Here is a 55466-nt window from a genome sequence, read left to right as displayed (position 1 = left end):
TTTCCAGCACCACGTTGCGGTCGTCCATGGCGTCCTTGGGCAGCAGCGCGACGCGGATCTTCTGGACGAGATCCTCGATCCTTGGAGCCAGCTCGTCGCGCTCGGCTTCCGCCATGCCGCGCATCTCCGCATCCGTCGCGGGATCGGCGATCAGCGCCTCGGTGTCGGCGAGTTCTTTAACCGCGGACCGGTAAGTCTTGACCGCCTCGATCAGCGGCGTGATCTCGGCGAGCTCGCGCGTGATCTGCACGTAGCGCTCGGAGGCGAGCTGTCCGAGCGATTCGGCCTCGAGCGAAGCGTGATGCGCGAGCAGGACGTCCAGTTTGGCTTCAGGGAGTGACGACATCGGATAAAGTCTCAAATGGCGGAAGGCGGCGAGGCGGCGGACGCGGGCGACAGGCCCGCTACAAGGCCAGGCCTTCGGCCTCGGCAAATTCCGTCAGCTTCTGCCGGATCGAGACGCTGCCGCTTGGCGCATCCAGCAACGGGCCGAGCATCGCCTCGGCCTTCTTGGCATCGAGATCGATCACCATCGCCTTGACCGGGCCGAGCGCGGTCGCCGACAGCGACAGCGAGCGATAGCCCATCGCGATCAGCGCCAGCGCGCCGATCGGCTTGGAGGCCATCTCGCCGCAGAGCGACAGCGACTTCTTCGCCGCATGGGACTTGCGGGCAATGTCGCGGAGCGCGCGCAGGATCGGCGCCGACATGGTGTCGAAGCGCTCGGAGACCTTGGCATTGCCGCGGTCGACCGCGAACAGGAACTGGAACAGATCGTTGGAGCCGACCGAGATGAAATCGACCTTCTTCAGCAGCTCGTCGAGCTGATACAGCAGCGCCGGCACCTCGACCATGGTGCCGATGTCGATGCGCTCGGGCAGCGTGTGGCCATGCTGGCGCAGATAGGTGAGCTCGCGCTCGACCAGCGCCTTCGCCGAATCGAATTCGGCGACCTCCGAGATCATCGGGAACATGATGCGCAGGGCGCGGCCGCCGCCGGCGCGCAGCAGCGCGCGGATCTGGCCCCGCAGCAGGCCGGGACGGTCGAGCCCGAGCCGGATCGCGCGCCAGCCGAGCGCCGGATTTTCCTCGATCACCGCTTCCATATAGGGCAGCGCCTTGTCGCCGCCGATGTCGAGGGTGCGGAAGGTGACGGGCTTGGGGCCCGCCGCATCCAGCACGGTGCGATAGAGCGCGAGCTGGTCGCTGGTGCGCGGCAGGCTCTGGCCGACCATGAATTGCAGCTCGGTGCGGAACAGGCCGATGCCGGCGCTGCCGGTGTCCTCGATATGCGGCAGGTCGATGGCGAGACCTGCGTTGATCATCAGCTCGACCTTCTGGCCGTCCTTGGTGACGCAGGGCCGGTCGCGCAGCGCGAGGTACTGCGCCTGGCGGCGGGCGCGGAAGCGCACGCGCTCGGCGAAGGCCGCCTCGATCTCCTGCGAGGGGCGCACATAGATCGAGCCCGACGTGCCGTCGACGATGATGGCATCGCCGGGATCGGCGATTCCGGGCGCGTTCGGCACCTCGCCGACCGCAGGTATTCCGAGCGCGCGCGCCACGATCGAGACGTGGGAGTTGGCGGTGCCTTCCTCCAGCACGATGCCGCGCAGGCGCTTACGGTCGTAGTCGAGCAGCGCCGCCGGGCCCATCGCGCGGGCGATGACGATGGCGTTGTCGGGCAATTGTTCGCGTGACGGCGCGTGGTCCTGGCCGACCAGCTGCCGCATCAGGCGGTAGCCGAGGTCCTCGAGGTCATGCAGCCGGTCGCGCAAATAGGGATCGGTCGAGCGCAGCATGCGCGCGCGGGTGTCGGACTGCACGCGCTCGACGGCGGCTTCCGCCGTGAGGCCGGTCGCGACCGCCTCGTGCAGCTTGTGCGACCAGCCCTGGTCGTTGGCGAACATGCGGTAGGCTTCCAGTACGTCGCGGTGCTCGCCGCCCTCGGCGACGTCGCCGCGCTCCAGCATGCGGTCGAGATCGGCGCGCAGCTTGGCGAGCGCGGTGTCGAGCCGCTTGATTTCCTTCGGCAGGTCCTCGGCGATGTAGTCCTTGATGACCACGCGCGGCTCGTGCAGCACGACATGGCCGAGCGCGATGCCTTCCGACAGGATCGCGCCGACCTTCTGCGCCGAATGGCGGGCGGCAGGTTCTAGGCCCGGCTGGGCCAGCGCCGACAGCTCGCCGGAAGCGATCAGCTCGGCCAGCACCATCGCGGTGGTCTGCAGCGCCTCGAGCTCTTCCTCGACATAATTGCGCTTGGCGCGGTTCTGCACCACCAGCACGCCGAGCGTGTTGCCGGCGCGCAGGATCGGCACGCCGAGGAAGGAGTGGTAGATTTCTTCGCCTGTCTCGGGGCGGAACGAGAAGGCCGGATGGCTCTGAGCATCGCTGAGGTTTAGCGGCGTCGCCTCGCTGGCGACGAGACCGACGAGGCCCTCGTGGGCGCTGAGCACGGTGTGGTGCACAGCCTCACGGTTGAGACCTTCGGTGGCGTAGAGCTCGAGCGTGTTGTCGACGCGCAGCACATAGACCGAGCACACCTCGGCCACCATGTTGGCGGCGATCAGCACCACGATCTTGTCCAGCCGCTCCTGGGCCGAGACCTGCTCCGCCATGGTTTCGCGGAGCCGTCTCAACAAGACGCGGGGACCTCCCGACGCGCTCCGCATGTACCCTCAGTCTCCTCCGTCAGCCGGACCCGAAAGGGGCCCCGGCGGCTCGCCCGAAAATCCAGAAAAACAACGAATTTGCTCATCCGGCGCCGGCCCGGGTCCAAATCTTCTTCAGATTTGGCGCCTGAACCGAATCAGCACCGCCTCAACTGGGGCACAGTATGTGGCAGCCCACCCTGTTCGCCGTATAGCGAATTGGGGCTTGTTTTGCCAAGCAAAACGCCTGCCAGACGCGAAGGTGTGTACACCTTCGCGTTTGCTGCGACCGCTAAGAGAAAATTAGCCTAAGCCTGATCGAGGCCGTAGAGCGTGTGCAGGGTCCGCACCGCAAGCTCGGTATAGGCGGTGTCGATCAGAACCGAGAATTTGATCTCGGAGGTTGTGATGGCCCGGATGTTGATATTCCGTCCGGCGAGGGCCGAGAACGCCTGGGCGGCGACGCCGGCATGGCTGCGCATGCCGCTGCCGATTACCGATATCTTGGCGACGTCGGTGGCGGTATCGAGCCGGGCATAGCCGATCTTGCCCTTGGCGGCGGTAATCGTGTCCTTGGCGCGGGTGTAGTCGGCGGCCGGCACCGTGAAGGTGAGGTCGGTGGTCTTGCCGTCCTCGGAGACGCCCTGCACGATCATGTCGACGTTGATGTTGGCATCCGCCAGCGGGCCGAAGATCGACGCGGCGACGCCCGGCTTGTCCTCGATCTGGCGCACCGAAATCTGGGCCTCGTCCTTCGAAAAGGCGATGCCGGTGACGACGTGGCTTTCCATGATCTCCTCCTCGCTGCAGATCAGCGTGCCGGGCGGCTGGTTGGCATGCGGGTCGATATCCTCGGGCTTGTCGAAGCTCGAGCGGACGAAGATCGGCATGTTGTGGACCATGCCGAGTTCCACCGAGCGGACCTGGAGCACTTTCGCGCCCTGCGAGGCCAGTTCCAGCATGTCTTCGAACGCGATCTTGTCGAGCCTCTTGGCCTTCGGCACGATTCGCGGGTCGGTGGTGTAGACGCCGTCGACGTCGGTGTAGATGTCGCAGCGGTCGGCCTTGACGGCGGCGGCGATTGCCACGGCCGAGGTGTCGGAGCCGCCACGGCCGAGCGTGGTGATCCGGTTCGTCTCGGGGTTGATGCCCTGGAAGCCGGCGATGACCGCGACTTCCTTGCGATCCTTGAAGCGCTTGATGATCTCGCCGCCGTCGATGTCCTCGATCCGGGCCGAGGCATGGGCGTCGCTGGTCTTGATCGGGATCTGCCAGCCCTGCCAGGAGCGGGCCTGGATACCCATGCTCTGGAGCACGATGGCGAGGAGGCCGGACGTCACCTGTTCGCCGGAGGCGACGACGGCGTCGTATTCGCGCGCATCGTGCATCGGCGAGGCCTCGGTGCACCAGGCCACCAGCTCGTTGGTTTTGCCCGACATCGCCGAGACGACCACGGCCACTTCGTGGCCGGCGTCGACCTCACGCTTCACATGGCGTGCGACGTTGCGGATCCGTTCGATGTTGGCGACGGATGTGCCGCCGAATTTCATCACGAGGCGGCTCATGACGACGCGTGCATTCCCTCATAAGGATCAGTATGGTGACCCGCACTGGACGGGCCTCGCGGACACCGACCGCGCGTATACATAGCGGCGGGGCCGGGGGCAAGCGGGTTCCTGCGGGGGCAGGCTCGAGGTCCGGTTTGGGGGTAATGGGTTAACCGAGATCATGGCGCGCTACATCGACGAGATCCTGCAACCGGGCGAGCGGGTGCTGTATTCGACCAATGCGCACTGGATCTTCTATTTTCCGGCCATCATGGCCTGGATCGTGGCCCTGGCCCTGTTCGCCCTGTCCCGGCAGAGCAACATTTACGGCGTGATGATCCTGTCCCTGTTCGGCTCCGGCCTGGTGGCGCTGGCCGCCCTGTACTGGACCGTGAAGGGCTGGTTCCATCGCTTCACCACCGAGACCGACGTCACCAACCTCAGGGTTGTGCACAAGACCGGGTTCATCAAGCGCCGCACCTTCGAGATGGCGCTGGACAAGGTCGAGAGCGTCGACGTCGATCAGACGATTCTTGGACGAATTCTCAACTACGGCGACGTGACCATTCGCGGTGTCGGCGAGGGGATCGAGACGATGAGGACCATCGCCTCGCCGCTCGCCTTCCGTAGTTCGATCACCACGCGGTAGGACCGCGCGTAACAATGAGCATGCAGCAAAATACTTCCGCATCCGCCACCGCCCAGCCGGGCTCGACCGTCGACGCCGCCGAGATCGCGAAATTCTCAAAACTGTCGGCGGAGTGGTGGGACCCCAAGGGCAAGATGGCGCCGCTGCACCGGATCAACCCGCTGCGGCTCGGCTACATCCGCGACGCCGCCTGCCGCAAGTTCGAGCGCAATGTGCGCAGCCTCAACTGTCTCGGCGGCCTGCGCGTGCTCGACATCGGCTGCGGCGCCGGCCTGCTCTGTGAGCCGCTGTCACGGCTAGGGGCCCAGGTCATCGGCGTCGATCCCTCGCAGAGCAATATTGCGGCTGCAAAACTGCATGCCGACAAGAGCCATCTTGCGATCGACTACCGCTGCACCACGGTGGAGGAGATCGACCCGCGCGAGCGCTTCGACATCGTGCTGGCGATGGAGGTGGTCGAGCACGTCGTCGATGTCGGCGTTTTCCTGAAGCGCTGCGCCGCGATGCTGAAGCCGAACGGGCTGATGGTGGTCTCGACGCTGAACCGGAACTGGAAGAGCTTTGCGCTCGCCATCGTCGGCGCCGAATACGTCCTGCGCTGGCTGCCGCGCGGCACCCACGAATGGAACAAGTTCGTCACCCCGGACGAGCTGACGAAATACCTGCTCGACAACCGCCTCGTCATCACCGAGCAGACCGGCGTCGTCTACAGCCCCTTCGCCGACAAATGGACCCTCTCCTCCGACATGGACGTGAATTACATGGTGGTGGCGGAAGGGATGGTGTGAGCTGCCTGTAGCGGCTGAGTCGTTTGGAAGAGGCGGGCTGCAACAACACCAAAGGTGTCGTCCCGGCGAAGGCCGGACGACATTGAGTTTGTGGCGCAAGCATCGCACCCATGACATCCGCGTGATTGACCTGCCGGATTGCTGGCGGCAGGTTGGCCGCAATCTTTAGCTCCTCCCACCGCCGCCCCCCCCCATGCTCGCCATCACCAGCCTCTGGATTCCCTTCACCGTCATTGCCGCGTCCGGCCAGGTCGCGCGCAATGCGATGCAGCGGTCGCTGACGAAGCCGCTGGGGACGTGGGGCGCGACCAATATCCGCTTCCTGTTCGGCTTCCCGTTCTCGCTGCTGTTTCTCGGCGTGGTGCTGGTCGCGACCGGCGATCATCTCGGCATGCCGCCGTCGGTGTTCTGGCCCTGGCTGCTGCTCGGGGCGCTCAGCCAGATCGTCGCCACCGGGTTGATGCTGCTGGCGATGAACGACCGCTCCTTCGTGGTGACGACGGCATACCTCAAGACCGAGGCGATCCAGACCGCGATCTTCGGTTTCGTCTTCCTCGGCGATCATCTCACCTTGCTGAAGGTACTGGCGATCGTGGTTGCGACCGTCGGCGTCGTCATCACGGCGCTGCGGCCCGGCGGTGAGAAAAGCTTTGCCGAGCTGAAGCCGACCATTTTGGGGCTTGTGGCGGCCGCGGCGTTCGCGCTGTCCGCGGTCGGCTTCCGCGGCGCCATCATCACGGTGCCGAACGTGTCCTTCGTGACGGCGGCGTCCTTCACGCTGGTGCTGGGCCTGTTCGTGCAGACTCTGATTCTGACGATCTACCTGCTCTGGCGCGCGCCCAAGATCCTGCAGGCGATCCTTGGCCTGTGGAAGCCGTCGCTGTTCGCCGGCTTCATGGGCGCCTTCTCCTCACAGTTCTGGTTCCTGGCGTTCGCGCTGACCGCGGCCGCGAATGTCCGCACGCTCGCCCTCATCGAGGTGCTGTTCGCACAAGGCGTGGCGTACTACTCGTTCAAGCAGCCGATCGCGCCACGCGAGATCTTTGGCATCGCGCTGATCGTGGTCGGCGTGGCGGTGCTGGTGGGAGTGTAGCCGCAGGCAGTCATTCCGGGGCGCCCGAAGGGCGAACCCGGAATCTCGAGATCCCCCGATGCGCAATTGCGCATCTGAGGTCTGGTCCTGCGGACCATCCCGGGATGACGCGCTTCGCGCGTCAATTCCTGTCTTCCGGCAGCGTCGGCAGCGGCGACACCTCGATACCTTCGTCGATCAGCGACTTCGCCTCTTCGGGCGAGGCCTCACCGTAGATCGGGCGGTGCTCCTTGTCGCCGTAATGCATCGCGCGGGCTTCGTTGGGGAAGCGCTCGCCGACATTGTCGGCGTTCTTGACGATGTGGTCGCGCAGCTCCTTGAGCTTGGCGCGCAGCTCGCGCTCCTGCGCCATCATCAGCGAGGTCGGTCCCGATGGCGCAGCCTCGGGCGGGGCGGTTGCGGCGGCGGGCTCCGGCGGAGGCGTGGCGGGCCCGCGGCCTTTCTTGCCGACGATGCGCGGGGCCATGATCGCCTTCTCGACCTTGGCCGAGCCGCAGATCGGGCAGGTCACGAGCTTGCGCTTCACCTGCGAATCGTAGGCCGACGAGCTCTGGAACCAGCTTTCGAATGCGTGGTTGCGGTCGCAGTGAAGCGCGTAGCGGATCATGCCGATCCCCGTACCAGATGCAGATGATCCGGCCCGGCCTTGGGGTCGGCGACGCCGAAGCGACGGCCGTGCTGGAGCGACGGGATCGCGCGGCGGGCGGTCTCGACCTTGGCCGGATCGATCTTGGCCATGATGATGCCGGGCTCGACATCGCCTTCGGCGAGGATCTCGCCCCAGGGGTCGATGATCAGCGAGTGGCCATAGGTCTCGCGCTTGTTCTCGTGCAGGCCGGCCTGCGCGGCAGCGAAGATGAAGCAGCCGGTCTCGATCGCGCGCGAACGCAGCAGCACGTGCCAATGCGCCTCGCCAGTCTTGCGCGTGAAGGCCGAGGGCACGGTGATGAAGTACGCGCCGCTCTCGGCCAGCGCGCGGTAGAGCGCGGGGAAGCGCACGTCGTAGCAGATCGTCAGCCCGACCCGGCCCCAGGGCAGGTCGGAGATCACGGCGGTCTCACCCGGCTGGTAGTTGGCGGATTCGCGATAGCTCTCGCCATCCGGCAGCTCGATGTCGAACATGTGGATCTTGTCGTAGCTCGCGAGCACATCGCCCTCGGGCCCGATCAGGAACGAGCGGTTGACCGCTTTTTCATCCGAGAAACGCAGTGCCAGCGAGCCGACATGGATGTGGATCTTCAGCTCCGCCGCGAGCGCGCGATAAGCCCTCAGCGAGGTGTCGTTCTCTTCGCTCTGGAGGTGCTCGAACAGCGCCTTGCGGTTCAGCTGCATCATGTTGCTGACTTCGGGCGTCTGCACGTAGTCGGCGCCGTTGGCCGCAGCCTGCCGGATCAGCCTGGTGGCCTGCGCGAGGCTGGGCTCGGGCATCAGGCCGGTGCGCATCTGCACCATCGCGGCGGTGAAGGTCCTGTTGTCGCTCATGATTCAGCCTTCACACTTTCGAGCAAGCCGTCGAGCTTGCCCTCGCGATCGAGCGCGTAGAGGTCGTCGCAACCGCCGACATGACTGCCGCCGATCCAGATCTGCGGGAAGGTCGAGCCCTTGCCGGCGCGGTCGTACATCTCTTCGCGCCAGGACGGGTTCCTGGCGATGTCGAACTCCGTGAAGGTCGCCTTCTTGCGGGTCAGCAGCGATTTGGCCGCGGAACAATAGCCGCAGCCCGGCCTGGTGTAGATCTCGACAGCGTCGGTCATCTTGTCTGGCGCTCTCATGTCATGAATTCATTGAATTATATGGGACTTTACCGGGTCTCCACAACCCGGGCAAAGACCAGCACGTCCACCTGGGCCGCTTTGGCGCGCAGCAAGGCACGGGCGCAGGCATCCAGCGTCGCACCCGACGTCAGGACGTCGTCGATCAGGACGATACGGCGGCCCTGCACCTCGGCCTGACGGTCGGGAGATACCTGGAATGCGCCCTGCACATTGGTGGCGCGCTGGGCCCGCGACAGGCCGATCTGCTGCTCGGTGGCGCGCACCCGGCGCAGCATCTCGCCGCGTACCTTGACGCCGCTCTGCCGCTCGATGCTTCGCGCCAGCGCTCCGGACTGGTTGTAGCGTCGCCGCCAGGCCCGTCGCCAATGCAGGGGCACGGGAATCAGCATGTCGGCCCCGGTGAGCAGCTCGCCGCCCGCGCGCGCCATCCAGCGGCCCATGGCGGGCGCCAGATCGGTGCGGTCCTGGTATTTCAGCGCATGCACCAGCGTGCGCGCGACGTCGTCATAACGCACGGCTGCTCGCGCGCGCTGGTAGGCCGGCGGGCTCGCGATCGCCTCCATCGACAGCATGTCCGGGCCGGGGTCGTAGACGAAGGGGATGCCAAGGCGCGGGCAATAGGGCCGTTCAATGAACGACAGTCGCGCCCAGCAGGCCGCGCAAACGCCCTCGCCATCGACTGGCTCGCGGCAGGACACACACAAGGTCGGCAGCGCGATGTCGAGCGTCAGCCGTGCCGCGCGCGCCAACGCGTGACGGCCGGCCGTCCATGCGGCACGCAGAGGGGCAGTGATCGAACGGGAAGGGGCGGCGTCGGCTTCCATGGGGGAAGGCTAGCGTTACGTCGGCGTGGGCTCAAGCCACGCTCTCGTGCCCCGGACGCAGCGCAACGCCACCCTGGCGATGCGAAGCATCGTCCAGCGGCGGTGCGCTGCTGCGCGTCCGGGGCACGAGAGCGATTGCCAGAAGGAGCTTGATCGGCGTAACCAGCGGCATGGCTCAGACCCCGCAAACCCCGCCCGCTTTGTTCGATCGTGCCTTGCTGCACGCGCGGCAGCGCCGTGCGCAGGCACAAGGCGCCGTGAGCTTCCTGCTCGATCGCGTCGCCGAGGACATGTCCGACCGGCTCGCCGCGGTGATGCGGGAGTTTCACGCCTCGGCCGATCTCTGGACGCCCGGTGAGGGCCTCGAGGCCTTGCGCGCGCGGCTGCCGTCACTTCAGCGGATTGCACTTGGCGAAACCGGCGAGGAAAAACTGCCTTTCACGCCCGAGAGCCTTGATCTCGTCGTCTCGGCGCTGGCGCTGCAATTCGTCAACGACCTGCCGGGCGTGCTGGCGCAGGTCCGTCGTGCGCTGAAGCCGGATGGCTTGCTGCTGGCCGCGATGATCGGCGGCGACAGCCTGACCGAGCTGCGCCAGGCTTTTGCGGCTGCCGAAGCCGAATGCGAGGGCGGGGTGTCGCCGCGCGTGGTGCCGTTCGCGGACTTGCGCGACATCGGCGCGCTGTTGCAGCGTGCGGGCTTTGCACTGCCGGTCACTGACGTCGATCGTGTCGTGGTGCGCTATGCCAATGCCTTTGCACTGATGCAGGATATCAGGCGCATGGGCGCGGCCAATGTGCTGATCGAACGCCGCCGCACGCCGAGCCGGCGCGCGACGCTGCTGCGGATGGCCGAGATCTATGCCGAGCGCTTCGCCGATGCCGACGGCCGCATCCGCGCGACGTTCGACATCATCTGGCTCTCCGGCTGGGCCCCGCATGCAAGCCAGCAGCAGCCGCTCAAGCCGGGGTCGGCGAAGGCGAGTCTTGCGGAGGCGGTGAAGAAGGCGGGGGAGACGTAGACTCTCTCCTCCGTCATGGCCGGGCTTGACCCGGCCATCCACGTTGTGAGGCACCAAGAACGTGGATGCCCGGGACAAGCCCGGGCATGACGCCGAGAGCGTGGTGACCGCCAACTCACATCAGCAAATCAATCAAATGCGGGATCAGCGGAATGTCCGCGGGCGGCATCGGGTAGTCGCGGAGCTTGTTGGCACGGACCCAGGCGAGAGTCTGGCCCTCGCGCGGCGTGACCATCCCCTCCCAGCGCCGGCAGATATAGAGCGGCATCAACAGGTGGAAGGTCTCGTAGCCGTAGCTCGCGAAGGTCAGCGGCGCCAGGCACGGCTCGGCGACGGTAATGCCGAGCTCTTCATGCAGCTCGCGGATCAGGCTCTGCTCCGGCCGCTCGCCGGGCTCAAGTTTGCCGCCGGGAAATTCCCAGAGGCCGGCCAGCGACTTGCCTTCGGGGCGCTGCGCGATCAGGACGCGCTTGTCGGCGTCGACAAGCGCGCAGGCCACCACCAGTGTGAGCTTGAGAGTGGTCATGGAGACTATGACCTGTAATCCCCGTTGATCGCGACATACTCCTTGGTGAGGTCGCAGGTCATGACGCGGTCGCGGCCCTTGCCGAGGCCCAGCGAGACCTTGATCGCGATCTCCGGCGCCTTCATCGCCTCCGACACCTGCGCTTCGTCGTAGTCAGGATCGCGCGCGCCGCTCTTGGCGACGCGGATGCCGTTGAAGGAGATCGAGAGCTTGTCGCGATCGGCCGGCTCGCCGGCCTTGCCGACGGCCATCACCACGCGGCCCCAGTTGGCGTCCTCGCCGGCGATCGCGGTCTTCACCAGCGGCGAGTTCGCAATCGACATCGCGATCTTGCGCGCCGACGCCTTGGTCTTGGCGCCTTCGACCGTGATCTCGACCAGCTTGCGCGCGCCTTCGCCGTCGCGGGCAACCTGCTCGGCGAGGTTGGCAAGCACCTGGTTGAAGGCCTTGACGAAGGCCTTCAGCCTGGGATCGCTGGCGCGGCTGATTTTGGGCGCACCGTGCTCGGCGGCAGCGCCCGTCGCGAAGGCCAGCAGCGTGTCCGAGGTCGAGGTGTCGCCGTCGATCGTCACCGCGTTGAAGGTGTCCTCGACGCCGCTCTTGAGCAGCGCCTGCAGGGCGGCCGGCGCGATCGGCGCGTCGGTGAAGATGAACGACAGCATCGTCGCCATATCGGGCGCGATCATGCCGGCGCCCTTGGCCATGCCGTTGATGGTGACCTTGGCCTTGCCGAACTTGACGGTCGCAGTCGCGACCTTGGGGAAGGTGTCGGTGGTCATGATCGCCTTGGCCGCGGCGAGATAGTCGCCGGGCTCGGCGGTCTCGGCCAGCCGGCCCAGCACGCCGTCGAACTTGGTCGCGTCCAGCGGCTCGCCGATCACGCCGGTCGACGCCAGGAAGATCTCGCTCTCGCTGCACCCGACGGCCTTGGCCGCGATCTTGGCGGTCAGCGCGGTGGAGCTGCGGCCGGTCTTGCCGGTGAAGGCGTTGGCATTGCCGGAATTGACGACCAGGGCGCGCGCCTTGCCGCCCTTCAGCTTGGCGCGGCACCATTCCACCGGCGCGGACGGGCATTTCGACCTGGTGAAGACGCCGGCGACCGCGGTGCCCTTGTCCATCACCGCCAGCAGCACATCGGTGCGGTTCTTGTAGCGGATGCCGGCCTCGGCCGTCGCAAGGCGGACGCCCGCGATCACGGGCATGTCGGGAACGTGTTTCGGGGCGAGGGGAGAGACGGGGGAGGACATCGCGGGGCGCCTTGGTGAGGTCTGGATATGCAGATGGCCGGGCATTTGCCCGGCCATTGCGACGTTAGATACTATTGGCGTCCGTGAAGTGACAGCGAATTCTTACTTCTTCGCAGGGGGCGCCATCTTGCTGTCGGAGGGCTTGGCCGCGTCGGCCGGCTTGGCATCCGCCGCCGGCTGGTCCAGCCGCTCGACCTTGGCTTCCGTGCGCAGCTTGGCGACGTAGTCGGCCTGGGCCTTGCGGGTGACGTACTGCTCGATCTGGGCCTTGACCTGCTCGAAGTCCGGCGCCTTGCGGCTGCGCTTTTCCTCGACCTTGATGATGTGCCAGCCGAACTGCGACTTCACGGGGTCGGAGATCTTGCCCGGCTCCAGCGCGAAGGCCACCGTCGAGAATTCCGGCACCATCTGCTCCTTGGTGAAGAAGCCGAGGTCGCCACCGTCGGCGGAGCCCGGATCCTTCGACTTCTTCTTGGCGAGCTCGGCGAAATCGGCGCCCTTGTCGAGCTCGGCCTTCACCGCCTTGGCCTCGTCCTCGGTCTCGACCAGGATGTGGCGGGCGCGCACCTCCTGCTCGCCGGTGATCTGCTTGGAGGCCTCCTCGTAGACCTTCTTCATGGCGTCGGGGGTGGTGGCGGCCTTGCCCTCGTTGGCGAGCAGGCTGTCCATCAGGAGGCGGTTGCGGGCGAACGCCAGGCGCTTCTTGAACTCCTCGCTGTCGGCGACCTTCTTGTCTTCGGCAGCCTTGCTGACGATTTTCATGTCGATCAGGAAGGACAGGACGTTCTCGTCCTTGGTCGCCGGGTCCATCTGGGCGAGGCTCGGCCCGAGTTCCTCCTCGGCCATGGCCACGTCGCTCTTCTTGATTTCCGCGCCATTGACCTTCGCCAGGACCGGATCGTCGGCAGCCCGGCCGGGACCCGCGATCAGCGCCAGCGCAAGGCAGCCCACGAGGGCAGTGGCGAGCCCGAAGCGCAGGCCGGTTTTGGTTACCGGGAACGAGGTGGTCATGGAAAATCCTTATGTTGAAGCAGGGGGCTGCTCGAGCGGGGCGGACACTCGCCCAATTCAGGGGGGCTTGGCAACGCGAAAAGTCTGTCAAAATGATGAATTAGCCGCAATGCGCCCGCCGTTGACAAGGCCCTGACCGGGCCATATCTCTGCCCGGTCGCGACCATGGCGATGGCGTTTATTTTGCTGCGTTTTTGGCCGTTGAACCCAGACTTGCCCAATTCCCACCCATATGGCGGATGATCCCCCGCAGTCCGGGCTCTGGCGCCATCGGGCGTCACGGTGAGTTGATAGGCAGACAGGTGACAACTTCTTGGCTGCAACGCGGTTAATTCGCGAACACAGGAACTAGGCATGATCGGCGCGCTCGCCCGCAAGTTTTTCGGCTCCGCCAACGACCGGCGGGTGAAGGGATATCAGTCCCGCGTCAACGCGATCAACGCGCTGGAGCCCGAGCTCATCAAGCTCTCCGACGAGGAGCTCAAGGCCCGCACCGCGGACTTCAAGAAGCAGCTCGCCGAGGGCAAGACCTTGGACGACCTGCTGGTGCCCGCCTTCGCCACCGTGCGCGAGGCCGCCAAGCGCACGCTCGGCCAGCGCCATTTCGACGTCCAGCTGATCGGCGGCATGGTGCTGCACGAGGGCGACATCGCCGAGATGAAGACCGGCGAAGGCAAGACGCTGGTGGCGACGCTGGCGGTCTATCTCAACGCGCTCGCCGGCAAGGGCATCCACGTCGTCACCGTCAACGACTATCTCGCCCGCCGCGACTCCGGCTGGATGGGCCAGATCTACAGCTTCCTCGGCATGACCACCGGCGTGATCGTCCATGGCCTCGACGATGCCGAGCGCAAGGCGGCCTATGCCTGCGACATCACCTACGGCACCAACAACGAATACGGCTTCGACTATCTGCGCGACAACATGAAGTACCGGCTCGAGGACATGGTCCAGCGACCGCACTTCTACGCGATCGTCGACGAAGTCGACTCCATCCTGATCGACGAGGCGCGCACGCCGCTGATCATCTCCGGTCCGCTCGACGACCGCTCCGACTTCTACAACACCATCGACGGCTTCCTGCCCAAGCTCGACAAGACCGACTACGACGTCGACGAGAAGCAGCGCACGGTGACGCTGACCGAAGCCGGCATGGAGAAGATCGAGACGCTGCTGCGCGACGCCGGCCAGCTCAAGGGCGAGTCGCTCTACGACGTCGAGAACGTCTCCGTCGTGCATCACATCAACCAGGCGCTGCGCGCCCACACGCTGTTCACTCGCGACAAGGACTACATCGTCCGCGACGACGAGGTCATCATCATCGACGAGTTCACCGGCCGCATGATGGCCGGCCGGCGCTATTCGGAAGGCCTGCATCAGGCGCTGGAAGCCAAGGAGCACGTCCAGGTTCAGCCCGAGAACCAGACGCTGGCCTCGATCACGTTCCAGAATTACTTCCGCATGTACGAGAAGCTTGCGGGCATGACCGGTACGGCGTTGACCGAAGCCGACGAACTCTTCGACATCTACAAGCTCGAAGTCGTCGAGATCCCGACCAACGTGCCGGTCGGCCGCCTGGATGAGGACGACGAGGTCTATCGCACCCACCAGGAAAAATATTCGGCCATCCTCGCCGAGATCGAGCGCGCCAATTCGCGGCTGCAGCCGGTGCTGGTCGGCACGGCGTCGATCGAGAAGTCGGAAGTGCTTGCCGAGTTCCTCAAGAAGAACGGCTACAAGCAGATCGATTTCGGCAAGGAGAACGCGCTCGACAAGCTTTACGCAGCGGCCCGCGCGGGCAAGCCGGCAAAGCTGTTTGCGGTGCTGAACGCGCGCTTCCACGAGCAGGAAGCCTATATCGTCGCCGAAGCCGGCGTTCCCGGCGCGATCACGATCGCGACCAACATGGCCGGCCGCGGCACCGACATCAAGCTCGGCGGCTCGCTCGATATGCGCATCCCGAAGGAGACCGCGGGCATCGAGGACGAGGCCGAGAAGGCGAGGAAGATCGAGCAGATCAAGGCCGACGTCGAGCGCTTCCGCGAGATCGTGCTGAAGGCGGAAGAGGTCGTCGAGATCGAGCCGGCGAAGGGCTCAAAGCCGGCCAAGACCGTGACGAAGCCGGGTGGCCTCTACATCATGGGCTCCGAGCGTCACGAATCCCGCCGCATCGACAACCAGCTGCGCGGCCGTTCCGGCCGTCAGGGCGACCCCGGCCGCTCAAAGTTCTTCCTGTCGCTGGAAGACGATCTGATGCGCATCTTCGGCTCGGATCGCCTCGACAGCATGCTCCAGCGTCTCGGCCTGCAAGAGGGCGAGGCCATCATCCATCCCTGGATCAACAAGGCCCTGGAGAAGGCGCAGCAGAAGGTCGAGGCCCGCAACTTCGACATCCGCAAGAACCTGCTCAAGTTCGACAACGTCCAGAACGACCAGCGCAAGGTGATCTTCGACCAGCGCGTCGACCTGATGAAGGACGACAGCGTCGCCGAGACCGTCACCGACATGCGCCATGCCTTCATCGACGACCTCGTCGCCAAGCACGTGCCCGAGCATGCCTATGCCGAGCAGTGGGACGTTGCCGGCCTGAAGGAAGAGCTCAAGCGCGTGCTCGATCTCGACCTGCCGGTCGACGAATGGGCCAAGGAAGAGGGCATTGCGGACGAGGAGCTGCTCAACCGCATCGAGAACCGCGCCGACGAGCACATGGCCGCCAAGGTCGCGCAATGGGGCCCCGACGTGATGCGTTACGTCGAGAAGACCATCTTGCTCCAGACGCTCGACCATCTCTGGCGCGAGCACCTGATCATGCTGGACCATCTGCGCCAGGTCATCGGCTTGCGTGGCTACGGCCAGCGCGATCCGCTCCAGGAGTACAAGACCGAGGCCTTCAATCTCTTCCAGGAGATGAGCGCGCACCTGCGCGAGGCCGTCACCGCGCAGCTGATGCGCGTCGAGATCGTCCCGCCGGAGCAGGAAGCCCCGGTGCTGCCGCCGATGGAAGCGCACAAGTTCGACCCCAACACCGGCGAGGACGAGATGGCGCTCGCCAGCGTCACGCTCGGCGCACCGGCCTCCGACGCCGCCCAGCGCGATCCGAAGAACCCGGCCTCCTGGGGCAAGATAGGCCGCAACGAGGACTGCCCGTGCGGCTCGGGCAAGAAGTACAAGCACTGCCACGGGCGGTATGCGTAACCGCTAGCTCGCTGTCATGCGCGCGTGAGGCGCGACATTCCCGCCTCAATCTCCACTGTCGTCGCCCGGCTTGACCGGGCGACCCAGTACGCCGCAGCTTCTCGGTTCGATCAAAGCCTTCTCTGGAATACTGGATCGCCCGATTAAATCGGGCGATGACGGCCGAGTGCGTGGCGCGCATCTCTCCACATCGTCGTCCCGGCCTAGTGCGCAATTGCGCACTAGGCCGGGACGACGTTGAGAGGGTGCGCTAGACCAACACTCAATTCGAGCTGTCGATCAAGCTCTCCAGCAGCCGCTTCAATTCGCTCGTCGACTTGTCGCCGTAGCTCTCCAGGATGTGCTCCTCCTGGTCGACCGCGAGCGAGTTGAGCTTCTTGCACAGCACCTTGCCGCGGTCGGAGATGAACATCAGGACCTTGCGGCGGTCGTTCGGATCCTGCACGCGATAGACCAGCGTGTCGGAGACCATGCGGTCGATCATCTTGGTCAGCGTCGGATGGTTGAGCAGGACGGCGTCCGCAAGCTCGCCCATCGAATGGCCGTTGCCGTCCGACAGGACCTTCAGGATGCGCCATTGCTCGACGGGAACACCTTCCTTGCTCAAGCGCAGTTCCAGCTGCCGGTTGATCTCCCGGTTGGCCTGCGCGAGCAGGTAGGCGAGGTGTTCGGTGATCGGGGAGTTTGCTTTCGACGGTTTTGCCACGGCTAAGACTTCGTCTTGACCCAAATGAGTGAATGTCTTGCAATCAATGCTGCATCTATATGCACTTCAATTCTTGAATATTCAATATTTTCAAAATAGGATCATTGCCCAACAAAAGGGCGGAAGCCGCGGCCGCCTGCTCAATGTGCTTTCAGGTCTGGTGCCAGACAGGAGTTGGCGTGCGCGCGACGGTAAACTTCCCGGCTCACGGCGGCCCGGCGTTGCCGCCGTCTTTGCTGTTCAGGAATCTGTCGTCATCGGCGGCCGACTTCGACCTGTCTCCGGTTGACGCGCATTTCATGAAGCGCCGCGGCGCGCGCAACAAGCTGCGCATCGGCAATTTCCTCACCTTCACCGGCTCGCCCGGGATCTGGGGCCCGACCTCCACCAACAGCGCGATGCTGGCTGTCGCCGAGATCAACAAGCGCGGCGGCATTTTGGGCCGCGAGCTGGAGCTGTCGATCTACGATTCCGGCGGCCCGATCGACGAGGTGGTGCAGCGCGCCGAGCAGGCGATCGCCTTCGACGAGGTCGACCTGATCATGGGCTCGCATATCAGCGCCGTCCGTGTCGCGCTGCGCAAGGTCACTGGCAACCGCATCCCCTACATCTACACGCCGGTTTACGAAGGCGGCGAGCGTACGCCGGGCGTGATGGCGATCGGCGAGACGCCGCGCTGGCAGAGCCGGCCGTCGATCCACTGGCTGGCCGACGTCAAGAAGGCGGCGCGCTGGTACCTGATCGGCAGTGATTACGTCTGGCCCTGGCAGTCGCATCGCGCGGTCAAGCGCTACATCAGGGAAGCCGGCGGCCAGGTCGTCGGCGAGGAGTTCGTCCCCGTCGGCGAGGACAATCACGAGCCGCATCTGGCGCGCATCCGCGCCGCCAAGCCTGACGTGGTGCTGATCTCGCTGATCGGCACCGACAGCATCACCTTCAATCGCGCCTTCGCCGAGGCTGGCCTCGCCACCGCGACGCTGCGGCTGGCCGGTGCGATGGACGAGACCGTGCTGCTCGGCATCGGTGCCGACAACACCGAGAATTTGTTCTGCGCCTCCGGCTATTTCAACTGCATGGCCTCGCGCGCCAATGACGAGTTCCTCGGCGGCTATCAGGCCATGTTCGGCCCGCACGCGCCGCCTGTCGGTTCCGTCGGCCAGTCGAATTACGAAGGGCTGCGGTTCCTGGAGTCCGTGGCCAACCGTGCCGGCTCACTGGCCCTGCATCCGCTGCTGAAGGCGGCGCGCAACACCGTCTATTCGGCGGGCCGCGGACCCGTCACCATCCGCGATGGCCGCGCCGAGATGCCGATGTACCTCGCCGAGGCGGACGGTCTCGACTTCAAGCTCATCAAGACGCTCTGACATCCGGTCGCTCGGTCTGGCGCGGCGGATTTTCGAAATAATACTTGAAAAGGAAAATATTTCCGTCTGTAATATCGAGGCGAAGCCGATTGGCCCGCGCTGTGCAGGCGCGAGCGAGCGGCCTCCATTCAAAGCCAGGGATCAAGAAGCCTCAAGGAGAGCGCCGTGACAGTTGTCCTTCCAACGCCCGCCCAACTTCGCAGCGTCGCCGAGCAGTGCGGCCTCGCGCTGACCGACGACGACGTCGCCTCGTTCCGCGGCCTGATGCAGGGCTCGATCGAAGCCTACAATCTCGTTGGCGCGATGCCGGACGAAGTGCCGGAGGTGAAATATCCGCGCACGCCGGGCTATCGGCCTTCGCCCGAGGAGAACCCGCGCAACGCCTGGTATCGCAAGTCCACGGTGAAGGGCGCCGCCAGCGGCAAGCTCAAGGGCAAGACCGTCGCGCTGAAAGACAACATCATGCTCGCCGGCGTTCCCATGATGAACGGCTCGGCCACACTGGAAGGCTACGTTCCCGATTTCGACGCCACCATCGTTACGCGCATGCTCGATGCCGGCGCCGAGATCGCCGGCAAGGTGCATTGCGAATCCTTCTGCATGTCCGGCGGCAGTCACACCGGCGCGGTCGGCGCGGTGCACAATCCGCACAAGATGGGCTATTCGGCCGGCGGCTCGTCCTCGGGGAGCGGCGTCGTCGTCGCGCTCGGCGAGGTCGACATGGCGATCGGCGGCGACCAGGGCGGCTCGATCCGCATGCCGTCCTCGTTCTGCGGCACCTACGGCATGAAGCCGACCTGGGGCCTCGTGCCCTACACCGGCATCATGCCGATCGAGATCTTCGTCGATCACACCGGCCCGATGACGGCGACCGTTGCCGACAACGCGCTGCTGCTCGAGGTGCTCGCCGGCGACGACGGCTATGACCCGCGCATCAAGGCGCCCAAGGTCGACGACTACACCAAGGCGCTCGGCCAGGGCGTGAAGGGCATGAAGATCGGCATCCTCAAGGAAGGCTTTGAGCAGCCGACCGCGGAAGCTGCCGTGAACGAGAGCGTGCGCGAGGCGGCCAAGCGTTTCAAGGATCTCGGCGCCACCGTCGAGACCGTCTCGATCCCGATGCACCTCGTCGGCCCCGCGATCTGGACGCCGATCGGCACCGAGGGCATGACCCAGACCATGATGTATGGCGACGGCTATGGCCTGTCCCGCTCCGACCTCTACTCGACCTCGCTGATGGATTTCCATCGCGGCTGGCGCCGGCAGGCGGACTCGCTGTCGGAGACGACTAAGCTGTTCCTGCTGCTCGGGACCTACATCAACAACAATTTCGGTCCGCGCTATTACGGCAAGGCGCTGAACATCTCCCGTCGCCTCACCGCGGCCTACGACAAGGCTTTCAGGGATTACGATCTCCTGCTGCTGCCGACCACGCCGATGAAGGCGACGAAGCTGCCGGAGCCCACCGCCAGCCGCGAGGACTACGTCGCCCGTGCGCTGGAGATGATCGGCAACACCGCGCCGTTCGACATCACCCATCATCCCGCGATGTCGCTGCCCTGCGGCATGGTCGACGGCCTGCCCGTCGGCCTGATGCTGGTCGGCCGCATGTTCGAGGAATCCACGATCTATCGCGCCGCGCACGCTTTCGAGCAGATCGGCGACTGGAAGAAGATGTGAGCGAGGCATTGATGCAGACGGACGGAACACAGAAGCGTTTTCGAGCGAAGTGGATGCCGGTTCGCGTCAAGAAAACGCGTCAAAACAAGAATCCACCAAATGGCTAACGCGTTCGTCGCGGCGTTCGAGATCCTGAGCTTTGGCGCGATCATCGTCCTGATCGTGCTGGGGCTCGGGATCATCGCCAGCATGATGGGCATCTTCAACTTCGCGCAGGGCGAGTTCGTCCTGCTCGGGGCCTACATCACCTATCTCGCCTACGCCAGGGGCCTGCCGATCTGGGCCGGCATGGTCGCGGCGCCCTTCGTGGTCGGCGCGCTCGGCTTCGTGCTGGAGGCGCTGATCATCCGGCGTTTCTACGCCGCGCCGATCGTGGCGATGCTCGGCACCTATGCGCTGGGCCTGATCATCCGCGAATCCGTGCGCGGGCTGATCGGCGGCTTCTATCTCACCGTGCCGGAGCCGATCGGCGGTTCGATCGACATCGGCGCGATGCACATCTCGGCCTGGCGCTTCACTATCATCGTCATCACGCTGCTGGTGATGGGCGGCTGTTATCTCCTGCTCTCGCGCACGAGCTTTGGCCTCCGCGTCCGCGCCACGCTGGAAAACCCTTCGCTGGCGCGTGCCTCCGGCATCTCCACGCCGCTGATCTATGGCGCCACCTTTGCCTTCGGCGCGGCGCTCGCCGGCCTCGCCGGGGCGCTGATCGTGCCCGTGTTCAGCCTGTTCGCCGATCTCGGCCTGCGCTTCCTGATCCAGGGCTTCGTCGCGGTCATGGTCGGCGGCGTCGGCTCCTTCATCGGGCCGGTCGCAGGCGCCGGCGTCATCGGCACGCTCAGTGCCGCGCTGCCATGGGTGATGGCGCCCGTCGTCGCCGACGTCCTCGTCTTCGTGCTTGCTATTGTCTTCATCAAATTCCGGCCGCAGGGCCTCATCGCTGGAAAAGGGGTTTAGTCACATGTTCGATCGTACGCAGCTCTCACGCCGCCGCTTTCTCTCCAATTTCGCCTTTGCGTCCGGCGCGGTCGCAACCGGCGTCGGCAGCTGGGTGATCCCGGCCCCCTGGGCCAATGCGGCCGAAGCCCCGATCAAGGTCGGCATTGCCACCGATCTCACCGGCCCGATCGCCTACGCGGGCAATGCCGACGCCAACGTCGCCAAGATGGTGATCAAGGAGATCAACGCCGCCGGCGGCATGCTCGGCCGTCCGCTCGAGCTCTATATCGAGGACACCGCCTCGAACGAATCCGTCGCCGTCGGCAACGTCCGCAAGCTGATCCAGCGCGACAAGGTCGACATGGTGCTGGGCGGCATCACCTCCTCGATGCGCAACGCGATCAAGGATCCGATCGTGGCGCGCGGCAAGACGCTCTACATCTATCCGCAGCTCTACGAAGGCAAGGAATGCACGCCCTATCTGTTTTGCACCGGCCCGACGCCGGCGCAGCAGTGCGACGAGTTCATCCCCTGGCTGATCAAGAACGGTGGCAAGAAGTTCGCGCTGCCCAGCGCCAACTACGTCTGGCCGCACACACTCAACGTCTACGCGCGCAAGGTGATCGAATCGAACGGCGGCGAGGTCCTGTTCGAGGAATACTATCCGCTCGACCAGGTCGACTTCTCCTCGACCGTCAACCGCATCATCTCCAACAAGGTCGACGTCGTCTTCAACACCGTCATTCCGCCCGGCGTCGGCCCGTTCTTCAAGCAGCTCTATGAAGCGGGCTTCCTCAAGAACGGCGGCCGTCTCGCCTGCGTCTATTACGACGAGAACACGCTCAACATCAACCAGGCCGCCGAGATCGAGGGCCTCGCAAGCTGCCTCGACTATTTCAAGGTGCTGACCAAGGAGAATCCGTTCGACGCAAAAATCCAGGCGGCCTACGAGAAGGACTTTCCGGGCAATTTCCTGTTCGCTGCCGGCAGCGCCGCCACCGGCACCTATCGCGGCCTCAAGCTGTGGGAGGCGGCCGTCAAGGAAGCGGGCAAGATCGACCGCGAATCGGTCGCCGCCGCGCTCGACCATGCCAAGATCGCGGAGGGCCCCGGGGGACCGGCCGAGATGGTGCCGGGCAAGCGGCACTGCAAGATGAAGATGTACACCGCGGTCGCCAAGGGCGGGAACTACGAGATCGTCGGACGCAGCGACGGTCTGGTCGATCCCAAGGAATGCTGAGGCGGAATGCCGAAGTCGATGAGTGTGGTAAGAGAGGCCATCGCCGGCGACGAAGCGGACGATGCGATGGCTGAACGCGCGGCAGCGGTACAGGTCGCGGCAGGACGAAACGTCCTGCCGATCGTGGAGGGCGTCGTGCTGGTCGCGGCGCTGCTCGCGCCGCTGGTGCTGCAGGACTATCTCACGGTGTTCGCGACGCGGGTGATCATCCTCGCGCTGTTCGCGCTGTCGTTCGATCTGGTCTGGGGCTATGCCGGCATCATGAGCTTTGGCCAGGCCCTGTTCTTCGGCTCGGCCGGCTATGGCGTCGCGCTGCTCGCGCGCGACTTGGACATCACCAACATCTTCCTGGTGCTGCCCGCGGGCACCATCATCGGCCTCACCTTCGCGCTGCTGCTCGGCGGCTTCCTGCTGCTGGGCCGGCATCCCTCCAGCGTGATCTTCGTGTCGCTCGGCACGCTCACCGGTTCCTACGCCGCCGATCGCCTGGCGCGCGGCTGGTACTATCTCGGCGGCCAGAACGGCATTCCCTCGATCGCGCCGATGACGCTTGGAGGCTACGAGTTCTCGGAAGGGCCGGCGTTCTACTATCTCGTGCTCGGCATCCTCGTCGTGGTCTATCTGCTCTGCCGCTTCCTGGTGCGCTCACAGTTTGGCCTCGCGCTCGCGGGTCTTCGCGAGAACGAGCAGCGCATCGCCTTCTTCGGCTACAAGGCGCAGCATCTGAAGGCGATCATCTTCACCATCGGCGGCGCCATCGCAGGGCTCGCCGGCAGCCTCTATGCCTTCCATGAGGGTTTCGTATGGCCCAACATGGTCGGCGTCGTCGTCTCGACGCAGGTGGTGCTCTATGTGCTGTTCGGCGGCTCCGGCACGCTGATCGGTGCGGTCATCGGCGCCGTCATCGTCGAAGGCGTCAGCTTCTGGCTGTCCGACAATTATCGCGATATCTGGCCGATCATCCTGGGCGTGCTGCTGTTGCTCGTGATCCTGTTCCGGCCGCTCGGCCTGATCAGCTTCGTGCTGGGCGAGCGCGAACGTGTCGGCAGCTTCGGTGCGAAGCCCAAGGAGAACAAGAAGCAGACCGGAAAGGAGAAGCGCAATGCCGCTCCTTGAGGCCGCGGGCATCAAAAAGATCTTCGGCAAGCTCACCGCGCTCGACGGCGCGGCCCTCACCGTCGGCGAGAACGAGTTTCACGGCCTGATCGGCCCGAACGGCTCGGGCAAGAGCACGCTGATGAAGTGCATTGCCGGGGCCGAGGTGCCGACGCTGGGCAAGGTGAGTTTCGTCAACACCGACATCACCGCGTTCACGCCGACCGAGCGCGCCCGCGCCGGCATGAGCCTGAAATTCCAGATCACCAGCGTGCTGCCGACGCTGACGCTCTACGACAACATCCTGCTCGCGCTCCAGGCGCAGTCCTCGCTGTTCGACCTCCTGTTCTCGCGCACGCGCAGGCTCCTGCACGACCAGGTCATGACCATGCTGACGCAGTTCCGCCTCGCCGATCGCGCCTTCGATGCGGCGGCGGCGCTGTCGCACGGCCAGCAGCAATGGCTGGAGATCGCGATGGCGCTTGCGGGCAAGCCAAAGCTGCTGCTGCTGGACGAGCCGACCGGCGGCATGAGCCTGGAAGAGCGCCGCGTCACCGGCGAATTGCTCCAGCCGATCAAAAAACATTGCTCGCTCGTCATCGTCGAGCACGACCTCGATTTCATCCGCGACATCTGCGATCGCCTGACCGTGCTCGACCAGGGCAAGGTGCTGGCGTCAGGTACCGTGTCCGAGATCCAGGCCAACAAATCCGTCCAGGAGATTTATCTGCGCCGTGCCTGAATTTTTGGACATCAAGCATCTCGACGCCGGCTATGGCCGCAGCCAGGTCCTGTTCGACGTCAACCTCGGCATTCCCTGGCGTGGTGGCGTCGCCGTGCTCGGGCGCAACGGCGCCGGCAAGACCACGTTGATGAAGACCATCGTCGGCGAGCTGCCGGCGTGGAAGGGCGAGGTCGCCTTCGACGGCCGCGACATCAGCCGCCGCGCGACCCAGGAGCGCGTGCGCGCCGGCATCGGCTACGTCCCGCAGGAGCATTCGGTGTTCGCGCGCCTGTCGGTACGCGACAATCTCGCCGTCGGCTCGCTCGCGAGCAGCAAGGCCGACGCCGTCGACCACGTGCTGACCATCTTCCCGAAACTCGGCCAGCGCCTCGACCAGCCGGCCGGCACGCTCTCGGGCGGCGAGCGCAAGATGCTCGCCATCGGCCGCGCCATGCTGGGCGATCCAAAACTGCTGCTGCTCGACGAGCCGACCGAAGGCGTCTGGATCGGCGTCATCGAGGAGATCACCGAGCGCCTGATCGAGCTCGCGAAGAACATCGCCGTCATCATCGTCGAGCAGCACCTCGACCTCGCACTCCGCGTCGCCGATTATGCCTACGTGCTGGACCGCGGAAGGGTCGCACTGCAGGGGGAGGCGACCGATGTGAGGGGCAATCCGGAGCTGCTGCGGTATCTGGCGCCGTAGACCTGATGTCGCTTTCGTCTCCCCAGCAACGCACTCTGCCAATCCCGTCATCCTGAGGTGCGAGGCTTGCGATGCGACCGCATCGCAACGTGAGCCTCGAAGGATGAATGGCCGAGCTGCCAGCGGGGCCGTCGCCCTTCGAGGGCCGCTGAGAAGCGGCCACCTCAGGGTGACGGTGGGAAATTGTCGATTGAGCAGACCGAAGCGAGAGCCGTTGTCTACTTCACCGCCCCAAAGCGGCTGTCGAACGAGTTCGATTGCACCACCGGCGCCGCTCCCATGATCTGCGTCGCTTCACCGGCGCCATCCGACACCGTCGACTTCAGCGCCGGGCGCGTTGCGGCGAGGCGGGTGTCGGGCTTTGGCGGCTCGGCGGGCTTTGCGGCGGCAACAGCCGGCTTCGGCGCGTCCTTCGCTGCGTCCTTGGTCGTGTCGCGGCCGGGCACGAACCGGGTCACCGCGGCTTTCAGACGCGACGCTGCGGTTGGCGGCGTCGTGGACGTGGTAGCCGGGGCTACGGACGCGGTGGCTTGCGGCGGCGGAGGCGTCGTCGCCGTGGTGTCGGCGGTGCCGAGGCCCATCTTGCGGCCAAGGTTCGAGAAGAAGCCGCCACCCTGGGATTTCTCTTGGGATTTTTCCTGTGATTTCTCGACCGGTTGAGCGGCCGCAACGCGGGTGCTGGTCGCGGGTGCGCTGACGGCGACGACCGGCTCTTCCTGCGGCGAGGGCGCGGCCGCGTCGAGATTCGGCTTGGGCGGATTGACGTGGCCGGGGATCGTGCCCGGCGCCTTCGCCATCGCCAGCATCTGCAGCGTGGTGCCTTCGGCGCCCTCCGACAGGCCGGTCGAGCCTTCCGGAATCTTGGCGGCGAAGATCTTGTTCATGCCGCCGTCGATGCCGGTGTTCATGCGTGCCACCGGCGTGCCTTTGGCGACGAGCTTGGCATACTCGGCCTGGTCGCGCGCGTCCTTCTCGCGCACGGCGCTCGCGATCTCCTCGGGGATCACATAGGCCGGGCACTTTGCGGACGCGTCGAACACCGGATCGCGCTTGGCATCGGGCGTCTTCGCCGCGTCGAACACGTACTTCTTCTCGCAGAAATCGACCTTCGGCTCCTGCCGCGTCACCTCGAAATGATCATAGCCCTCTTTGATCATCTTCCAGAACGGCATGTTCGGATTGTTCCGGTGCTTGGCCATGTTCACCGGCGTCATCTTGAACGGATAGGCCTGGAGCTGGAACGCCTTCTGGCCGCCGAAGAAGGACTCGCGGCCGAGCGAATAGATCTCCGCGATCTGCTCGTCGGTCATCGCGTAACAGCCGCGCGAAGAGCAGTCGCCATGCACCATCAGCTGCGAGCCGGAACGGCCCAGAGCCTTGTCGAACGCGTTCGGATAGCCCGTGTTGAACGAGAGGTAATAGGCCGACTGCGGATTCATCTGGCCCGGATTGATCGAGTAGAATCCCTCCGGCGCCTGGCGGTCGCCTTCGCGCACCTTCGGACCCAGATCGCCCGACCAGCGACAGATCGGATAAGTCTTGAGCAGCGCGAACTGGCCGTTGCGGGTCTGCTTCCAGACCTCGAGCTCGGCTTCCTGCTTGAACAGGCGGACCAGGATCGGCGATTGCAGGTCCATGTCCTTCTCGACCATCGCGGCGAGAAGTTTTGGCGGCACCGGCTGGTTGGCCTTGGCGTTGGTCGCGAGCGACACCTGATCGGTGTCGCAGCCGGCCAGCAGAACACTGGCCGTCAGCAGCGCAACCGAAGCCAAGAGCGCGCGAGCAAGCGAACGAGAAATCAAGATGGACCCCACACCGTGCCGGGCAGAGAGCGCGAACCCCAATTCTTTGGAGCATGATCCGACCGGAGATCCGGACCCGTCGTGACGGGCTTTTTCAAACCACGCTCCAGCGCTTATGCCCTGAAGCCATTAATTAAAATTCTAACCTCTGGGTCATGTGGTCGCAACCCGAGCGGGGATCACGAGCCCGTTGGCCCAATGGCATGGTCAACAGAGACTAAATGGACGCGACTTTGGGCCTTACTTGGGCCTTCCGGCCCGATCCAGACAGAGATCGCCGATTTGGGCAGAAAAAGGGTTAATGCGGGGTTACCGGGATTAGTCTGGGGTGGTTTGCCCGGGCGTCAAATTCAGTGTCGTCCTGGCGAAAGCCAGGACCCATAACCCCAGGCAGTGGTTTGGCGAAGATTCGTCGTTCGGTACTCCCAGCGCCCCAAATCGAGAGATTCCGCGGTATGGGTCCTGGCTTTCGCCAGGACGACGGCGGAGGGCGATGGGTCCGACGGGACCAAACCCGCCCGAATCAGCCCAGTTTCCGGCCGATATCGAGGAATTTCTGCCGCCGCTGCTTGCGGATGGCGTCGGCGTCGAGGCCGTGGAGCTCCTCAAACGCCTTGGCGATGGCATCCCCGGTGGTGGCGATCATGGCGGCGGGGTCGCGGTGGGCGCCGCCGACCGGCTCCTTCAGGATGCTGTCGATCACCCCGAAGCGGAGCATGTCCTGGGCGGTGATCTTCATGTTGTTGGCGGCTTCCTGCGCCTTGGTGCCGTCGCGCCAGAGGATGGAGGAGGCGGCCTCCGGCGAGATCACGCTGTAGATCGCGTGCTCCAGCATCAGCACCCGGTTGGCAGTGGTGATCGCGATGGCGCCGCCCGACATGCCTTCGCCGGTGATGATGGCGACGTTCGGCACGCCCAGCGACAGGCACGCGTCGGTCGAGCGCGCGATCGCCTCGGCCTGGCCGCGCTCTTCGGCGCCGATGCCGGGATAGGCGCCGGCGGAATCGGCCAGCGACAGCACCGGCAGGCCGAACCGCTCGGCCATCTCCATCAGCCGCACGCATTTGCGATAGCCCTCGGGCCGCGCCATGCCGAAATTGTGCCGGATGCGGCTCTCGGTGGAATCGCCCTTTTCCTGGCCCATCACGCAGATCGGCTCGCCGCGGAAACGGCCGAAGCCGGCGACCAGGGCCTCGTCCTCGCCGAACTTGCGGTCGCCGGCGAGCGGGGTGAACTCGGTGATCAGGCCCGTGATGAAATCGTTGAAATGCGGCCGCTGCGGATGCCGCGCGACCAGCGTCTTCTGCCACGGCGTCAGGTTCGTATAGAGGTCGGCCAGCGCCTGCCCCGCCTTGTCCTCGATCCGCCCGATCTCGTCACTGATGTCGGTCCCGGAGGCCGCGAGCGTCCGCAGCTCGTCGACCTTGGAGTCGAGCTCGGCGACGGGCTTTTCGAAGTCGAGATAGCTGCGCATCTGGTCTTGCATCAACTCAATATAGGGAGGACGGGGCGAGGCGGCGAAGCGGTTTCAGACCTGCGGAAAGAAGTGTAGCTTCTTCAATGAGTTGGCTTGTGGGCTTCTGGGCCGCCCGCCAAATCAATCGTGAGGCCACGGCTCTTTCCGCGGAGATGTGGCCGAAGTCAAGGCGGTTTCGGCCACCGCTGTCGTCCCGGCGAACGCCGGGACCCATAACCACAGGGAGAATTTGGCGAAGACTCGGAATGATGCGGTCTTTCTGCGGGACTGACACCGGCCCTCACCGATAGATCACGCGGTATGGGTCCCGGCGTCCGCCGGGACGACGACAAGTTATTTCTCCGCCAGCGGGTGCAGGTCGCGCACCAGGCTCTTCAGCCGCTCCTCGACCACATGGGTGTAGATCTGTGTGGTCGAGATGTCGGTGTGGCCGAGCAGGGTCTGCACGATGCGTAAGTCCGCGCCGTTGTGCAGCAGGTGGCTGGCAAAGGCGTGGCGCAGCACGTGCGGGGAGACCAGCCGCGCCTGCAGGCCCGAGGCGATCGCGAGCTCCTTGAGGTCGCGGGCGAAATGCTGCCGGGTCAGGTGCCCGCTCTCGCCGAACGAGGGGAACAGCCATTTCGAGGCGGCGAGGCCGTCTTTCTTCTTCTCCGTCTTCGCGGCTTCGGTCGCGGCGAGATAATCCGCCATCGCCTGCCGCGAGGCCTCGTTGAGCGGCACCAGGCGCTCCTTGTTGCCCTTGCCGCGCACCACGATCATGCGGGCGTCGCGCTTGGCCGCCGTACGCGGCAGCGCCACCAACTCGGAGACGCGCAGGCCGGTGGCGTAGAGCACCTCGAGCAGGCAATAGAGCCGCAAGGCGCGCAGCCGCTTCGAGGGCGATGCCTCCTCCGCCTCGCTCAATTCCTTGGCGCGACGGAGCATGCGGTCGACATCCGCGATCGACAGCACCTTTGGCAGGCCGCGGCCGCGCTTGGGGCCGGACAGGATCGCGGCGGGATCGTCGGTGCGAATGCGCTCGTTCAGGAGGAAGCGGTAGAGATGCCGCATCGCCGACAGGCGGCGCGCGACGCTGGTGGATTTGAAGCCACGCGTGTCGAGATCGGCGAGATAGTCGCGCAGCGTTTGGGTTTCGGCATCCGCAAAATTGTGGCCGACGCGGCCCAGGAACTCGGAGAAGTCCGTGAGATCGCGGCGGTAGGCATCGAGCGTATTGGGGCCGGCGCCCTGTTCCGCCGCGAGCATGTCGAGGAACAGGCCGGTGAGCTTGCTGTCTGAGGGCTTTGCACGCATGCCCTGGAGGCTAGCTCCTATTTCTTGAGAAACTTATCCGGCGGGATCGTCACCGTCATTTCCCGCGGCTTCGGATTGACGAAGTTCGCCAGCGCAAAGACCACGCCATAGACGATGCCGGCGATCACGGCGACGACCGTCAGGAAGCGGAACAGGCTGGGCATCGTGCAAGGTCTCGGTAAAGGTCCAGGCCGGCAAATTAACCAATGAAATCATCCAACATGTTCGCCGTTTCGTGGCAAGAGTCCTCTGGCGAGGCCCCCTTCGGGGTCGTATAGGTGGCCAAAGCAGGCCGCTTTTGGCGGCAGATCGAGCGAGATCCAGAGCGAGATCCAGAGCGAGACCCATGTCCGACGCCGCGTCGCCGATACAAGCTTCGCCTGAGGCCGACATCCTGTCGGCGCTCGGGGCGCGCTCGATCGTGCTCGTCGGCATGATGGGGGTGGGCAAATCCACCATCGGCCGCCGCATGGCGGCCCGGCTCAAGCTGCCCTTCGTCGACGCCGACACCGAGATCGAGGCAGCGGCCGGCATGACCATACCAGAGATCTTCGAGCGCCATGGCGAGGCCCATTTCCGCGACGGCGAGGCGCGGGTGATCGCGCGCCTGCTCGACGGCGGCCCGGTGGTGCTGGCGACCGGCGGCGGCGCCTTCATGCGCGAGGAGACGCGGACCCGGATCGCGGCGAAGGCGGTCTCGATCTGGCTCAAGGCCGACCACGACGTCATCATGCGCCGCGTTCGCCGCCGCGCCGATCGTCCGCTGCTCCAGACCGCCGATCCGGAAGGGACGGTGACGCGCCTGCTCACCGAGCGCGAACCTGTCTACAGCCATGCCGACCTCACCATCGCCTCCCGCGACGTGCCGCACGACAAGATCGTCGAGGAATGCATCGAGACGCTGCGCGCGCATCTTTGCGGTGAGCAGGCGTCCCAGCCACCTGCCGACGTTGCGAGTGCCGTACGATGACCGCGCCCCTGAAACATTCCGACCCCGTCAACGTCGATGTCGCGCTCGGCGACCGCGCCTATGACATCGTCATCGGCCGTGGCGTGCTGGCCTCGCTCGGCGAACGGGTCGCGCGCTTACGGCCCGGCGTGCGCACCGCGATCGTGACGGATCGCACCGTCGCAAAACACTGGCTCGAGCCGACGGAAGCATCGCTCGCGGCCGCCGGCATTCCGACCTCGCGCATCGTGGTCGAGGAAGGCGAGATCTCGAAAACCTATGCCGGCCTCGAAAAGGTCAGCGAAGCCCTGATCGCGGCCAGGATCGAGCGCAACGATCTCGTCATCGCGCTCGGCGGCGGCGTGGTCGGCGATCTCGCCGGCTTTGCCGCCGCGATCCTGCGCCGCGGCGTCGATTTCGTGCAGGTGCCGACCTCGCTCTTGGCACAGGTCGATTCCAGCGTCGGCGGCAAGACCGGCATCAACTCGCCGCAGGGCAAGAATTTGCTCGGCGCCTTCCACCAGCCGGTGCTGGTGATTGCCGACACCGCCGTGCTCGACACGCTGTCGCCGCGGCAATTCCGCGCCGGCTATGCCGAGGTCGCCAAATACGGCGTGCTCGGCGACGAGGCCTTCTTCACCTGGCTGGAAAAGAATCACGCCGACATCTTCAAGGGCGGCTCGGCGCGCGAGCACGCGATCGCGACCTCCTGCCGCGCCAAGGCCGGCGTGGTCTCGCGCGACGAGCGCGAGACCGGCGAGCGCGCGCTGCTCAATCTCGGCCACACTTTCGGCCACGCGCTCGAAGCTGCGACCGGCTTCTCCGACCGCCTGTTCCACGGCGAGGGGGTCGCGATCGGCACGACGCTGGCGGCGCAATTCTCGGCGAAGCTCGGCATGATCCGCGAGGCCGACGCGGCGCGCGTCGAGCGGCATCTCATTGAGGCCGGACTGCCGACCCGCTTGCAGGACATCGCGGGCTTTTCGCAGGAAGGGCTTGCCGATGCCGACGCGCTGATGGCCCTGATGGCGCAGGACAAGAAGGTCAAGCGCGGCAAGCTCACCTTCATCCTGCTCGAGGCTGTGGGGCGCGCCGTGATCGCAAAGGATGTCGAGCCGGCCCCGGTGCGCGACTTCCTGAAAGAGAAGCTCGCTCACAAGGCGTGACGCGCGGCCGAACTTCGTGAAAGCGTTTTCGAGCGAAGTGGGGACCGGTTCGCGCAAGGAAAACGCGTCAAGACAAGAAACTTGAGTGGTTCATGGACTGGCTCGGATTCACCATCGTCGTCCTCTGCCTGCTGGTCTCGGCGTTCTTCGCCGCGAGCGAGACCGCGCTGACCGGCGCCTCGCGCGCCAGCATGCTGCGACTCTCCAAGCAGGGTAATCACGACGCCGACGTGGTCTCGCAGCTGCTCGACATGCGCGAGCGCCTGATCGGCGCGCTGCTGCTCGGCAACAACATCGCCAATATCGGCGCCTCCGCGCTCGCCACCGCCATCTTCACGTCCTGGTTCGGCGATGTCGGCGTGCTCTACGCCACCGGCGTGATGACCGCGCTGGTGGTGATCTTCGCGGAAGTGCTGCCCAAGACCATCGCCATCAACGCGCCCGACCGCATGGCGCTTGCGGTCGCGCGCCCGATGCGGCTGACCATGTATGTGCTGGGGCCGCTGCTCAAGATCGTCGAAGTCATCGTGCGCCTCCTGATGCGCCTGTTCGGCCTCGCCGGCGAGCACCAGGCCATCCTGTCGCCGACCGAGCGCCTGCGCGGCGCGGTCGACCTGTTGCATCACGAGGGCAAGTTCGAGAAGCAGGACCGCGACATGCTCGGCGGCCTGTTGGACCTGCGCGAGCTCCAGGTCTCCGACGTCATGATCCATCGCACCGAGATGATGATGATCAACGCCGACCTGCCGCCGGAGGAGCTGGTGCGCGAGGTGCTGGCGACCGAATACACCCGCATTCCGCTCTGGCGCGAGAAGCCGGAAAACATCATCGGCGTGCTCCACGCCAAGGATCTGCTGCGCGCGATCCGCGCCGCCGAAGGCGACACCTCGCGCATCGACGTCTCCACCATCGCGCTGCCGCCCTGGTTCGTGCCGGAGATGCGCCCGGTCTCCGAGCAGCTCAAGGCGTTCCGCCGGCGCAAGACCCATTTCGCGCTGGTCGTCGACGAGTACGGCGAAGTCGAAGGTCTCGTGACGCTGGAAGACATTCTGGAGGAGATCGTCGGTGACATTTCCGACGAGCACGACGTCGTGGTCGCCGGCGTGCGCGCCCAGCCTGACGGCTCGGTCGTGGTCGACGGCTCGGTGCCGATCCGCGATCTCAATCGCGCCATGGACTGGCATCTGCCCGATGAAGAGGCAACCACGGTCGCGGGCCTCGTCATTCACGAGGCGCGCTCGATCCCCGATCGCGGCCAGAGCTTCACGTTCCACGGCTTCCGTTTCCGCGTCCTGCGCCGCGAACGCAACCGCATCACCGCGCTCCGTATTTCACCGGTGCCGCGCGAGGCGGAGCTGGAGGAGGCAAAGCCGAGGCGGGCCGGGACGTCGTTTTGACGCACGGTGTCATCGTCCGCGCAGGCGGACGATCCAGCACGCCGCGGCTTATCAATTGAATCTCGCCAGCAGTGTTTACTGGATGCCCCGCCGGAGCCTGTCATCGGGCTCGCCGAAGGCGAGACCCGGTGGCGGGGCATGACAGCCGAATTGGCGAGCTAGCTCCCGCCTTCCCCCGGCGCCTGCGCGTGGATCGCGAGCGCGTGCACGCTGCCGGAGAGTTCCGCGGCCAGCGCCGCATTTATCATGCGATGGCGATCGACCCGGCTCTTCCCTTTGAAGGCTTGAGACACAATATAAACGCGAAAGTGCGTCTCGCCGCTCGGCCGATGGCCGGCATGGCCCTCATGCAGGTGTGACTCGTCGACGACCTGCAGGCTTTCCGGCGTGAAAGCTTCCTGCAACTTGTTGCTGATAGTATCGCTCATAGCCATGTGTGTGCCATTCAGGTGCAGAGATCGCACTCCGTTATTTGCCGGGTTCGCAGCTAATTGCAATGTCAAGACTTGAAGGTTTTTGCATTGCGTAGTCAAAGTCAGCCATGCCGATCGATTCATCAAAGTTCTTCGACTCCATTCGCGTCAAGCCGCGGGGCAAGCAGCCCGAGGTGAAGCCGCGCGACACCGCGGTCGCGTGCGAATGGGCCGGGTGCCAGAACAAGGGCGCACACCGCGCGCCGAAGGGGCGTGAGAACCAGCGCGAGTACTGGCATTTCTGTCTGAACCACGTGCGCGAGTACAACCAGAACTACAATTTCTTCTCCGGCATGAATGCCGACGCCGTCGCGCGCTACCAGAAGGATGCGCTGACCGGCCACCGTCCGACCTGGAAGATGGGTGCCAATGGCGGCAAGAAGGGTGCGGAAGCCGAGATCGATATGGCGTCCGATCCGTTCAGTATGTTCAGCGAGATCAACGGCCGCGCCAACTGGCGGAAGGGGCCGGACGCCCAGCCCAAGGCCGAGACGCGCAAGGTGATGAACGCCGAGCGCAAGGCGCTCCAGGTCATGGGCCTCGGTCCCAGTGCCACGCTCGCCGACGTCAAGACCAAGTACAAGGCGCTGGTGAAGCAGCACCACCCCGACGCCAATGGCGGCGACCGCTCCACCGAAGACCGCCTGATCGAGATCATCAAGGCGTATAATTATCTGAAGACGGTCGTGCGGGAGGCCTAGGCGGCGACCTCGGGGAAGGACAGTTCGCAAACCAGTCCTTCCGGCCTCCACTGCCGAGTAACCTTTCCTCGCAAGGTCCGGATGATGCCATCGATCGCGCCGACCCCGAAGCCCCTGCGCGTCGGCGGCTCGTTGACCCGGGGACCGCCGCTCTCCGACCAATGCAGCACGAGGGGCTCTGCATCATTGGCCGCCCAGCGGATCTCCAACGTGCCCGAAGGCGTCGACAGCGACCCGTATTTGGCAGCGTTGGTCGCCAGCTCATGCAGCGCGACCGCGACCGACTGGGCGAGGGTAGGCGGCAGATGGACGTCGTCTCCCGCGATCCTGATCCGCTCGCCGTCCCGGCTTGCGTAGGGCCGCAGTTCCTCTTCGACGATGGTCTTCAGATTCGCGCCGGTCCAGCGCGAGGCCGAGAACAGCCTCTGCACGTTGGCAAGGGCGCTGAGTCGGCCCTGAAACGCGGTCTGGAACTCTTCTGCGGTGTCTGCCTTCGTCAGCCGCAGCATCGCCTGAGCCACTGCGAGCAAATTGTTCGAACGATGGTCGACCTCGGAGGTGAGGAGCATCATCCGCTGCTCGGCCTGCTTGCGGGCCGTGATGTCGACCAGCATGTTCACCGCCCCAACCAATCGGCCGCGTTTGTCGCGCAGCGGCGTCGGGTACGGCATGAAGCAGATCCGGGAACCGTCCGGCCGTTCGGCCACGGCTTCGACATCGCGCACGGGCCGGTTCTGCCTGAGCGCGATGGCCATCGGGCATTCATCGTGGGGGAGCGGCGTGCCGTCAGGCAGGTAGAGCTTCCATGTCACGCACCACATCTCGCCGATCTTTGGCGTGCGTCCGGCAAAATCGACGCAGGCGCGATTGAAGAACGTGATGTGGCCGTCTGCGTCGGTCGTGTAGACCGCGGCGGGCAACGCCTGGAGCAAGTCGCGAAAGCGCCTTTCGGAATCGGCGTCGGCCTCGCTCCGGCTCGTCGCATAGCTGGCGGCGATCTCGCCGATTCTGGCCTCGTCCGAATGTCCTAACAAGTCCAGCATAGCGTTCCTGATCTACCGGGGGCAGATAGGTAAGTCGCCAGGCGCTCGGGCGTTCCTGCATGGCCGCCAGTCCGTCCTCGCAATCACGGCCTCTTGCGACGTGTTGCGCTGGCGCGTTCAGCCAACCAGCCGTGGCCCGGATGGAGCGTCGGCGTCATCCGGGACTTTCTCGCACAGCAATCGGCTTCCCCGGATTACGCTTCGCTCCATCCGGGCCACTGCATCATTCTTTTGGCATCGCCCCGACGTAAGACGAACTCGGCCGGATCAGCCGTCCCGTCCGCTGCTGTTCGCGGGCATGCGCGGTCCAGCCGGCGGCGCGCGCCACCGCGAAGATCGGCGTGAACGCCTGCCTTGGAATCGCCAGCGCATCGAGCAGGATCGCGGTGAAGAACTCCACATTCGTCTCCAGCGGCCGCTCCGGGTTCTTCTTGCGCAGCGCCGCGCGGATATAGGCCTCGACCTCGCCGGCGAAGGGCAGGTCGGCGCCGTTGGAGGCGAGGGCCTCGATCGCGGTCTTCAGCACGTCGGCGCGCGGATCGCGCACGCGATAGACGCGATGACCAAAGCCCATCATGCGCTCGCCGCGCGCCAGCGCCGCGTCGACCCAGGGCTGGATCCGCTCGCGCGAACCGATGGCGTCGAGCATTTCCAGCACCGGCTCCGGCGCGCCGCCATGCAAGGGGCCGGTCAGCGCGCAATAGCCGGCGGTGACGGCCGCGAACAGATCGGCCTGGGTCGAGGCCACCACGCGCGTGGTGAAGGTCGAGGCGTTCATGCCGTGGTCGCAGACGGTGACGAGATAGGCATCGAGCGCCGTGACCTCGCGAGAGGCCGGCGCACGCCCATGCAGCATGCGAAGCGTGTCGGCGGCGTGGCTCGCGCTCGGATCGGGCGCGACCGGCTCGAGCCCCTTGGCGCGCCGCACCAGCGCGCCGGCGATTACCGGAAACGCGCCGACGATGGTCGCCTCATGTTCCAGCCCGTGCTCGGCGCGAAGGCCCGCAACGGCCACGCGAAACCCGTCGACGATCCCCATGCCGTGCGTCGCCGGCAGCAGGTCGGCGAGCCGCGCGAAGGCACGCTCGCGTGCGGCGCCCAGGCTCGCCCGCACATTGGCCTCGCTCAGCGAGGTCTTGCTGGCGCCGTTCCAGAGCCGGGCGGTGACGCCCTCAAAGCTCGACTTGACGGCCAGCCGGCCGACATGCTCGCCGGCGATGATCAGCTCGCCGCGCTCGCCGTCGACATGGCTCAGCACGGTCTCGGCCGCGGGGACGCCGTCCAGCCCGATCTGGCTTTTGGTGAGGTGGATGTTCATGGCCCAAATCTCCTGTTCTACGCAGGACAAAAGTCGGGCCTCTCGACAGATTGATCAATCTTGATTACATAAATCAATATGAATAATTCCGATGAGCTCTATCTCTCCGCCCGGGAGGCCGCCGCCGAGCTCGCGATCTCGCCGGCCACGCTCTACGCCTATGTCAGCCGCGGCCTGATCCGCTCCGAGCCGACGCCGGATTCGCGCAAGAACCGCTACCGCGCCGAGGATGTCCGCGCCCTGAAGGAGCGCCGGGTGCCGTCGCCGGAGCCGCGCGGGCTGCGCAGCTTCGATGCCGACCTGCCGGTCATGGACACGGAGATCTCGACCATCACCGAGGAGGGCGCGATCTATCGCGGCGTCAATTGCGTCGATCTCGCCGAGAACGACACGCTGGAACACACGGCAACGCTGCTCTGGGACGTCTCCGGCGTCGATCCGTTTGCGCCCGATAATCAGCCCGAGATATCCGAGGAGATGCGTACGATCGCAGGGGCAGCGCGGCGGGCGGCGCCGATCGACCGGGCCATCGCCGTGCTGGCGCTGGCCGCGAGCGCCGATCCCCGCGCCTTCACCCGTGCACCCGATGGCCGCGCCATGGTCGGCGCGCGCATCGTCCGCCTGCTGGTTGCAACCATGCTCAATGCGGAAGCCTCGGCCGAGCCGTTGCATCAGCAGGTCGCGCGCGTCTGGGCGGCGGACAACAAGCATGCGCCCGATCTGATCCGCCGCGCGCTGGTTCTGCTCGCCGATCATGAGCTGAACGCCTCGACCTTCACCGCGCGCTGCGCGGCCTCGACCGGCCTCAATCTCTACGACGCTGTCATTGCCGGCCTCGCCGCGCTGAAGGGGCCGAAACATGGCGGCGCCGGCGTGCTGGCTTCGCAGCTGGTGAAAACGCTGGTCGACCGCGACGTCGCTCCCGTGGTGCGCGAACGCGTCGCGCTCGGCGAGCGCTTCGCCGGCTTCGGCCACGGCGTCTACAAGCGCGGCGATCCCCGCGCGCAATCGCTGCTGAATGCGCTCTCGCGCGCCGGCGCGCCGCGCAAATTCACGCGCGAAGTGCCGGAGCGGATTGCGGAGGCGACCGGCGAATTCGTCAACATCGACTATGCGCTCGCCGTCCTCGTGCATGCCCTGCGGCTGCCTGCCGGCAGCGAGCTCGCCCTGTTCGCGATGGCCCGCAACGTCGGCTGGATCGCCCATGCCAGCGAGCAATTGCAGTTCGGCAAGCTGATCAGGCCAAGGGCAAGGTATGTGGGGCCGGCGCCGGGGCGGAGGGCGGGGGGTGGTTAGAACATCTCTGCGCAGTCGTCCCTGCGAACGCAGGGACCCATACCGCGTGATCTATCGATTGCGACCGGCAGGCGTACCGAACGGCCAGTCTTCGCCAAACCACTCCCTGTGGTTATGGGTCCCTGCGTCCGCAGGGACGACACCTGCGGTGTGGCGCCATCAACCCCGCGGCTTCGCCTCGGCGACACCGGCCCCGTTCCGCCGGCGATAGATCCAGACCGCCACGCCCAGCACGATCGCCACGGCCGCCACGGTCAAAATCCAGATGTGCTTGCCGACATGCCCGTGATGATGCAGCCCGGCATATTCGTGCAGGGCCGACACGGCCAGCACGCCCGGCAGCACATGCGCGGGGGCCCAGACCAGGATTGCCGGGATGTTGATCGCGTAGAAGCGGGCAGGGGGCATCCCGAGCGCGCCGGCCGTAACCGGGACAAACGCGCGGATCGGCGGCACGAAACGGGCGAAGAACACGGCCCAGGTGCCGAAGCGGTGGAAGAAGCTCTCGCTCTCCTCGACCACGCGCGGATAATTGGTCAGCGGCCAGGTGTTGAGGATCTCGCGCTGCTGCCGGTGCCCGATCCAGTAGGCCGAGCCGTCACCCAGCACGGCCCCGGTCGCTGCCGCCAGCAGCACCCAGCCGAGCTTCAGCTCGCCGCCCGGGACCAGGGCGCTGAGCGCCAGGATGATGGTCGAGCCCGGGACCACCGATCCCACCACCGGAACGGCTTCCAGAAGCGCCGCCAGGAACAGGGTCAGATAAGCCAGCCACGCATGGGCCGAAACGAACAAGATGAAGGGATCGAGGAATGACGTCACGTCGGCTTTCGTGTTGGGCGGGGCCAGGCGGGTTCAGACCCTACATAAGTAAGGTGAGGCGGCAAAAAGTGCCATTCGCGTGGGCAGGCCAGCTGACCCGCCTGAAATTCGAGCGGGATTCGCAGGGCAGCCTTCCAAAAATCGCGCTCCTTGCCTATCTAAATGAAAAGACAATGGAACTTTGATTGCGGGGCGGGCTTCTGCCCGCACGTTGTCTCTGATAGGTTCGCAAACGCACCCAGCCGCAGCCACCGTGCAATAACTGGTCTCGGGATCGCCCGGGACCTCGGAGGATTGATGACGACCGCCGCTCTGTCCAAAGTTGAGGAAGTTTCCGGTTTGCCCGACATGAAGGTGTCGGTGCGCCAGGTGTTCGGGATCGACAGCGATCTCGAAGTGCCGGCCTATTCCGAAGTCGATCCTCACGTGCCCGAAGTCGATTCCGACTACCGCTTCGACCGCGCCACCACGCTCGCCATTCTCGCCGGCTTCGCCCGCAATCGCCGCGTGATGGTGACCGGCTATCACGGTACCGGCAAATCCACCCATATCGAGCAGGTCGCCGCCCGCCTGAACTGGCCGTGCGTGCGCGTCAACCTCGACAGCCATATCAGCCGTATCGACCTCGTCGGCAAGGACTCGATCGTGGTCCGCGACGGCAAGCAGGTCACCGAATTCCGCGACGGCATCCTGCCCTGGGCGCTTCAGCACAACGTCGCGCTGGTGTTCGACGAATACGACGCCGGTCGCCCGGACGTGATGTTCGTGATCCAGCGCGTGCTGGAGGTCTCCGGCCGCCTGACGCTGCTGGACCAGAACAAGGTGATCAAGCCGCATCCGTCCTTCCGCCTGTTCGCGACCGCCAACACGGTCGGCCTCGGCGACACCTCGGGCCTCTATCACGGCACCCAGCAGATCAACCAGGGCCAGATGGACCGCTGGTCGATCGTCACCACGCTGAACTATCTCAGCCATGACGAGGAAGTGGAGATCGTGCTCGCGAAGGCCAAGCATTATCGCACCCAGGAAGGCCGCGACATCGTCAACAAGATGGTGCGCCTTGCCGATCTCACCCGCAACGCCTTCGCCAATGGCGATTTGTCGACGGTGATGAGCCCGCGCACGGTGATCACCTGGGCGGAGAACGCCGACATCTTCGGCGATATCGGTTTCGCCTTCCGCGTCACCTTCCTCAACAAGTGCGACGAGCTCGAGCGTCCCCTGGTGGCCGAGTTCTACCAGCGCTGCTTCAACGCGGAGCTGCCGGAATCGGCGGTCAACGTGGCGCTCAGCTAGGCCATGCCAACCATCACCGTCGAGCGCACCATTGGGACCACCAAGAAGGCTGTGCTCGCCGGGCTCGGCGCCTATAACGACGAGCAGTTCGGGAAGCAGAGGGCCAAGAGCATCGCGGTCTCGTTGAAGGACGGCCGCAAGATCGTCGGCGGCATCGTCGGGCATCTCTGGGCCACGGTTCTGTTCATCCAGTATTTCTGGATCGACCAGAAGCAGCGCGGCAAGGGGCTTGGCACGAAGCTGATCGCGGCGATCGAGGACGAGGCAAGACGGCAGGGCGCGATCCAGGCCCATGTCGACACGATGAGTTTCCAGGCGCCGGGCTTCTATCGTTCCTGCGGGTACGAGGAATTCGGCACTCTCAAGGGCTATCCCGGCGGCGTGACGCGCCATTCGTTTACGAAGTCGCTATGAGCACATCATCATCCAATTCCAAATTCCGTAACAGCAAGGAAGCGCCGACCGAGCCGTTCAAGCGCTCGGTGGCCTCCTGCCTCAAGGCGATCGCGAAATCGCCCGAGCTCGAGGTCTCCTTTGCCGCCGAGCGGCCGGGCCTTGCGCCGGGCAAGGCGCGGCTGCCCGAGCCGGCGCGCAAGATGACCAAGCGTGACGCCGCGGTCGTGCGCGGCCACGCCGACTCCATCGCGCTGAAGCTTGCCTGTCACGATCCGAAGCTGCATCGCAAGCTGATGCCGGGCAATCCGCAGGCGCGCGGCGTGTTCGAGGCGGTCGAGCAGGCTCGCGTCGAGGCCATCGGCGCGCGCCGCATGGCGGGCGTTGCGAAAAACCTCACCGCGATGCTCGACGATCATTTCCATCGCGGCAAGTTCGACGAGATCACCGACCGCGCCGACGCGCCGCTGGCCGACGCGCTGGCGATGCTGGTGCGCGAGCGCCTGACCGGCATGGCGCCGCCGACGGCTGCGAAGAAGATGGTCGATCTCTGGCGGCCGATTCTCGAAGACAAGATCGGCAAGCGGCTCGACCGGCTCGATGGCGTGGTCGAGGACCAGGCCAGGTTCGGCGACGCCGTGCATGACCTCCTGTCCGCGCTCGAGCTCGGCGACGAGCGCAATGCCGACAGCGAAGAGAATGACGACAACGACGAAAACCGCGACGGCGACAACGACCAGTCCGGCGCCGAGGGCTCGCCCGATTCCGATGCCGCCCAGGACATGGGCGCCGACCAGGCGCAGGCGTCGAGCGAGGAGATGAGCGAGAGCGCGATGGAAAGCGCGCAGGCCTCGACCTCAGACACGTTCGACGACGGCGAACTCGGCGACGACGAGACGCCGGGCGAGGCGACGCGGCCGAATTCGCACGGGAAGAACGAGCCGCGCGGGCCGGAATATCACGCCTTCGCGCCGAAGTTCGACGAAGTCATCGCGGCCGAAGATCTCTGCGACCATGACGAGCTGGAGCGCCTGCGCGCCTATCTCGACAAGCAGCTCGCGCATCTGCAGGGCATCGTCGCCCGGCTCGCCAACCGGCTGCAGCGCAAGCTGATGGCGCAGCAGAACCGCGCCTGGGAGTTCGATCTCGAAGAGGGTATCCTCGACCCCGCGCGGCTGTCGCGCGTCGTCACCGATCCCTATCATCCGCTGTCCTTCATGCACGAGAAGGAGGCGACGTTCCGCGACACCGTGGTGACGCTGCTGCTCGACAATTCCGGTTCGATGCGCGGTCGCCCGATCACGGTCGCGGCGACCTGCGCCGACATTCTCGCGCGCACGCTGGAGCGTTGCGGCGTCAAGGTCGAGATTCTGGGCTTCACCACGCGCGCCTGGAAGGGCGGGCAGTCGCGTGAGGCGTGGCTTGCCGCCGGCAAGCCGGCCAATCCCGGCCGTCTCAACGACCTCCGCCACATCATCTACAAGTCCGCCGACGCGCCCTGGCGCCGTGCGCGGAAAAATCTTGGCCTGATGATGCGCGAGGGACTGCTGAAGGAGAACATCGACGGCGAGGCGCTGGACTGGGCGCACAAGCGCCTGCTCGGCCGGCCCGAGCAGCGCAAGATCCTGATGATGATCTCGGACGGCGCGCCGGTCGACGATTCCACGCTGTCGGTCAACGCCGGCAACTATCTCGAGCGGCACCTGCGCTACATCATCGAGGAGATCGAGACCCGCTCGCCGGTCGAACTGATCGCGATCGGCATCGGCCATGACGTCACGCGCTACTATCGCCGCGCGGTGACGATCGTGGACGCCGAGGAGCTCGGCGGCGCCATCACCGAGAAGCTTGCCGAACTGTTCAGCGAGACCAACACCGCGCCGAGCCAGCCGGCCGGCCGGCCGCGACGCAAACTGCATTCGTGAGCACCCATCGATCCCGCCGCAGCTTCCTTGGCCACGCGGCGGCGGGATTTTCCACTTTCGCACTGTCCCGATTGGCGCAGGCGCAAGCCACGACCGAGCCGCCGCCGCGCCCGCTCCAGGTCGAGCGCGCCGTCGCCGAGCCGGTCAGCATCGAGGTCAACGCGCGGCCGATCGCCAGTTTCGAGCCGCGCGACCGTTCGCGCACGCGCTTCGGTTCGCTGGAGTATCGCAGCGGCCTGGTGCTGACCTCGCCCTATCGCGGCTTCGGCGGCCTGTCCGGCATCCGGCTCGACGCCAAGGGCGAGCGCTTCCTCGCGATCTCCGACCAGGGCGGCTGGTTCACCGGCAGCATCCGCTATTCCGGCGGCAAGATGATCGGGCTCGACGATGTCGAGGCATCCCCGATGCTCAATTCCGAGGGCCGGCCGATCACGGAGAAGCGGTTCTGGTACGACACCGAGTCGCTCGCGCGCGACGGCAATGTCGTCTATGTCGGGCTTGAGCGCGTCAACCAGATCCTGCGTTTCGATTTCGCCAAGGGCGGCACGCGCGCCCGCGGCGAGGTGGTGCCGACGCCGGCGGCCGTGCGGAAGCTGCCCACCAACAAGGGGCTCGAAGCGATGGTCGTCGTGCCGAAAGGCCAGCCGCTCGCGGGCAGCCTGATCGCCTTCTCCGAGCGCGGGCTCGACGCCGACGGCAATCTGGTCGCGTTCCTGATCGGCGGTCCGTCGCCCGGCCAGTTCAGCGTCCGCCGCACCGAAAAATTCGACATCAGCGATGCGGTGCTGCTGCCGTCCGGCGAGCTTCTCATCCTCGAACGCAAATTCTCCTGGTTCACCGGCATTAACATCCGCATCCGGTCGATCCCCCTGAAATCCATCGCGCCCAACGCGCTGGTCGACGGGCCTGCGCTGTTCGCCGCCGATCTCGGCCACGAGGTCGACAACATGGAAGGCATCGACGCCCACGTCACGCCCGCGGGCGAGACCGTGCTGACGCTGGTCTCGGACGACAATTTTTCATTGCTCCAGCGTACGCTGCTGCTCCAGTTCACGCTTGTGGAGTGAACGTTCGCCGCCCGTATCGCGACACACCCTCATGCCCTTCCGCCGCGCCATCCTCGCCCTTGCCCTCACGCTCGCCGCGCTGTCGCCGGCCTTTGCGACGGCCGAGCACCGGTATGGAAAGAACGAATACGCCATCATCCTGGGCGGCCGCGCGCCGAACGGGAAACTCTCCGTCGCCGCCCATGGCGGCGGCGAGACCGGCGGCGAGGGTTTTCGCATCTATCTGATGGCGGAGCCTGGCCATCGCCGGCTGATGACGCTCGACAACGTCAACGACGACAACATCCTCGACACCGCGCCGGATGCGTTCCACGCCGCCTGGTCGGCCGATTCGCGCACCGTCGCCGTCTCCTTCCGCAGCGAGCGCCATATCGTCACGCTGAACCTCTACGCCATCGACGGCCGTCGCGCGCGCCTCGTCGATGCGCCGGACCTGTTTCGCGACGCGACCGGCCGCAGCATCGATCGCAAGACCGACGGCGATATGCGCACATCGGTCCCCGCGCTGACCTGGCAGGCGCCGCGGCGCTTCCATCTCACCGACTACCGCGTGTTCGTGCTCGACGACGCCGCGCTCGCAGACAAGCTCGGGCCGCTCGGCAAGGCGACAGCGATGAAGGACGGCCGCACCACCATCCAGTTTTCCGCCGAGGCCGACAGCGAGCTGCTGCCCGACGGCCGCATCCGCATGGGCAAGCCCAGGGCGGGCCAGTTCGAGGAACTTGAGTAGGGGCCTTTGTCGTCCCTGCGAACGCAGGGACCCATACCGCGTGATTTATCGATTGCGGATGGTAGAAGTCCCGAACCACCAGTCTTCGTCAAACCTCTCCCTGGGGTTATGGGTCCCTGCGTTCGCAGGGACGACGGCGGAGATCGCGGCACGATCCCGTGATCATATGACGCGCGCAATGCATGGCCTCGCTGGCGGGCATGCTTGCCACGCCGCTGGAAATTCGCGCATCCCTCACTACACTCCCCTTAATCTCCCCTCTCATCCCCCGGAACTCCCCCGCATGAGCGCCCTGTTTTCCCCGATCAAGCTGCGCGGCCTGACGTTGAAGAACCGCGTCGTGGTGTCGCCGATGTGCCAGTATTCGGCCGAGGACGGCGTTCCGACCGACTGGCACTTCACCCACATCAACAATCTTTCGCTGTCGGGCGCGGCGATGTTCTGCATCGAGGCGACCCATGTCGAGGCGATCGGCCGCATCACGCCGGGCTGCCTCGGGCTCTACAGCGATGCCGCCGAAGCCGCGCTGAAGCAGATCCTCGCCTCCGTGCGCAAGCATTCCTCCACCGCGGTCGCGATGCAGCTCGCCCATGCTGGCCGCAAGGCCTCCAGCGCGCGGCCCTGGGACGGCGGCCAGCTGATCCCGGTCAGTGAAGGCGGCTGGCAGACGGTGGCCCCAAGCGCGCTGCCGCACAAGGAGGGCGAGGCCGCGCCGCTGGCGCTCGATGCCGCGGGCCTGATGCGCATCCGCGAGGCCTTCGTCGAGGCCGCGAAACGCGCCGAGCGTATCGGCATCGACGCCATCGAGCTGCACGGCGCGCACGGCTATCTGATGCATCAGTTCCTGTCGCCGATCTCGAACCGGCGTACCGACGAGTATGGCGGTTCGCTCGCAAACCGCATGAGCTTCCCGCTCGAGATCTACGACGCGGTCCGCGCCGCCTTCCCGCACGACAAGCCGATCGGCATGCGGGTGTCGTCGACCGATTGGGTCGAGGGCGGCTGGGATCTGGCGCAGACCATCGAATTCGCGAGCGCGTTGAAGGCGCGAGGCATCGACTGGATCGATGCCTCCTCCGGCGGCGTCTCGCCGCTGCAGAAGATTCCGCTCGGCCCCGGCTATCAGGTGCAGTTCGCAGACGCCATCCGCCGCGAGACGGGACTGCCCACCATCGCCGTCGGCATGATTTCCGATGCCAAGCACGCCGAGGAGATCGTCGCCTCCGGCAAGGCCGACATGATCGCGCTCGGCCGCGGCATGCTCTACGACCCGCGCTGGGGCTGGCACGCCGCCGCCGAGCTCGGCGGCGAGGTCGAAGCCCCGCCGCAATACTGGCGCTCGCAGCCATCGACGCAGAAGGCGCTGTTCGGCAAGACGACGTTCGGGGCGAGGTGAGGCGCGAGGACTGCGGCATAACCATAGGGAGTAACTCGATAGGTTAGTTGCGAGATCGCGGCCGCCCCTCACGCATCCGTAACCTCCCTCAGCTTCCACCCCCCGCAAAACTGGCCTAACCTTTCCACGTTCAATGCCTCACGGAGGCCCGCCATGCGTTTTCGTGTTCGCAACGCCGCTCACGTGCTGGAGCGCATGGGCCTCGCGATGGCGGGGGCCGCGTGCGGGCTGTTCGTCGGCGCCTATGTCGGATCGGCGATCGCTCCGCTCACCACGCAGGGGTTCCTGGCGCTGATGATGGGGCTCGGTGCGGTCGGTTTCTATCTCGGCATCGACACGCCGCAGCTGCCCTTCGACGAGGCGCACAGCGCCATCGACGCCGCGGAATTCTTGAGCTCCGCCGGCACGCTCTGCGCCACACTCACCGCGCTCGCCTCGGTCGCCGTCATCGTGCTGCGGCTCGATCCGCACATGGTCTGGACCTGGCTCGTCCTGTTCGGCTGGATCGCCGGCGTCGCCATGCAGATCGTCGCGGGCGCGAAGGCGCGGATGCGGAAGTAGGCAAAGCCGTCGCCGCAATTCCGGTGTCGTCCTGGCGAAAGCCAGGACCCATTACCCTAGGGAGAAGTTTGGCGGAGACTCGTTGTCCGGTACGCCTACCATCCACGACCGATAGATTCCGCGGTATGGGTCCTGGCTTTCGCCAGGACGACGATGGGGGCGCGGCGGGCGTTCAGTCTAGACGGCTGAATGCGATCCCTCTCAAAACACCACGCCGACCCGCGTGCCGCGCTTCCAGGCGATGCGGCAGCGCTTCTTGGTGTTGACGTGCAGCAGCTCGAACCGGTCGGGGATGCTCACCTGGCCGCCGAGATCGACGCAGGCCCCGCCGGGCGAATAGTCGATCAGCGTGCAGGGGATCACCGGCGCGCGCGGGTCGGTGATGATCTTGGCCTGGCGCGACACCAGTCCTGCGGGCTTCACACGGGCGAACCTTCGCGGATGCATTGGCACATCTCCTCCAATTCCGCGGATAGCGCGGTGGTAGGCTCCGATGATCGACGGGAGATGATGCGATCCGACTAAGGTCGGCGCGAGAATTTTAATGAAAAGTAGCGGCGAATGGAGAAAGCGGCGGTAGCGGGGTGAGGCGGCGTTGCCTCAAGCTCCGCCGTCGTCCCGGCGAAGGCCGGGACCCATACCGCGTGATTTCTCGATTGTGGACGGTGGCAGTCCCGAACGACGAGTCTTCGCCAAACCACTCCCTGGGGTTATGGGTCCCGGCCTTCGCCGGGACGACGGCAGAAGGTGTCACGCGCCCCTGCCTCCTTCACCGTCATTGCGAGCGGAAGCGAAGCAATCCAGAATCTTGCCGCGGAGGGATTCTGGATTGCTTCGTCGCAAGGGCTCCTCGCAATGACGCGCGTATGGCGCCGGCATCACCTCACCCCGTCACCATCTCATCCGCCTCCGCCGCGACCCCCACATGCGGCGGCACCGGCATCGGCACCGTTTCATACGCCTTCGGCAGGTTCACCGGCCGGTAGTCCGGCTCCACCGCCATCCGCTTCACCACGCTCTCGTGCACATGCGCGCCTTCGGGGATCAGGCGCGGCTCGCAATCGGGGATGTAGAAGCCGAGAAACACCTTTCGCTCCGGCCACTCCCGGTACTTCGCGCTCTTCGGCACATATTCCAGCAGCCGCCAGGCCGCCGTCATCGAATTGTGCAATTCGCCCGTCTTGCCGGTATAGGCGGGCGGGACATACTGGAACGGTGAGTTCTTGCGCTGGACGCCCCAGGCGAGCTGGTTGACGGTGCGCGGGTTGAAGTTGAGGCCGGCCTTCGCCGCCTCCTCGATCATCCACACAAGCGGATACTTCGAATCCCCGCTCTCGGTCTCCGGATAGCCGCCGCCGACGTCGCTGTGCACGCCGGCGAACCACACCTGCATGATGTCCTGCGGCTCCTTCTTGTCGTCGGGCACGAAGCGGTTGCTCCAATATTCCTGCGGCTCCCGCCATTGCTTGAGGCGGAACATGCAGCGCCGCTCGTCGATCGCGATCGCCTGCCGGAAAATCTTCACGCTCGGATTGCGCAGCGTGAAGGCGAGCTCCTCGATGCTCGGCCAGTACAGCCGGTCGGCGCGCGGCACGATCACGCTCGCCACGGTGTCCCACACCCCGATGAAATGGATGGTCGGCCAGCGCGAGGAGGTGATGCGCGCGAACTGCGCGGCGAGGTCGAACTTGTCCTGCGGCAGCGGCCCGTCGTCGTCGGAGCCGGCGTCCCTGAGGTCCGCGATGTCGTTGCCGCGCCCCGAGCCGGAATATTGCTTGTAGGCGACGAGGCCCGAGCCTGCGAGGTTGGCCTGCTCCGGCGAGATCAGGCCGACCTTGTGGATCAGCCCCGCCAGCACCCGCACGGTGTAGGCGCCGCGCGAGAAGCCGAACAGATAGATCTTGTCGCCGGGCGCGTAGTGCTCGACCAGGAAGCTATAGGCTGACAGCACGTTGTCATCGAGCCCGTAGCCGGTGGCGAGCCCCAGCACCAGATTGACGTTGGCCTTGAGGCGGTGCCACGTCGTCGGCTCCGTCACCGTGCCGACGCCGGGATCGTAGAACACCATCTGCCGCGGCGACGTCTTGTCGGTCTTGCGCAGGCAGCGATAGAGCTTGAGGACGTTGGAGATGTTCTCGCTGATCTCGTTGCCGGTGCCGTCGCAGCAGATGACGAGGTTCTTCGGTTCGCTCTTCGGTTCGCTCTTGGGTTCGGTCTTCGCTTCGATCTTGCGCTCGTGCTCCACAGGTCGGCCCCTCCCGGTAATGCTACCGGGGCGAGTATAGCAAAAAAGCGCGACGGCGAGGAGACGGTGGGGGTTGCGGTGGGGTCATGTGTTCGCTGAGCCGAACCACAGCCTCCGCTGTCGTCCTGGCCTAGTGCGCAATTGCGCACGGGGAGCCAGGACCCATACCGCGTGATTCATCCGTGACAACAGGTGCTAATCCCGAACGACCGCCCTTCGCCAAACTCCTCCCTGGGTTATGGGTCCTGGCTCCCGTGCGCAATTGCGCACTAGGCCAGGACGACGACAGGAGAGGACTTGCTTCCGTCCGCATTGGCCTTCGCCAAAGCTTCGGCGGACAAGAGCGGGGAGAGGCGAAGAAGCGCCTACTTCTTCTTTCCCGGTCCGAAGTCCGGCTGCCAAGCCACGTCCTTGCGGCTCGGTGCTGCGGCGATGATCTTGGTCTTGTCCTTCTTCGGCTTCTTGGTTTCGCGGTTGCCGCGTTGCTGTCCCTTGGCCATGGCGTCGGTCTCCTGTGGGGGGTTGAGTTCGTCCAGTTCGTCGGATTGCAGCACGCGTCCGCGCGGCGTGCAGACGCGCACGTCCATGTAGCCCTCGCGTAGCAGCTTCCGCGCCAGCCGCAGCGCGACGGTGGCGCTGCCGCGGCCGAGATTGGAGCAGCCATATTCGTTGGTACCGCTGACCAGATAGGGCACGCGCATTGTCCTAGCCATTGAGGATGGCCGCCGCGCAGACCAGAAGCAGAAGGAACAGCGCGACGTCGACCTGTGGAACGATCCATTCCGAGACGCGAAACCGCGGCATCGCACGCTCCTGCAGAGCATGACAACGCCATGCTCTGAACGCTGCTCTATCGGCGGGAGCGCACGTGACCCTCAGTCACCGGTCGATGCCGTTGCAGGAAGTGCGGTGATAGGGCCGAGCCTACGCCTGCCCCCCGCCAATAGCGAGGACTAAAACGCCGCGCGTCGCCTGCGGCCTTAACCGCGCGCGGCGCGGTGATGATATTGCTGGCTATTGCCGCCCAGGGAGCGCATGCTCACGGCAACCCGGCGTCGGTTGGGGCTCCGCTTCGCAGGAAGGCAGGCGTGCATGACCATCCGTTCGCGGCGAGAAACCGTCACCTTCAGGCATCCGTTCCGCATCCACGGCATCGACCGGTTGCTGCCTGCGGGCAGCTATGACGTCGTCACCGACGAGGAGATGATCGAGGGCCTGTCATTCCCGTGCTGGCGCCGCGTCGCCACCATGATCACGGTGCCGGCCGAAGGCGGGCGCGGCGGCATCACGGAAATGTTGTCGATCGGCTCGGTCGACCTTGCGGACGCGCAAGCCGCGGATGCGCAGGCGAGCGTCGCCCAGAGCATTGCCCATGACTGACGTCCCGGTGGATCTCGACAGGCATCGCGGCATGGCCGCCCAGAAGGCGACCGATTTGCGCCGCGCGCTGGCCGAGGTCGAGAACAATGTCCGGGAGCTGCGCGAGCGCGAGGCCGATCTCGAGAACCGCCTGATGACCGTGCCCGCCACCTCGTGGCCCGAGGCCGCGGTGAAGGCGCGCTACCTGCTCAACCTCTATGCCGCCAGCCTCTCCACCGAGGACACCCGCCACCGCGCGCTGGTGACGGCCCTGTTCGACGATTTCGCCAGGCTCAGTGGCGACAGTTGAGGCTCAGTGGCGATTGCGCAAGGCCGGCCGACGCGCGGCAGCGGCGGTGCGCACGTGGAACACAGCCGTCGTCCCGGCGAAGGCCGGGACCCATAACCACCGAATTGAGTTATCGTGAACGAGCATGGCCACAGCGTGCCTCCACAACGCTGACCGGACTCATGGGCCCCGGCCCCGTCGCGCAATTGCGCACCAGGCCGGGCAACGAGAGGAATTCACGTGCCGCGGCGGCGCCGAAACCCGGCGCCAACCGCGCCAGGGCGCAATCGCGTAAGGGAGTAAGCCATGACACTCACGAGCAGCCGCTTCGTCGGCTACGAACAGGACCGGGGCATCGTCCAGTTCCTGATGCAGGACGGATCGAAGGAGATCGCATGCGCGATCTCGACCTCCGCGATGGACTATCTCGAGCGCGGCCCGCAGGCTCGGCCCGAGCAGCGCGAAGCCCAGTTCACCCGCCTGCGCGACCGCATCGAGGCCCGCGCCGCGAGCAAGTACCGCGCGACCGAGTTCGAGGGCACGCCGCCGGGGATCGTGCTGCGGAGCATTGATTTTCGGGGGTAGGGGGAGGCGGGCTACCGCGGCTGCGACTTGTCCGTCTTGCGCAGGCAGCGATGGAGCTTCAGGACGTTGGAGATGTTCTTCGGGATCTCGTTGCCGGTGCCGTCACGCCCCATGGCCGCATCGTCTGTTGACATTAACCGTCTGTTAACCATGCGGTTGCCTAATGTTGACGATGGGGGATCACCATGTCGGCCCATGTGACGCGACCGAGGTTCATGCCTGTTTCGGCCGATCCGGCCATCCGGTCGGTGGCGAGGTTGGCGGTTCGCGCCAAGGCCGTCCTACAGGGCAAAGCGCCTGTCCCACGGAGCAAAGCCATGTTCGGAAAGGACGACTTAGTGGACAATCTCAGCCGCGATCTCGATCGCGCGCGCGGAAGACGAGATGCGCTTGCATCCGAAGCCACGACCCTGACGGCCCAGATCGCCGAAATTGAAGCCCGTCTTTCGGAGGAAAAGAAAAGGCGTGAGCGTGAGCGCGTCTTGAGCGAGGTCGAAGCGATCAAGACGCGAATCAAGCAAGCCGCCGGCGCGTTTGCGCCTGTCGTCGATGGTCTCTCGAGGGCGATCGAGCAGGCTGCGGCGGTTGTGCCCGAGGCGCGCGAGCTCAATAGTTTCCTGGTGTCGGTGGCGACCGAGATCGACAGCGTGCTCGATCCCCTGCTCCGCGAACTGGATCAGCGCGCGGATGCGGTGCGAACCGGACAGGCAGCGCTGGACCTGCCGAGTTCGGCCATTGAAGCGCCGCCCATCGAGCTGCCAAAGGACACCAACGAGCGCCTGCTTCGTTTTCCGGCGTGGCTGTCCCGCGACAGGGAGACGGACAAGAAGGACACCGCCGAGAGCCCGCGCAGCACGGCGGCTTGAAGCCCCGGCACGCTGCGCAGCTCAAGACCTTGTCTGCATAATCTGACGTTCGGAGCGAGTTGAGAACTAGGCCACCTCTCCCTGCTGGGGAGAGGGTGAACCGGGCGGCCGAACCTGATCTCATCACACCCTGGACCTAAAGCGGAATGGCTTTAAGTCGAATCGACTGGCCGCGGGCTCGTTCGAACCTCTCCCGCTTGCGGGAGAGGGAGCGCACCTCCTTCGCCACCGCTCAGTTGGCGGCGCGGCGCAGGAAGGCCGGGATATCGAGAACGGCCTCGTCGGGCGCATTGCGCGCAGGGGCGCGGCCGTAAGGATCGAGCGGCTGAAGCGCCGCCTGCCGCGCATAGTCCAGACCCGGCCTTGCCGGTGGCCCCACGGGGTGGTGCGGCTGCGGGCGGAGCGGCGGGCTTTCCACTTGCGGCAGGGTAGCACTGCGCTCGATGCGATCGGCGATGCGACGGCCGTCGTTGCGCAGCCTGCCGGCGAGCTGCGTGAGGGCGGTTTCCACCGGTAGCGCCTGCTGCGCCGGATCGAGATTATCGATTCCGGTCGCAACCACCGAGACGCGGACGATGCCTTCGAGGCTTTCGTCAAACGACGCACCGACGATGATGTTGGCGTCCGGATCGGCCTCGTCGCGAATGCGGGTCGCGGCTTCGTCGACCTCGTACAGCATGAGATCCCTGCCGCCGGTGATGGAGATGATGAGGCCACTGGCACGCTTGATCGAGGGATTCTCGATCAGCGGATTGGAGATCGCGGCCACGGCGGCGGCGAGCACGCGCTTCTCGCCGGAAGCCTCGCCCCGTCCCATCATCGCCTTGCCCTTCTCCTTCATGACGGAGAGGACGTCGGCAAAATCGAGATTGATCAGACCTTCCTTGACGATGAGGTCGCTGATGCAGGCCACGCCCGAATAGAGCACCTGGTCGGCAAGGGCGAAGGCATCGGCGAACGTGGTCTTCTCGCTGGCCACCCGGAACAGGTTCTGGTTCGGGATGATCAAGAGGGTGTCGACCGTCTTCAGCAGCTCCTCGACGCCGGCTTCGGCAAAGCGCATGCGGCGCTGGCCCTCGAAGTAGAACGGCTTGGTTACCACGCCGATGGTGAGGATGCCGAGCTCGCGCGCGGTCCTGGCGATGATCGGTGCAGCCCCGGTGCCGGTGCCGCCGCCCATGCCGGCCGTCACGAACACCATGTGCGCGCCGGTCAGGTGCTCGCGGATCGTATCGATGACCTCCTCGGCTGCGGCGCGTCCCAATTCCGGCTGCGAGCCGGCGCCGAGGCCTGCGGTGACCGTTGTGCCGAGCTGGATGAGGCGCGTCGCCTTCGACATTGCAAGCGCCTGCGCGTCGGTATTGGCGACGACGAACTCGACCCCTTGCAGCCCGGCCGTGATCATGTTGTTGACGGCGTTGCCGCCGGCGCCGCCGACGCCGAATACGACGATGCGGGCCTTCATCTCGCGAATGTCGGTGATGCCAGTCATTCTGTCCTCGCGGTTGCTCCGGCGGCCGGGAATGGGGAAAGGTTCGAGTGCTACCTGCGAGCCGCGCGATCTGCTTGCACGATCGCAGCGGCCAGATGTCCCAATCGAAGCGCGGCCTGTCCCGCGATCCCGCCGCCAGGGCGGCGACCGGTCCGTAAGTCCGCCACTTCGTCTTCCAGTCGTGCCGCCCACGCATTGGCTGCCGCCGTCTCGGCCGCCGCCTGCATCAGCTCGACGGCCAGACGATCGGCGCGCTCACGCTCTCGCTCGAACACGGCCCTGTAGGCGGCTGCGACTTCTTCGAGCCGCGCGACCTCTGCCTTGAGTGCGTTGATCTCCAGAGCGTTTTCGAGTGAAGTGGGTGCCGGTTCGCGTGAAGAAAACGCGTCAGAACAGGAATCTAGAGCCCCGTTCCGACTCCGTCGGAACGGAAATGGCTCTACCGCCTCGATCTTTGTCATGGCGGCATCGATGTGGCCTGCCTGGCGGGCACGTCGCGGGCGGGACGTGTAGCGGAGCTCGGAGAAATCAACGCTGATCAGGGCCTTGCCATCATCCGACCGCGAGCGCGGCAACCGGCGACGTCTCGCCAGCGAACGAGCGGCCTCGCGCGAGATCTTGAGGCGGGCACTGAGATCGGCATACGTCAACAACGCAACGCACATCGGCGCTTCTCCTGGAGCGAACCGGGAAGGCATTTCGAGCTAATGATGGCTGGACGATTACAGCAGGCTAGGGTGCATTGGTTAATGCATGGTTAACGCGCGCGCGGTGCTGGTTTACGGGTGGCGTCGCCGTGCCGGGCGAGCCGCAGGAGAGGTTGTGCCCGCGACAGACCAGCAAATATATCTTACACCATTCAGGCCTGAGGCGCCCTTCATCTCGCCCGTTGCCAAACGGGGGGATTGCCCGACTTGCGGCAAAGCTTCGTTGCGCCGCGGCGCCATCGCCGCAGCTTAGTTCTTTACCTCAACAAAAACGGCCGGATCTTCCGATCCGGCCGTTACACAAAACTCTACTTGGCTAAGCCTACGCCACGCTACTTAGCCCCCGCCCAACTCAAAAATTCGCTTAGCTGGCCTTCTTGACCGGCGCGGTGACGCCGACCTTCTTCTGGATGGCGCGCTTCAGCTCGAGGGCGCGCGGCGACAGGGCGTCGGCGCTGGCCTTGAGCAGGAAGGCGTCTAGGCCGCCATTGTGGTCCACGCTCTTGACCGCGTTGGTCGAGACGCGCAGGCGCACGTTCCGCTCCAGGGCTTCGCTGATGAACGTCACGTTGACGAGGTTCGGCAGGAAGCGGCGCTTGGTCTTGATGTTGGAGTGGCTGACCTTGTGGCCGACGAGGGGGCCCTTGGCCGTCAGTTCGCAGCGGCGAGACATGTCACAAATCCTCAATCTAAGCCCCCAACGATTTGCGGCCGCCATTCGGGGCGCCACGGGGGCAAATTCTCTGTCCTTGCAGGGAGCGGCGGACGTATAGGGGGGAAGCGGCGGGACGTCAAGTTTTTGGGGCGGGGTTTTGGGCCCGCGCCATGCCCCACAATAGGTGTCATCGCCCGGCTTGGCCGGGCGATCCAGTATTCCGTGACGGCGCGGCCGGAGTCGAGGGGCTGCGGCGTACTGGATGCCCCGGTCAAGCCGGGGCATGACGGCGGAGTGCTGGCACAGGATTACCACCCCCGATCACCAAAACGGCAATGTTTGAAGTGCCTTACCATCACATAAAGGGCGTATTCGCCCCCGAAGACTCCGGTGGAGTTCCGCGCCTGATACGCCCGGACACATTGTTTGCCGCGGTTTTTGGCTTAAATAACAACCGTCGCGCCCCGATTGGATTGTTTCGTGCTCATTTTCCCCCGACTTGCGCCCAGGCCGCGCATCGCCAGTCCGCGGTTTGCCGCCCGGCTGGCCATGGCGGCCCTGTGCGGGCTGGCCTTCGCGTGGGAGGCGAAGCCGGCGGCGGCGCAAGGCAAGCTCGAGGCGCAGTATGAGGCCACGCTGGCAGGCATTCCGGTCGGCAGGGGCGCCTGGAACATCGACATCCAGGACGACGTGTTTGCCGCCGCCGCCTCCGGCGGCACTACGGGGCTGCTGAAGTCGTTCGCGGGCGGGTCCGGCACCGGCGCTAGCCAAGGGCGGGTTGTCAACGGCGCGCTGGTTGCGACCGGTTACCAGGCCTCCACCACCACCTCGAAGAAGACCGAAGAGATCCACATCACGCTCGACAAGGGCAATGTGAAGGAGTTCGGTATCGTGCCGGAGCCGCCGGTCGATCCCGATCGCATCCTCGTCACCGACGCGCATCGCCGCGGCGTCTGGGACCCGATGACGGCTTCGCTCTTGCGCGTGCCCGGCACAGGCGACCCCGTGACGCCGGACGCCTGCCACAACGGCGCGCCGGTGTTCGACGGCCGCATGCGCTACGACCTCAAGCTTGATTTCAAGCGCATGGAGACGGTGAAGGCGGAGAAGGGCTATCACGGCCCGGTCGTCGTCTGCGCGCTCTATTTCGTGCCCGTAGCGGGCTACATCCCCGACCGCCCCGTGATCAAATACCTCGCCGCCCAGCGCAACATCGAGATCGCGTTCGCGCCGGTCGCCGGCACGCGCATCCTGGTCCCGTTCTGGCTGAAAGTGCCAACGCCGCTCGGCCCCGCGATGCTGGAAGCGACCAGCTTCATCACATCAGCCCAGCCGCCGCGGGTTGCGAAGACGCAGTAATTCTCCCCGTCATTCCGGGGCGCGCCCC

55 protein-coding genes (1 of these 55 cut by a window edge) are annotated in these 55466 nt (G+C 65.6%); 29 read left to right on the top strand and 26 right to left on the bottom strand.

Translation table 11 applies throughout. The features are described from left to right. The 3 genes from prfA to XI08_RS28030 form a co-directional block, all read right to left on the bottom strand. On the bottom strand, positions 1-346 hold the start of the coding sequence (gene prfA / locus XI08_RS28040; RefSeq protein WP_135174921.1) for a peptide chain release factor 1. Its footprint begins 740 nt before the window's first position; the window shows 346 of its 1086 coding nt (coding positions 1-346); its start codon is at positions 344-346; the stop codon falls past the left edge of the window. 58 nt (positions 347-404) lie between these two features. Then, entirely contained in the window at positions 405-2672 is a 2268-nt protein-coding gene (gene ptsP / locus XI08_RS28035; protein WP_271576853.1) for a phosphoenolpyruvate--protein phosphotransferase, read from the bottom strand. Positions 2673-2959: 287 nt separating this feature from the next. Then, positions 2960-4216, bottom strand: a complete 1257-nt coding sequence (locus XI08_RS28030) for an aspartate kinase (protein ID WP_271576852.1) — start codon at positions 4214-4216, stop codon at positions 2960-2962. A gap of 163 nt (positions 4217-4379) precedes the next feature. On the opposite strand from XI08_RS28030, the gene XI08_RS28025 reads away from it, so the two are divergent. The 3 genes from XI08_RS28025 (at position 4380) to XI08_RS28015 (ending at position 6728) form a co-directional block, all read left to right on the top strand. Continuing rightward, positions 4380-4847 carry a PH domain-containing protein gene (locus XI08_RS28025; RefSeq protein WP_271576851.1) on the top strand — a complete coding sequence of 156 codons (468 nt, stop codon included), beginning with the start codon at positions 4380-4382 and terminating at the stop codon, positions 4845-4847. Between the two features lie 14 nt (positions 4848-4861). Continuing rightward, the gene (gene ubiG / locus XI08_RS28020; protein WP_271576850.1) at positions 4862-5635 is read left to right on the top strand and encodes a bifunctional 2-polyprenyl-6-hydroxyphenol methylase/3-demethylubiquinol 3-O-methyltransferase UbiG; all 774 of its coding nucleotides are present in this window, start codon (positions 4862-4864) and stop codon (positions 5633-5635) included. Positions 5636-5828: 193 nt separating this feature from the next. Next, positions 5829-6728 (top strand): EamA family transporter, encoded by a 900-nt coding sequence (locus XI08_RS28015; RefSeq protein WP_271576849.1) that lies wholly within the window; start codon positions 5829-5831, stop codon positions 6726-6728. A 121-nt stretch (positions 6729-6849) separates the two neighbouring features. On the opposite strand, the gene XI08_RS28010 is transcribed toward XI08_RS28015, so the two are convergent. The 4 genes from XI08_RS28010 to XI08_RS27995 are packed head-to-tail and all read right to left on the bottom strand — an operon-like array spanning position 6850 to position 9327. Further along, positions 6850-7335 carry a DUF1178 family protein gene (locus tag XI08_RS28010; protein ID WP_271576848.1) on the bottom strand — a complete coding sequence of 162 codons (486 nt, stop codon included), beginning with the start codon at positions 7333-7335 and terminating at the stop codon, positions 6850-6852. Further along, positions 7332-8210 carry a carbon-nitrogen hydrolase family protein gene (locus XI08_RS28005; RefSeq protein ID WP_135174915.1) on the bottom strand — a complete coding sequence of 293 codons (879 nt, stop codon included), beginning with the start codon at positions 8208-8210 and terminating at the stop codon, positions 7332-7334. Before XI08_RS28005 ends, XI08_RS28010 begins: the two co-directional genes overlap by 4 nt. Next, positions 8207-8482 carry a glutaredoxin 3 gene (gene grxC / locus XI08_RS28000; RefSeq protein ID WP_271576847.1) on the bottom strand — a complete coding sequence of 92 codons (276 nt, stop codon included), beginning with the start codon at positions 8480-8482 and terminating at the stop codon, positions 8207-8209. Before grxC ends, XI08_RS28005 begins: the two co-directional genes overlap by 4 nt. Before the next feature lie 47 nt (positions 8483-8529). Further along, positions 8530-9327 carry a ComF family protein gene (locus tag XI08_RS27995; protein WP_271576846.1) on the bottom strand — a complete coding sequence of 266 codons (798 nt, stop codon included), beginning with the start codon at positions 9325-9327 and terminating at the stop codon, positions 8530-8532. 170 nt (positions 9328-9497) lie between these two features. Between XI08_RS27995 and XI08_RS27990 the strand changes: the two genes are divergently transcribed. Further along, positions 9498-10346: a methyltransferase domain-containing protein gene (locus XI08_RS27990; protein ID WP_271576845.1), complete on the top strand. Its 849-nt coding sequence runs from the start codon at positions 9498-9500 to the stop codon at positions 10344-10346. Between the two features lie 115 nt (positions 10347-10461). Here XI08_RS27990 and XI08_RS27985 read toward each other — a convergent pair whose 3' ends face one another. The 3 genes from XI08_RS27985 to XI08_RS27975 all read right to left on the bottom strand — a co-directional run bounded on the left by XI08_RS27985 (position 10462) and on the right by XI08_RS27975 (position 13130). Continuing rightward, positions 10462-10872: a (deoxy)nucleoside triphosphate pyrophosphohydrolase gene (locus tag XI08_RS27985; RefSeq protein ID WP_271576844.1), complete on the bottom strand. Its 411-nt coding sequence runs from the start codon at positions 10870-10872 to the stop codon at positions 10462-10464. A gap of 5 nt (positions 10873-10877) precedes the next feature. Beyond that, a complete protein-coding gene (gene argJ, locus XI08_RS27980) occupies positions 10878-12119 on the bottom strand; it encodes a bifunctional glutamate N-acetyltransferase/amino-acid acetyltransferase ArgJ (RefSeq protein ID WP_271576843.1) in 1242 nt (413 codons plus the stop codon). A gap of 102 nt (positions 12120-12221) precedes the next feature. Further along, a complete protein-coding gene (locus tag XI08_RS27975) occupies positions 12222-13130 on the bottom strand; it encodes a peptidylprolyl isomerase (RefSeq protein WP_027545259.1) in 909 nt (302 codons plus the stop codon). Between the two features lie 354 nt (positions 13131-13484). Here XI08_RS27975 and secA point away from each other — a divergent pair, with 354 nt between their 5' ends. Further along, positions 13485-16325 carry a preprotein translocase subunit SecA gene (gene secA / locus XI08_RS27970; protein ID WP_271576842.1) on the top strand — a complete coding sequence of 947 codons (2841 nt, stop codon included), beginning with the start codon at positions 13485-13487 and terminating at the stop codon, positions 16323-16325. Positions 16326-16587: 262 nt separating this feature from the next. Here the strand turns inward: secA and XI08_RS27965 are convergent, their stop codons facing one another. After that, the gene (locus tag XI08_RS27965) at positions 16588-17031 is read right to left on the bottom strand and encodes a MarR family winged helix-turn-helix transcriptional regulator (RefSeq protein ID WP_271576841.1); all 444 of its coding nucleotides are present in this window, start codon (positions 17029-17031) and stop codon (positions 16588-16590) included. Positions 17032-17210: 179 nt separating this feature from the next. Here XI08_RS27965 and XI08_RS27960 point away from each other — a divergent pair, with 179 nt between their 5' ends. The 7 genes from XI08_RS27960 to XI08_RS27930 all read left to right on the top strand — a co-directional run bounded on the left by XI08_RS27960 (position 17211) and on the right by XI08_RS27930 (position 24779). Beyond that, on the top strand, positions 17211-18395 hold the full coding sequence (locus tag XI08_RS27960) for a substrate-binding domain-containing protein (RefSeq protein ID WP_271576840.1): 1185 nt from the start codon (positions 17211-17213) through the stop codon (positions 18393-18395). Between the two features lie 165 nt (positions 18396-18560). Then, entirely contained in the window at positions 18561-20075 is a 1515-nt protein-coding gene (locus XI08_RS27955; protein WP_271576839.1) for an amidase, read from the top strand. 99 nt (positions 20076-20174) lie between these two features. Continuing rightward, positions 20175-21032: a branched-chain amino acid ABC transporter permease gene (locus XI08_RS27950; RefSeq protein ID WP_025576496.1), complete on the top strand. Its 858-nt coding sequence runs from the start codon at positions 20175-20177 to the stop codon at positions 21030-21032. 4 nt (positions 21033-21036) lie between these two features. Next, a complete protein-coding gene (locus tag XI08_RS27945) occupies positions 21037-22254 on the top strand; it encodes a substrate-binding protein (RefSeq protein WP_271576838.1) in 1218 nt (405 codons plus the stop codon). A 6-nt stretch (positions 22255-22260) separates the two neighbouring features. Beyond that, a complete protein-coding gene (locus XI08_RS27940; protein WP_271576837.1) occupies positions 22261-23370 on the top strand; it encodes a branched-chain amino acid ABC transporter permease in 1110 nt (369 codons plus the stop codon). Further along, on the top strand, positions 23357-24091 hold the full coding sequence (locus tag XI08_RS27935; protein WP_271576836.1) for an ABC transporter ATP-binding protein: 735 nt from the start codon (positions 23357-23359) through the stop codon (positions 24089-24091). Before XI08_RS27940 ends, XI08_RS27935 begins: the two co-directional genes overlap by 14 nt. After that, positions 24084-24779 (top strand): branched-chain amino acid ABC transporter ATP-binding protein, encoded by a 696-nt coding sequence (locus XI08_RS27930; RefSeq protein WP_271576835.1) that lies wholly within the window; start codon positions 24084-24086, stop codon positions 24777-24779. Before XI08_RS27935 ends, XI08_RS27930 begins: the two co-directional genes overlap by 8 nt. Before the next feature lie 218 nt (positions 24780-24997). Here XI08_RS27930 and XI08_RS27925 read toward each other — a convergent pair whose 3' ends face one another. The 4 genes from XI08_RS27925 to XI08_RS27910 form a co-directional block, all read right to left on the bottom strand. After that, entirely contained in the window at positions 24998-26581 is a 1584-nt protein-coding gene (locus tag XI08_RS27925; RefSeq protein ID WP_271576834.1) for a L,D-transpeptidase family protein, read from the bottom strand. A gap of 523 nt (positions 26582-27104) precedes the next feature. Next, positions 27105-28067, bottom strand: coding sequence for an acetyl-CoA carboxylase carboxyltransferase subunit alpha (locus XI08_RS27920; protein WP_271576833.1), 963 nt, complete (start codon positions 28065-28067; stop codon positions 27105-27107). A 324-nt stretch (positions 28068-28391) separates the two neighbouring features. Continuing rightward, a complete protein-coding gene (xerD, locus tag XI08_RS27915) occupies positions 28392-29351 on the bottom strand; it encodes a site-specific tyrosine recombinase XerD (protein ID WP_271576832.1) in 960 nt (319 codons plus the stop codon). Positions 29352-29368: 17 nt separating this feature from the next. Continuing rightward, on the bottom strand, positions 29369-29515 hold the full coding sequence (locus XI08_RS27910; RefSeq protein ID WP_035669499.1) for a hypothetical protein: 147 nt from the start codon (positions 29513-29515) through the stop codon (positions 29369-29371). A 182-nt stretch (positions 29516-29697) separates the two neighbouring features. On the opposite strand from XI08_RS27910, the gene XI08_RS27905 reads away from it, so the two are divergent. The 3 genes from XI08_RS27905 (at position 29698) to XI08_RS27895 (ending at position 32863) form a co-directional block, all read left to right on the top strand. Continuing rightward, positions 29698-30321: a shikimate kinase gene (locus XI08_RS27905; protein WP_271576831.1), complete on the top strand. Its 624-nt coding sequence runs from the start codon at positions 29698-29700 to the stop codon at positions 30319-30321. After that, entirely contained in the window at positions 30318-31466 is a 1149-nt protein-coding gene (gene aroB, locus XI08_RS27900) for a 3-dehydroquinate synthase (protein ID WP_271576830.1), read from the top strand. The genes XI08_RS27905 and aroB overlap by 4 nt, the downstream gene beginning before the upstream one ends. A gap of 92 nt (positions 31467-31558) precedes the next feature. Further along, positions 31559-32863: an HlyC/CorC family transporter gene (locus XI08_RS27895; RefSeq protein WP_027545242.1), complete on the top strand. Its 1305-nt coding sequence runs from the start codon at positions 31559-31561 to the stop codon at positions 32861-32863. 158 nt (positions 32864-33021) lie between these two features. Here the strand turns inward: XI08_RS27895 and XI08_RS27890 are convergent, their stop codons facing one another. Further along, entirely contained in the window at positions 33022-33297 is a 276-nt protein-coding gene (locus XI08_RS27890; RefSeq protein WP_027545241.1) for a BolA family protein, read from the bottom strand. Between the two features lie 107 nt (positions 33298-33404). On the opposite strand from XI08_RS27890, the gene XI08_RS27885 reads away from it, so the two are divergent. Beyond that, positions 33405-34037 (top strand): J domain-containing protein, encoded by a 633-nt coding sequence (locus tag XI08_RS27885; RefSeq protein ID WP_135174899.1) that lies wholly within the window; start codon positions 33405-33407, stop codon positions 34035-34037. Here the strand turns inward: XI08_RS27885 and XI08_RS27880 are convergent. After that, positions 34034-35080 (bottom strand): sensor histidine kinase, encoded by a 1047-nt coding sequence (locus XI08_RS27880; RefSeq protein WP_271576829.1) that lies wholly within the window; start codon positions 35078-35080, stop codon positions 34034-34036. The genes XI08_RS27885 and XI08_RS27880 overlap by 4 nt on opposite strands. 223 nt (positions 35081-35303) lie before the next feature. Next, positions 35304-36398: a citrate synthase/methylcitrate synthase gene (locus tag XI08_RS27875; protein WP_271576828.1), complete on the bottom strand. Its 1095-nt coding sequence runs from the start codon at positions 36396-36398 to the stop codon at positions 35304-35306. Positions 36399-36476: 78 nt separating this feature from the next. On the opposite strand from XI08_RS27875, the gene XI08_RS27870 reads away from it, so the two are divergent. Further along, entirely contained in the window at positions 36477-37694 is a 1218-nt protein-coding gene (locus XI08_RS27870; protein WP_271576827.1) for a citrate synthase family protein, read from the top strand. A gap of 159 nt (positions 37695-37853) precedes the next feature. Here XI08_RS27870 and XI08_RS27865 read toward each other — a convergent pair whose 3' ends face one another. After that, positions 37854-38513 (bottom strand): DedA family protein, encoded by a 660-nt coding sequence (locus tag XI08_RS27865; protein WP_271576826.1) that lies wholly within the window; start codon positions 38511-38513, stop codon positions 37854-37856. A gap of 297 nt (positions 38514-38810) precedes the next feature. Here XI08_RS27865 and cobS point away from each other — a divergent pair, with 297 nt between their 5' ends. From cobS to XI08_RS27830, 7 genes are all read left to right on the top strand, one after another. Then, positions 38811-39809, top strand: a complete 999-nt coding sequence (gene cobS, locus XI08_RS27860) for a cobaltochelatase subunit CobS (RefSeq protein ID WP_008144548.1) — start codon at positions 38811-38813, stop codon at positions 39807-39809. Positions 39810-39812: 3 nt separating this feature from the next. Continuing rightward, positions 39813-40223, top strand: a complete 411-nt coding sequence (locus tag XI08_RS27855) for a GNAT family N-acetyltransferase (RefSeq protein ID WP_027545236.1) — start codon at positions 39813-39815, stop codon at positions 40221-40223. Then, on the top strand, positions 40220-42127 hold the full coding sequence (cobT, locus tag XI08_RS27850; protein ID WP_271576825.1) for a cobaltochelatase subunit CobT: 1908 nt from the start codon (positions 40220-40222) through the stop codon (positions 42125-42127). The genes XI08_RS27855 and cobT overlap by 4 nt, the downstream gene beginning before the upstream one ends. Continuing rightward, on the top strand, positions 42124-43194 hold the full coding sequence (locus XI08_RS27845) for an esterase-like activity of phytase family protein (protein WP_271576824.1): 1071 nt from the start codon (positions 42124-42126) through the stop codon (positions 43192-43194). The genes cobT and XI08_RS27845 overlap by 4 nt, the downstream gene beginning before the upstream one ends. Before the next feature lie 31 nt (positions 43195-43225). Beyond that, the gene (locus XI08_RS27840; RefSeq protein WP_271576823.1) at positions 43226-43924 is read left to right on the top strand and encodes a hypothetical protein; all 699 of its coding nucleotides are present in this window, start codon (positions 43226-43228) and stop codon (positions 43922-43924) included. Positions 43925-44207: 283 nt separating this feature from the next. After that, on the top strand, positions 44208-45320 hold the full coding sequence (locus tag XI08_RS27835; RefSeq protein WP_271576822.1) for an NADH:flavin oxidoreductase/NADH oxidase: 1113 nt from the start codon (positions 44208-44210) through the stop codon (positions 45318-45320). Positions 45321-45473: 153 nt separating this feature from the next. Next, the gene (locus XI08_RS27830; protein WP_027545231.1) at positions 45474-45881 is read left to right on the top strand and encodes a hypothetical protein; all 408 of its coding nucleotides are present in this window, start codon (positions 45474-45476) and stop codon (positions 45879-45881) included. A gap of 201 nt (positions 45882-46082) precedes the next feature. Here the strand turns inward: XI08_RS27830 and XI08_RS27825 are convergent, their stop codons facing one another. The 3 genes from XI08_RS27825 to XI08_RS27815 all read right to left on the bottom strand — a co-directional run bounded on the left by XI08_RS27825 (position 46083) and on the right by XI08_RS27815 (position 48827). Beyond that, the gene (locus XI08_RS27825; RefSeq protein ID WP_027545230.1) at positions 46083-46328 is read right to left on the bottom strand and encodes a PilZ domain-containing protein; all 246 of its coding nucleotides are present in this window, start codon (positions 46326-46328) and stop codon (positions 46083-46085) included. 436 nt (positions 46329-46764) lie between these two features. Continuing rightward, positions 46765-48126, bottom strand: coding sequence for a T6SS phospholipase effector Tle1-like catalytic domain-containing protein (locus XI08_RS27820; protein WP_271576821.1), 1362 nt, complete (start codon positions 48124-48126; stop codon positions 46765-46767). Between the two features lie 365 nt (positions 48127-48491). Next, positions 48492-48827, bottom strand: coding sequence for a hypothetical protein (locus XI08_RS27815; protein WP_271576894.1), 336 nt, complete (start codon positions 48825-48827; stop codon positions 48492-48494). A 391-nt stretch (positions 48828-49218) separates the two neighbouring features. Between XI08_RS27815 and XI08_RS27810 the strand changes: the two genes are divergently transcribed. The 3 genes from XI08_RS27810 to XI08_RS27800 all read left to right on the top strand — a co-directional run bounded on the left by XI08_RS27810 (position 49219) and on the right by XI08_RS27800 (position 50359). Further along, positions 49219-49506, top strand: a complete 288-nt coding sequence (locus XI08_RS27810) for a hypothetical protein (protein ID WP_271576820.1) — start codon at positions 49219-49221, stop codon at positions 49504-49506. Then, positions 49499-49795 (top strand): hypothetical protein, encoded by a 297-nt coding sequence (locus XI08_RS27805; RefSeq protein ID WP_027545228.1) that lies wholly within the window; start codon positions 49499-49501, stop codon positions 49793-49795. The genes XI08_RS27810 and XI08_RS27805 overlap by 8 nt, the downstream gene beginning before the upstream one ends. Positions 49796-50080: 285 nt before the next feature. Then, entirely contained in the window at positions 50081-50359 is a 279-nt protein-coding gene (locus tag XI08_RS27800) for a DUF1488 domain-containing protein (protein WP_011083000.1), read from the top strand. Between the two features lie 11 nt (positions 50360-50370). On the opposite strand, the gene XI08_RS27795 is transcribed toward XI08_RS27800, so the two are convergent. Then, on the bottom strand, positions 50371-50493 hold the full coding sequence (locus tag XI08_RS27795; protein WP_271576819.1) for a hypothetical protein: 123 nt from the start codon (positions 50491-50493) through the stop codon (positions 50371-50373). A gap of 183 nt (positions 50494-50676) precedes the next feature. Here XI08_RS27795 and XI08_RS27790 point away from each other — a divergent pair, with 183 nt between their 5' ends. Continuing rightward, the gene (locus XI08_RS27790) at positions 50677-51225 is read left to right on the top strand and encodes a hypothetical protein (protein WP_236842158.1); all 549 of its coding nucleotides are present in this window, start codon (positions 50677-50679) and stop codon (positions 51223-51225) included. Positions 51226-51457: 232 nt separating this feature from the next. Here XI08_RS27790 and ftsZ read toward each other — a convergent pair whose 3' ends face one another. The 3 genes from ftsZ to rpmB form a co-directional block, all read right to left on the bottom strand. Continuing rightward, on the bottom strand, positions 51458-52717 hold the full coding sequence (gene ftsZ / locus XI08_RS27785) for a cell division protein FtsZ (protein ID WP_271576818.1): 1260 nt from the start codon (positions 52715-52717) through the stop codon (positions 51458-51460). 50 nt (positions 52718-52767) lie between these two features. Further along, positions 52768-53382, bottom strand: coding sequence for a hypothetical protein (locus XI08_RS27780; protein ID WP_271576817.1), 615 nt, complete (start codon positions 53380-53382; stop codon positions 52768-52770). 406 nt (positions 53383-53788) lie between these two features. Beyond that, complete coding sequence (gene rpmB / locus XI08_RS27775; RefSeq protein WP_011082994.1) at positions 53789-54097, bottom strand: 50S ribosomal protein L28; 309 nt, start codon at positions 54095-54097, stop codon at positions 53789-53791. Between the two features lie 531 nt (positions 54098-54628). On the opposite strand from rpmB, the gene XI08_RS27770 reads away from it, so the two are divergent. Next, positions 54629-55438 carry a DUF3108 domain-containing protein gene (locus XI08_RS27770; RefSeq protein WP_271576893.1) on the top strand — a complete coding sequence of 270 codons (810 nt, stop codon included), beginning with the start codon at positions 54629-54631 and terminating at the stop codon, positions 55436-55438. Positions 55439-55466: the final 28 nt, after the last annotated feature.

Origin of the sequence: Bradyrhizobium sp. CCBAU 11361 (genome assembly GCF_028128935.1) — a bacterium.
GTDB classification, from domain to species: domain Bacteria; phylum Pseudomonadota; class Alphaproteobacteria; order Rhizobiales; family Xanthobacteraceae; genus Bradyrhizobium; species Bradyrhizobium niftali.
Note: the sequence above shows the minus strand (reverse complement) of the source record. Positions and strands in the feature narration are given on the sequence as shown.

What these genes read in the sequence shown, in the direction of transcription:
- ptsP (WP_271576853.1), bottom strand. Translation starts at nt 2,672, where the DNA reads ATGCGGAGCGCGTCGGGAGGTCCCCGCGTCTTGTTGAGACGGCTCCGC.
- XI08_RS28030 (WP_271576852.1), bottom strand. Translation starts at nt 4,216, where the DNA reads ATGAGCCGCCTCGTGATGAAATTCGGCGGCACATCCGTCGCCAACATC.
- XI08_RS28025 (WP_271576851.1), top strand. Translation starts at nt 4,380, where the DNA reads ATGGCGCGCTACATCGACGAGATCCTGCAACCGGGCGAGCGGGTGCTG.
- ubiG (WP_271576850.1), top strand. Translation starts at nt 4,862, where the DNA reads ATGAGCATGCAGCAAAATACTTCCGCATCCGCCACCGCCCAGCCGGGC.
- XI08_RS28015 (WP_271576849.1), top strand. Translation starts at nt 5,829, where the DNA reads ATGCTCGCCATCACCAGCCTCTGGATTCCCTTCACCGTCATTGCCGCG.
- XI08_RS28010 (WP_271576848.1), bottom strand. Translation starts at nt 7,335, where the DNA reads ATGATCCGCTACGCGCTTCACTGCGACCGCAACCACGCATTCGAAAGC.
- XI08_RS28005 (WP_135174915.1), bottom strand. Translation starts at nt 8,210, where the DNA reads ATGAGCGACAACAGGACCTTCACCGCCGCGATGGTGCAGATGCGCACC.
- grxC (WP_271576847.1), bottom strand. Translation starts at nt 8,482, where the DNA reads ATGACCGACGCTGTCGAGATCTACACCAGGCCGGGCTGCGGCTATTGT.
- XI08_RS27995 (WP_271576846.1), bottom strand. Translation starts at nt 9,327, where the DNA reads ATGGAAGCCGACGCCGCCCCTTCCCGTTCGATCACTGCCCCTCTGCGT.
- XI08_RS27990 (WP_271576845.1), top strand. Translation starts at nt 9,498, where the DNA reads ATGGCTCAGACCCCGCAAACCCCGCCCGCTTTGTTCGATCGTGCCTTG.
- XI08_RS27985 (WP_271576844.1), bottom strand. Translation starts at nt 10,872, where the DNA reads ATGACCACTCTCAAGCTCACACTGGTGGTGGCCTGCGCGCTTGTCGAC.
- argJ (WP_271576843.1), bottom strand. Translation starts at nt 12,119, where the DNA reads ATGTCCTCCCCCGTCTCTCCCCTCGCCCCGAAACACGTTCCCGACATG.
- XI08_RS27975 (WP_027545259.1), bottom strand. Translation starts at nt 13,130, where the DNA reads ATGACCACCTCGTTCCCGGTAACCAAAACCGGCCTGCGCTTCGGGCTC.
- secA (WP_271576842.1), top strand. Translation starts at nt 13,485, where the DNA reads ATGATCGGCGCGCTCGCCCGCAAGTTTTTCGGCTCCGCCAACGACCGG.
- XI08_RS27950 (WP_025576496.1), top strand. Translation starts at nt 20,175, where the DNA reads ATGGCTAACGCGTTCGTCGCGGCGTTCGAGATCCTGAGCTTTGGCGCG.
- XI08_RS27945 (WP_271576838.1), top strand. Translation starts at nt 21,037, where the DNA reads ATGTTCGATCGTACGCAGCTCTCACGCCGCCGCTTTCTCTCCAATTTC.
- XI08_RS27940 (WP_271576837.1), top strand. Translation starts at nt 22,261, where the DNA reads ATGCCGAAGTCGATGAGTGTGGTAAGAGAGGCCATCGCCGGCGACGAA.
- XI08_RS27935 (WP_271576836.1), top strand. Translation starts at nt 23,357, where the DNA reads ATGCCGCTCCTTGAGGCCGCGGGCATCAAAAAGATCTTCGGCAAGCTC.
- XI08_RS27920 (WP_271576833.1), bottom strand. Translation starts at nt 28,067, where the DNA reads ATGCAAGACCAGATGCGCAGCTATCTCGACTTCGAAAAGCCCGTCGCC.
- xerD (WP_271576832.1), bottom strand. Translation starts at nt 29,351, where the DNA reads ATGCGTGCAAAGCCCTCAGACAGCAAGCTCACCGGCCTGTTCCTCGAC.
- XI08_RS27910 (WP_035669499.1), bottom strand. Translation starts at nt 29,515, where the DNA reads ATGCCCAGCCTGTTCCGCTTCCTGACGGTCGTCGCCGTGATCGCCGGC.
- XI08_RS27905 (WP_271576831.1), top strand. Translation starts at nt 29,698, where the DNA reads ATGTCCGACGCCGCGTCGCCGATACAAGCTTCGCCTGAGGCCGACATC.
- aroB (WP_271576830.1), top strand. Translation starts at nt 30,318, where the DNA reads ATGACCGCGCCCCTGAAACATTCCGACCCCGTCAACGTCGATGTCGCG.
- XI08_RS27895 (WP_027545242.1), top strand. Translation starts at nt 31,559, where the DNA reads ATGGACTGGCTCGGATTCACCATCGTCGTCCTCTGCCTGCTGGTCTCG.
- XI08_RS27890 (WP_027545241.1), bottom strand. Translation starts at nt 33,297, where the DNA reads ATGGCTATGAGCGATACTATCAGCAACAAGTTGCAGGAAGCTTTCACG.
- XI08_RS27885 (WP_135174899.1), top strand. Translation starts at nt 33,405, where the DNA reads ATGCCGATCGATTCATCAAAGTTCTTCGACTCCATTCGCGTCAAGCCG.
- XI08_RS27880 (WP_271576829.1), bottom strand. Translation starts at nt 35,080, where the DNA reads ATGCTGGACTTGTTAGGACATTCGGACGAGGCCAGAATCGGCGAGATC.
- XI08_RS27875 (WP_271576828.1), bottom strand. Translation starts at nt 36,398, where the DNA reads ATGAACATCCACCTCACCAAAAGCCAGATCGGGCTGGACGGCGTCCCC.
- XI08_RS27870 (WP_271576827.1), top strand. Translation starts at nt 36,477, where the DNA reads ATGAATAATTCCGATGAGCTCTATCTCTCCGCCCGGGAGGCCGCCGCC.
- cobS (WP_008144548.1), top strand. Translation starts at nt 38,811, where the DNA reads ATGACGACCGCCGCTCTGTCCAAAGTTGAGGAAGTTTCCGGTTTGCCC.
- XI08_RS27855 (WP_027545236.1), top strand. Translation starts at nt 39,813, where the DNA reads ATGCCAACCATCACCGTCGAGCGCACCATTGGGACCACCAAGAAGGCT.
- cobT (WP_271576825.1), top strand. Translation starts at nt 40,220, where the DNA reads ATGAGCACATCATCATCCAATTCCAAATTCCGTAACAGCAAGGAAGCG.
- XI08_RS27840 (WP_271576823.1), top strand. Translation starts at nt 43,226, where the DNA reads ATGCCCTTCCGCCGCGCCATCCTCGCCCTTGCCCTCACGCTCGCCGCG.
- XI08_RS27835 (WP_271576822.1), top strand. Translation starts at nt 44,208, where the DNA reads ATGAGCGCCCTGTTTTCCCCGATCAAGCTGCGCGGCCTGACGTTGAAG.
- XI08_RS27830 (WP_027545231.1), top strand. Translation starts at nt 45,474, where the DNA reads ATGCGTTTTCGTGTTCGCAACGCCGCTCACGTGCTGGAGCGCATGGGC.
- XI08_RS27825 (WP_027545230.1), bottom strand. Translation starts at nt 46,328, where the DNA reads ATGCATCCGCGAAGGTTCGCCCGTGTGAAGCCCGCAGGACTGGTGTCG.
- XI08_RS27815 (WP_271576894.1), bottom strand. Translation starts at nt 48,827, where the DNA reads ATGCGCGTGCCCTATCTGGTCAGCGGTACCAACGAATATGGCTGCTCC.
- XI08_RS27810 (WP_271576820.1), top strand. Translation starts at nt 49,219, where the DNA reads ATGACCATCCGTTCGCGGCGAGAAACCGTCACCTTCAGGCATCCGTTC.
- XI08_RS27805 (WP_027545228.1), top strand. Translation starts at nt 49,499, where the DNA reads ATGACTGACGTCCCGGTGGATCTCGACAGGCATCGCGGCATGGCCGCC.
- XI08_RS27800 (WP_011083000.1), top strand. Translation starts at nt 50,081, where the DNA reads ATGACACTCACGAGCAGCCGCTTCGTCGGCTACGAACAGGACCGGGGC.
- XI08_RS27795 (WP_271576819.1), bottom strand. Translation starts at nt 50,493, where the DNA reads ATGTCAACAGACGATGCGGCCATGGGGCGTGACGGCACCGGCAACGAG.
- XI08_RS27790 (WP_236842158.1), top strand. Translation starts at nt 50,677, where the DNA reads ATGTTCGGAAAGGACGACTTAGTGGACAATCTCAGCCGCGATCTCGAT.
- ftsZ (WP_271576818.1), bottom strand. Translation starts at nt 52,717, where the DNA reads ATGACTGGCATCACCGACATTCGCGAGATGAAGGCCCGCATCGTCGTA.
- XI08_RS27780 (WP_271576817.1), bottom strand. Translation starts at nt 53,382, where the DNA reads ATGTGCGTTGCGTTGTTGACGTATGCCGATCTCAGTGCCCGCCTCAAG.
- rpmB (WP_011082994.1), bottom strand. Translation starts at nt 54,097, where the DNA reads ATGTCTCGCCGCTGCGAACTGACGGCCAAGGGCCCCCTCGTCGGCCAC.
- XI08_RS27770 (WP_271576893.1), top strand. Translation starts at nt 54,629, where the DNA reads ATGGCGGCCCTGTGCGGGCTGGCCTTCGCGTGGGAGGCGAAGCCGGCG.